54 protein-coding genes and 1 other RNA gene (2 of these 55 running past the window's edge) are annotated in these 56,059 nt (G+C 67.9%); 38 read left to right on the top strand and 17 right to left on the bottom strand.

Annotated features, from left to right (window positions below; genetic code table 11):
* Both VA613_RS04645 and VA613_RS04650 read left to right on the top strand, forming a co-directional pair.
* Positions 1 to 1,033, top strand: the final stretch of a protein-coding gene (locus VA613_RS04645) for a GNAT family N-acetyltransferase (protein WP_324780692.1). Its footprint begins 1,127 nt before the window's first position; the window shows 1,033 of its 2,160 coding nt (coding positions 1,128-2,160); its start codon lies off the left edge, out of view; the stop codon is at positions 1,031 to 1,033.
* A complete protein-coding gene (locus VA613_RS04650; protein WP_324780693.1) occupies positions 1,026 to 1,517 on the top strand; it encodes a hypothetical protein in 492 nt (163 codons plus the stop codon). Before VA613_RS04645 ends, VA613_RS04650 begins: the two co-directional genes overlap by 8 nt.
* A gap of 228 nt (positions 1,518 to 1,745) precedes the next feature.
* Here VA613_RS04650 and pepN read toward each other — a convergent pair whose 3' ends face one another.
* The 3 genes from pepN to VA613_RS04665 form a co-directional block, all read right to left on the bottom strand.
* The gene (gene pepN / locus VA613_RS04655) at positions 1,746 to 4,511 is read right to left on the bottom strand and encodes an aminopeptidase N (RefSeq protein ID WP_324780694.1); all 2,766 of its coding nucleotides are present in this window, start codon (positions 4,509 to 4,511) and stop codon (positions 1,746 to 1,748) included.
* Positions 4,512 to 4,575: 64 nt separating this feature from the next.
* Positions 4,576 to 5,680 (bottom strand): peptide chain release factor 2 gene (prfB, locus tag VA613_RS04660; RefSeq protein ID WP_407702866.1). Its coding sequence is split into 2 segments (ribosomal slippage): positions 4,576 to 5,598 and positions 5,600 to 5,680, totalling 1,104 coding nucleotides; the frame shifts between segments, so codons are not numbered across the junction.
* Between the two features lie 15 nt (positions 5,681 to 5,695).
* On the bottom strand, positions 5,696 to 6,976 hold the full coding sequence (locus VA613_RS04665) for an MgtC/SapB family protein (protein ID WP_324780695.1): 1,281 nt from the start codon (positions 6,974 to 6,976) through the stop codon (positions 5,696 to 5,698).
* A 220-nt stretch (positions 6,977 to 7,196) separates the two neighbouring features.
* Here VA613_RS04665 and VA613_RS04670 point away from each other — a divergent pair, with 220 nt between their 5' ends.
* Both VA613_RS04670 and VA613_RS04675 read left to right on the top strand, forming a co-directional pair.
* On the top strand, positions 7,197 to 8,246 hold the full coding sequence (locus tag VA613_RS04670; RefSeq protein ID WP_324780696.1) for a c-type cytochrome: 1,050 nt from the start codon (positions 7,197 to 7,199) through the stop codon (positions 8,244 to 8,246).
* A complete protein-coding gene (locus VA613_RS04675) occupies positions 8,243 to 8,716 on the top strand; it encodes a DUF302 domain-containing protein (RefSeq protein WP_324780697.1) in 474 nt (157 codons plus the stop codon). The genes VA613_RS04670 and VA613_RS04675 overlap by 4 nt, the downstream gene beginning before the upstream one ends.
* 16 nt (positions 8,717 to 8,732) lie before the next feature.
* Here VA613_RS04675 and VA613_RS04680 read toward each other — a convergent pair whose 3' ends face one another.
* From VA613_RS04680 to VA613_RS04705, 6 genes are all read right to left on the bottom strand, one after another.
* Positions 8,733 to 10,268: a DHA2 family efflux MFS transporter permease subunit gene (locus tag VA613_RS04680; RefSeq protein ID WP_324780698.1), complete on the bottom strand. Its 1,536-nt coding sequence runs from the start codon at positions 10,266 to 10,268 to the stop codon at positions 8,733 to 8,735.
* 19 nt (positions 10,269 to 10,287) lie between these two features.
* A complete protein-coding gene (locus VA613_RS04685) occupies positions 10,288 to 11,361 on the bottom strand; it encodes an HlyD family secretion protein (RefSeq protein ID WP_324780699.1) in 1,074 nt (357 codons plus the stop codon).
* A complete protein-coding gene (locus tag VA613_RS04690; RefSeq protein ID WP_324780700.1) occupies positions 11,358 to 11,816 on the bottom strand; it encodes a MarR family winged helix-turn-helix transcriptional regulator in 459 nt (152 codons plus the stop codon). The genes VA613_RS04685 and VA613_RS04690 overlap by 4 nt, the downstream gene beginning before the upstream one ends.
* A 144-nt stretch (positions 11,817 to 11,960) precedes the next feature.
* The gene (locus tag VA613_RS04695) at positions 11,961 to 14,018 is read right to left on the bottom strand and encodes a ferrous iron transporter B (protein ID WP_324780701.1); all 2,058 of its coding nucleotides are present in this window, start codon (positions 14,016 to 14,018) and stop codon (positions 11,961 to 11,963) included.
* Positions 14,019 to 14,082: 64 nt separating this feature from the next.
* The gene (locus tag VA613_RS04700) at positions 14,083 to 14,463 is read right to left on the bottom strand and encodes an Hsp20/alpha crystallin family protein (RefSeq protein ID WP_324780702.1); all 381 of its coding nucleotides are present in this window, start codon (positions 14,461 to 14,463) and stop codon (positions 14,083 to 14,085) included.
* A 10-nt stretch (positions 14,464 to 14,473) separates the two neighbouring features.
* Positions 14,474 to 14,905, bottom strand: a complete 432-nt coding sequence (locus tag VA613_RS04705) for an Hsp20/alpha crystallin family protein (RefSeq protein WP_324780703.1) — start codon at positions 14,903 to 14,905, stop codon at positions 14,474 to 14,476.
* Positions 14,906 to 15,062: 157 nt separating this feature from the next.
* Between VA613_RS04705 and VA613_RS04710 the strand changes: the two genes are divergently transcribed.
* The 6 genes from VA613_RS04710 (at position 15,063) to modC (ending at position 19,718) form a co-directional block, all read left to right on the top strand.
* Positions 15,063 to 16,013, top strand: coding sequence for a DnaJ C-terminal domain-containing protein (locus tag VA613_RS04710; protein WP_324780704.1), 951 nt, complete (start codon positions 15,063 to 15,065; stop codon positions 16,011 to 16,013).
* A gap of 2 nt (positions 16,014 to 16,015) precedes the next feature.
* A complete protein-coding gene (locus VA613_RS04715; protein ID WP_324780705.1) occupies positions 16,016 to 16,324 on the top strand; it encodes a chaperone modulator CbpM in 309 nt (102 codons plus the stop codon).
* A gap of 95 nt (positions 16,325 to 16,419) precedes the next feature.
* Positions 16,420 to 17,214, top strand: coding sequence for a TOBE domain-containing protein (locus VA613_RS04720; protein WP_324780706.1), 795 nt, complete (start codon positions 16,420 to 16,422; stop codon positions 17,212 to 17,214).
* A gap of 11 nt (positions 17,215 to 17,225) precedes the next feature.
* Positions 17,226 to 17,975 (top strand): molybdate ABC transporter substrate-binding protein, encoded by a 750-nt coding sequence (gene modA, locus VA613_RS04725; RefSeq protein WP_324780707.1) that lies wholly within the window; start codon positions 17,226 to 17,228, stop codon positions 17,973 to 17,975.
* A 7-nt stretch (positions 17,976 to 17,982) separates the two neighbouring features.
* Positions 17,983 to 18,648 (top strand): molybdate ABC transporter permease subunit, encoded by a 666-nt coding sequence (gene modB, locus VA613_RS04730; RefSeq protein WP_324780708.1) that lies wholly within the window; start codon positions 17,983 to 17,985, stop codon positions 18,646 to 18,648.
* Positions 18,645 to 19,718 (top strand): molybdenum ABC transporter ATP-binding protein, encoded by a 1,074-nt coding sequence (gene modC / locus VA613_RS04735; protein ID WP_324780709.1) that lies wholly within the window; start codon positions 18,645 to 18,647, stop codon positions 19,716 to 19,718. The genes modB and modC overlap by 4 nt, the downstream gene beginning before the upstream one ends.
* Before the next feature lie 7 nt (positions 19,719 to 19,725).
* Here the strand turns inward: modC and VA613_RS04740 are convergent, their stop codons facing one another.
* From VA613_RS04740 to VA613_RS04765, 6 genes are all read right to left on the bottom strand, one after another.
* Positions 19,726 to 20,202 (bottom strand): HugZ family pyridoxamine 5'-phosphate oxidase, encoded by a 477-nt coding sequence (locus VA613_RS04740; protein ID WP_324780710.1) that lies wholly within the window; start codon positions 20,200 to 20,202, stop codon positions 19,726 to 19,728.
* A gap of 124 nt (positions 20,203 to 20,326) precedes the next feature.
* Positions 20,327 to 20,694, bottom strand: a transfer-messenger RNA (tmRNA) gene (ssrA, locus tag VA613_RS04745).
* Between the two features lie 84 nt (positions 20,695 to 20,778).
* Positions 20,779 to 21,162 carry a SirB2 family protein gene (locus VA613_RS04750; protein WP_324780711.1) on the bottom strand — a complete coding sequence of 128 codons (384 nt, stop codon included), beginning with the start codon at positions 21,160 to 21,162 and terminating at the stop codon, positions 20,779 to 20,781.
* Between the two features lie 2 nt (positions 21,163 to 21,164).
* A complete protein-coding gene (locus VA613_RS04755) occupies positions 21,165 to 21,830 on the bottom strand; it encodes an HAD-IA family hydrolase (protein ID WP_324780712.1) in 666 nt (221 codons plus the stop codon).
* A complete protein-coding gene (ubiG, locus tag VA613_RS04760) occupies positions 21,820 to 22,521 on the bottom strand; it encodes a bifunctional 2-polyprenyl-6-hydroxyphenol methylase/3-demethylubiquinol 3-O-methyltransferase UbiG (RefSeq protein ID WP_324780713.1) in 702 nt (233 codons plus the stop codon). The genes VA613_RS04755 and ubiG overlap by 11 nt, the downstream gene beginning before the upstream one ends.
* Positions 22,522 to 22,529: 8 nt before the next feature.
* Positions 22,530 to 23,843, bottom strand: a complete 1,314-nt coding sequence (locus VA613_RS04765; RefSeq protein ID WP_324780714.1) for a TRZ/ATZ family hydrolase — start codon at positions 23,841 to 23,843, stop codon at positions 22,530 to 22,532.
* Between VA613_RS04765 and VA613_RS04770 the strand changes: the two genes are divergently transcribed.
* The 25 genes from VA613_RS04770 (at position 23,842) to radA (ending at position 49,622) form a co-directional block, all read left to right on the top strand.
* The gene (locus VA613_RS04770) at positions 23,842 to 23,988 is read left to right on the top strand and encodes a hypothetical protein (RefSeq protein WP_324780715.1); all 147 of its coding nucleotides are present in this window, start codon (positions 23,842 to 23,844) and stop codon (positions 23,986 to 23,988) included. The two genes, VA613_RS04765 and VA613_RS04770, sit on opposite strands and share 2 nt — an antisense overlap.
* A gap of 31 nt (positions 23,989 to 24,019) precedes the next feature.
* Positions 24,020 to 25,216 (top strand): sialidase family protein, encoded by a 1,197-nt coding sequence (locus VA613_RS04775; RefSeq protein ID WP_324781219.1) that lies wholly within the window; start codon positions 24,020 to 24,022, stop codon positions 25,214 to 25,216.
* Entirely contained in the window at positions 25,213 to 25,701 is a 489-nt protein-coding gene (locus VA613_RS04780) for a thioredoxin domain-containing protein (protein ID WP_324780716.1), read from the top strand. The genes VA613_RS04775 and VA613_RS04780 overlap by 4 nt, the downstream gene beginning before the upstream one ends.
* A gap of 25 nt (positions 25,702 to 25,726) precedes the next feature.
* Positions 25,727 to 27,877, top strand: a complete 2,151-nt coding sequence (locus VA613_RS04785; protein ID WP_324780717.1) for a TonB-dependent receptor — start codon at positions 25,727 to 25,729, stop codon at positions 27,875 to 27,877.
* 22 nt (positions 27,878 to 27,899) lie between these two features.
* Positions 27,900 to 28,592 (top strand): energy transducer TonB, encoded by a 693-nt coding sequence (locus VA613_RS04790; protein ID WP_324780718.1) that lies wholly within the window; start codon positions 27,900 to 27,902, stop codon positions 28,590 to 28,592.
* 2 nt (positions 28,593 to 28,594) lie between these two features.
* Positions 28,595 to 29,335: a MotA/TolQ/ExbB proton channel family protein gene (locus VA613_RS04795; protein WP_324780719.1), complete on the top strand. Its 741-nt coding sequence runs from the start codon at positions 28,595 to 28,597 to the stop codon at positions 29,333 to 29,335.
* A 4-nt stretch (positions 29,336 to 29,339) separates the two neighbouring features.
* Positions 29,340 to 29,756 (top strand): ExbD/TolR family protein, encoded by a 417-nt coding sequence (locus VA613_RS04800; RefSeq protein ID WP_324780720.1) that lies wholly within the window; start codon positions 29,340 to 29,342, stop codon positions 29,754 to 29,756.
* Between the two features lie 82 nt (positions 29,757 to 29,838).
* Positions 29,839 to 32,394, top strand: a complete 2,556-nt coding sequence (gene gyrA, locus VA613_RS04805) for a DNA gyrase subunit A (RefSeq protein WP_324780721.1) — start codon at positions 29,839 to 29,841, stop codon at positions 32,392 to 32,394.
* A 13-nt stretch (positions 32,395 to 32,407) separates the two neighbouring features.
* Entirely contained in the window at positions 32,408 to 33,487 is a 1,080-nt protein-coding gene (gene serC, locus VA613_RS04810) for a 3-phosphoserine/phosphohydroxythreonine transaminase (protein WP_324780722.1), read from the top strand.
* On the top strand, positions 33,480 to 34,658 hold the full coding sequence (locus VA613_RS04815) for a phosphoglycerate dehydrogenase (protein WP_324780723.1): 1,179 nt from the start codon (positions 33,480 to 33,482) through the stop codon (positions 34,656 to 34,658). The genes serC and VA613_RS04815 overlap by 8 nt, the downstream gene beginning before the upstream one ends.
* On the top strand, positions 34,658 to 35,728 hold the full coding sequence (pheA, locus tag VA613_RS04820) for a prephenate dehydratase (protein ID WP_324781220.1): 1,071 nt from the start codon (positions 34,658 to 34,660) through the stop codon (positions 35,726 to 35,728). Before VA613_RS04815 ends, pheA begins: the two co-directional genes overlap by 1 nt.
* Positions 35,725 to 36,819: a histidinol-phosphate transaminase gene (hisC, locus tag VA613_RS04825; protein ID WP_324780724.1), complete on the top strand. Its 1,095-nt coding sequence runs from the start codon at positions 35,725 to 35,727 to the stop codon at positions 36,817 to 36,819. The genes pheA and hisC overlap by 4 nt, the downstream gene beginning before the upstream one ends.
* Positions 36,816 to 37,682, top strand: a complete 867-nt coding sequence (locus VA613_RS04830; RefSeq protein ID WP_324781221.1) for a prephenate dehydrogenase — start codon at positions 36,816 to 36,818, stop codon at positions 37,680 to 37,682. The genes hisC and VA613_RS04830 overlap by 4 nt, the downstream gene beginning before the upstream one ends.
* On the top strand, positions 37,682 to 38,968 hold the full coding sequence (gene aroA, locus VA613_RS04835; protein ID WP_324780725.1) for a 3-phosphoshikimate 1-carboxyvinyltransferase: 1,287 nt from the start codon (positions 37,682 to 37,684) through the stop codon (positions 38,966 to 38,968). Before VA613_RS04830 ends, aroA begins: the two co-directional genes overlap by 1 nt.
* Positions 38,965 to 39,669, top strand: a complete 705-nt coding sequence (cmk, locus tag VA613_RS04840; RefSeq protein WP_324780726.1) for a (d)CMP kinase — start codon at positions 38,965 to 38,967, stop codon at positions 39,667 to 39,669. The genes aroA and cmk overlap by 4 nt, the downstream gene beginning before the upstream one ends.
* Positions 39,670 to 39,741: 72 nt before the next feature.
* Positions 39,742 to 41,460: a 30S ribosomal protein S1 gene (gene rpsA, locus VA613_RS04845; RefSeq protein ID WP_324780727.1), complete on the top strand. Its 1,719-nt coding sequence runs from the start codon at positions 39,742 to 39,744 to the stop codon at positions 41,458 to 41,460.
* 3 nt (positions 41,461 to 41,463) lie between these two features.
* The gene (locus VA613_RS04850; protein ID WP_324780728.1) at positions 41,464 to 41,748 is read left to right on the top strand and encodes an integration host factor subunit beta; all 285 of its coding nucleotides are present in this window, start codon (positions 41,464 to 41,466) and stop codon (positions 41,746 to 41,748) included.
* A 170-nt stretch (positions 41,749 to 41,918) separates the two neighbouring features.
* Positions 41,919 to 42,218: a LapA family protein gene (locus VA613_RS04855; RefSeq protein ID WP_324780729.1), complete on the top strand. Its 300-nt coding sequence runs from the start codon at positions 41,919 to 41,921 to the stop codon at positions 42,216 to 42,218.
* Positions 42,208 to 43,374, top strand: a complete 1,167-nt coding sequence (gene lapB / locus VA613_RS04860) for a lipopolysaccharide assembly protein LapB (RefSeq protein WP_324780730.1) — start codon at positions 42,208 to 42,210, stop codon at positions 43,372 to 43,374. Before VA613_RS04855 ends, lapB begins: the two co-directional genes overlap by 11 nt.
* A gap of 36 nt (positions 43,375 to 43,410) precedes the next feature.
* Positions 43,411 to 44,109 carry an orotidine-5'-phosphate decarboxylase gene (gene pyrF, locus VA613_RS04865; protein WP_324780731.1) on the top strand — a complete coding sequence of 233 codons (699 nt, stop codon included), beginning with the start codon at positions 43,411 to 43,413 and terminating at the stop codon, positions 44,107 to 44,109.
* A gap of 12 nt (positions 44,110 to 44,121) precedes the next feature.
* Positions 44,122 to 45,444: a UDP-glucose dehydrogenase family protein gene (locus tag VA613_RS04870; RefSeq protein WP_324780732.1), complete on the top strand. Its 1,323-nt coding sequence runs from the start codon at positions 44,122 to 44,124 to the stop codon at positions 45,442 to 45,444.
* Positions 45,444 to 46,379, top strand: a complete 936-nt coding sequence (gene rfaE1 / locus VA613_RS04875; RefSeq protein WP_324780733.1) for a D-glycero-beta-D-manno-heptose-7-phosphate kinase — start codon at positions 45,444 to 45,446, stop codon at positions 46,377 to 46,379. Before VA613_RS04870 ends, rfaE1 begins: the two co-directional genes overlap by 1 nt.
* Positions 46,376 to 47,374 carry an ADP-glyceromanno-heptose 6-epimerase gene (gene rfaD, locus VA613_RS04880; protein ID WP_324780734.1) on the top strand — a complete coding sequence of 333 codons (999 nt, stop codon included), beginning with the start codon at positions 46,376 to 46,378 and terminating at the stop codon, positions 47,372 to 47,374. Before rfaE1 ends, rfaD begins: the two co-directional genes overlap by 4 nt.
* Complete coding sequence (gene cysM / locus VA613_RS04885) at positions 47,371 to 48,264, top strand: cysteine synthase CysM (protein ID WP_324780735.1); 894 nt, start codon at positions 47,371 to 47,373, stop codon at positions 48,262 to 48,264. Before rfaD ends, cysM begins: the two co-directional genes overlap by 4 nt.
* 2 nt (positions 48,265 to 48,266) lie before the next feature.
* Entirely contained in the window at positions 48,267 to 49,622 is a 1,356-nt protein-coding gene (radA, locus tag VA613_RS04890; RefSeq protein WP_324780736.1) for a DNA repair protein RadA, read from the top strand.
* Positions 49,623 to 49,657: 35 nt separating this feature from the next.
* On the opposite strand, the gene VA613_RS04895 is transcribed toward radA, so the two are convergent.
* Both VA613_RS04895 and VA613_RS04900 read right to left on the bottom strand, forming a co-directional pair.
* The gene (locus tag VA613_RS04895; RefSeq protein ID WP_324780737.1) at positions 49,658 to 50,233 is read right to left on the bottom strand and encodes a nucleoside deaminase; all 576 of its coding nucleotides are present in this window, start codon (positions 50,231 to 50,233) and stop codon (positions 49,658 to 49,660) included.
* Positions 50,234 to 50,286: 53 nt separating this feature from the next.
* A complete protein-coding gene (locus VA613_RS04900; protein ID WP_324780738.1) occupies positions 50,287 to 51,918 on the bottom strand; it encodes a peptide chain release factor 3 in 1,632 nt (543 codons plus the stop codon).
* 270 nt (positions 51,919 to 52,188) lie between these two features.
* Here VA613_RS04900 and VA613_RS04905 point away from each other — a divergent pair, with 270 nt between their 5' ends.
* The 3 genes from VA613_RS04905 to VA613_RS04915 form a co-directional block, all read left to right on the top strand.
* The gene (locus VA613_RS04905; RefSeq protein WP_324780739.1) at positions 52,189 to 53,178 is read left to right on the top strand and encodes a hypothetical protein; all 990 of its coding nucleotides are present in this window, start codon (positions 52,189 to 52,191) and stop codon (positions 53,176 to 53,178) included.
* A gap of 303 nt (positions 53,179 to 53,481) precedes the next feature.
* A complete protein-coding gene (locus VA613_RS04910; protein WP_324780740.1) occupies positions 53,482 to 54,765 on the top strand; it encodes a CoB--CoM heterodisulfide reductase iron-sulfur subunit A family protein in 1,284 nt (427 codons plus the stop codon).
* Between the two features lie 3 nt (positions 54,766 to 54,768).
* Positions 54,769 to 56,059, top strand: partial view of a hydrogenase iron-sulfur subunit gene (locus VA613_RS04915; RefSeq protein ID WP_324780741.1) — the 5' portion only. 941 nt of this gene lie beyond the right edge of the window; 1,291 of the gene's 2,232 nt are visible here — the first part of the coding sequence; the start codon lies at positions 54,769 to 54,771; the stop codon falls past the right edge of the window.

Below are 56,059 nucleotides of genomic sequence, written 5' to 3' on the forward strand. Positions count from 1 at the left end.
GGTCACAACAGCATGGCTGCCCACGGGGTTGAACACCTTGGTTGCAACGCGTTTCGGTGTGTGGGCCACTAATGAGCTGGTGGGATATATCACCTGGTCTAATGCCTTGGCGACTGCAACGGTTCTTGCGCGCATGGCTGTCAACACCAAGCATGCTGCTGCTGCAGACGCTGCACGAATAATGCTCACATTCTTAATTGACCGCTTGCCGGCGGAGACCTCAGCGGCGCGTATTGATCTTGAGCTTCCTGGGTCACAGCCAGCAGTGCGAGAGGCCGCAATCAAGCTAGGGTTTAGAGGTGCTTCAGGGCAAGAAGGTCTATACAAGGTTGCCTTGGGCGGAGTCTTGACAGCTCATACTTGGGCGGTTCACCGGGAGCGACTTGAGCGTAACAACGGTGTCAGATTGCCAGATCAGATTCCGCATTTTCATGGACCCGACCAGCAGATTGCTGTAATTGGCTCCGACGGTGATCAACGGTTTATTACGCTAGATGATCTTGAGTCGTTACTTGCACCGGCTCTCTTTTGCTTACCCGGGAGACCGGCAGTGATTACCCCCATCCGGCGAGGCTATGCGGAGCCGTTGCTGGGCCATTCGGCACAAACATCCTTTCTGCCATCACCTAGAGCAACTCTTTTTCGTGATCGTCACTACATTTGTGCGCCAACCAGTCTCCGGCACTTTAAGCGTGGAACGTTGATGTTTTTCTATGAGTCCACTCGCAATGGGGGGCGCGCTGCTTTGGTCGCCATGGCTCGTGTTCGTCAAGCATATCTCAAGCACTGCAACGATCTCGGGGATGAAGATTTTGAGCAATCGGTGCTCAATGGAAAAACTATCAAGATAGTGGGAAAGTCAGTGCTCAAAACTGTGACCGTATTCGACAATATTTTCGTGCTGTCTCGTGCAGTACCGCTTAAGACACTTGTCAGTCTGGGATGTGGTTCGGCAACGAATTTGCTCACGACAAAACCCATATCATTTGTACAGACGCAGGCCATCTTGCAGGAAGCATTCAGCAATGACTGAGGTAGAAAATATCCTGATCTCGCTTGACCATCGCCATGCGCATAACATCTACGCTGGAACAAAAAAAGTTGAGCTGAGGCGCCGAGCACTTCATGTTAACGCTGGCGATATCGTCTGGATTTACGAAAAGGTCCCTGTCGGATCCATCACGGGCAGCGCAAGCATTACGGCGGTCCACATCAAATCTCCTGCCAAGCTATGGCGTCAGTTTGGTGCGGTGTCTGGGCTGTCAAAGGCCGAGTTTTTCGAGTATTTCGCTGGGCAGGGAACAGCATGTGCGCTAGAACTATCTGGGGCGCACAGGATTCCGAAACCATTGTCACTGGCGGCACTTAGAGCTGCCATCAGCAATTTTCAACCGCCGCAGTTCTTCCTTCGTCTTCAGACTAAGCAACCAATTTTGGCCGCGCTGCAGACGGCTAACGCTGATACCAAAAGAATTTTGCATCCGTGCATTCAACCCCAAACGTGTGCCATTGCATAGGTTTATGCGTCCTATCACCCGCCCTCTGCGAGCACCTGCCAAGACCAACAGTGATCGCTGGGAACAGCTAGTTTCGTTCGACGAAGAGTTGTTTATGGGAGCGCGATACTCTAGGAGGGGAGCAATAGGAGACAGATCATGGTTTCTAAAGACGGTGGTTGATCGCTTAGGTCGAGAGCCAGCCGTTCACCTTATGCTGGCATACAGGCAAGATAGCCTCTGCTGCGCTTAAGCCTTCAGCGCATTCCCCACCACTTCTGCCACGTCCTTCGCCAGTCCCTCGATCGCCGCAATGCGTTCCAGCGCGGCGCGCGCGTGGGCCTGTCGGCCGGCGTCGAATTGGCGCCAGCGGTCGAAGCTGCGCGCGATGCGCGAGGCGACCTGCGGGTTGATCGCCTGCAATTCGCTGATGACGTCGGCGGCCAGCGCGTAGCCGCTGCCGTCGGCGGCGTGGAAGTGGCGCGGGTTGGCGCCGCAAAAGCCGCGGATCAGGGCGTAGACGCGGTTGGGGTTCTTGAGATCGAACGCCGGATGCTGCATCAGCGCGCGCACGTGCGCGGCGGTGCCGGGCAGGCGCGAGGTGGCCTGCACAGAGAACCACTTGTCGATGACCAGGGCTTCGTTCCGCCAGGGCGCGTAGAAGTCGGCGAGCGCCGTTTCTCTCTCGGGCAGGTCGAGGTTGGCGAGCGTGGCCAACGCGGCTATTTCGTCGGTCATGTTGCCGCCGGGCGCCAACTGGGCGGTGAGGCGTGGCACGACCGAGGCTTTCAGATAGTCGGCCTCGCTTTCGGCCAGATAGCCGAGGCAGGCGTTGCGCAGCGCGCGCTGGCCGACCTGTGAACCGTCGGGTGCATAGGCTTCGCTCGGGGCCAGTGCGTTCCACACGGTTTCGAATTTATCGCGCAGGCGGGCGGCGAGGTGGCGGCGCAGGCTGACGCGTGCCGCGTGGATGGCTTCGGGGTCGATGGTGCCGCCTTGCGCAACAACGGCTTCGGCGAGCACGGCTTCGGCGGGCAGGTTGAGTGCCTCGGCGGCGAGCGCGGGGTCGCCATTCAGGCCGTCGTCGAGCACGCGGCCGCAGGCGGCGACGAAGGCATCGGGGATCCAGTCGCTGCCAAGCGCGTTTCCCTCTCCCCGGCCCTCTCCCGCTTGCGGGAGAGGGGGACGCGGTAACGCTGCGCGTTGTTGCGCATTAACGCCGGCGAGCAGGACGCGCGTCGCCAGGCGCTGGCCGGCTTCCCAGCGGTTGAAGGCGTCGGAATCGTGTGCCATCAGGTGCGCAAGCTCGGCGTCGGTCTGCTCGAATTCGAGCTGCACCGGCGCGGAGAAGTCGCGCAGCAACGAGGCGACGGGGGCGTCGGGGACATCTTCGAAGACGAAGGTCTGCGTGGGCTCGGTCAGCGACAGCACGCGCGTGGTGCCGGCGGCTTCGGCCTCGCCGGCGAGTTTCAGCGGCGCGTCATGACCATTTGGCAGCACCAGCCCGAGCGCGACGGGAATGTGCAGCGTGCCTTCGACAACCGGCTGTCCCGACTCGGCCAGCCGCTTCTCGTAGGCGGTCGGGGCGAGGGTTTGCGTGAGCGTCAGCGTGTAGCGTTTCGTCGCGGCGTCGTACGTGCCGGATGCAGTCAAACGCGGCGTGCCGGCGCGCGCGTACCAGCGGCGGAACTGCGTGAGGTCGACGCCGGAGGCGTCCTGCATCGCCGCGACGAAATCCTCGCAGGTGACCGCCTGGCCGTCGTGGCGCTGGAAGTACAGATCCATGCCGCGGCGGAAGCCGTCGCGCCCGAGCAGGGTGTGGATCATGCGGATGACTTCCGCGCCCTTGTTGTAGACGGTGGCGGTGTAGAAGTTGTTGATCTCGGCGTAGGAGGCCGGCCGGATCGGATGCGCCATCGGGCCAGCGTCCTCGGGAAACTGGCCGACGCGCAGCGCGCGCACTTCCTGGATGCGGGTGACCGCGCGCGAATGCGTGTCGGCGCCGAATTCCTGGTCGCGGAACACCGTCAGGCCTTCCTTCAGCGACAGCTGGAACCAGTCGCGGCAGGTGACGCGGTTGCCGGTCCAGTTGTGGAAATACTCGTGCGCCACCACGCGGTCGATGCCCTGGTAGTCGGCGTCGGTCGCGGTGTCGGGGCGCGCCAGCACGTATTTGGTGTTGAAGATGTTGAGGCCCTTGTTCTCCATCGCCCCCATGTTGAAGTCGCCGACGGCGACGATCATGTACTGGTCGAGGTCGTATTCGAGGCCGAAGCGCTGTTCGTCCCAGCGCATGGCTTTTTTCAGCGCCGCCATCGCGTGGCCGCACTGGTCGAGCTTGCCCGGCTCGACGTAGACCGCCAGCCGAACCTTGTGTCCCGAGGCGGTGAGGAATTCGTCTTCCAGCACGTCGAGCTTCGCCGCGACGAGGGCGAACAGGTAGCAGGGCTTGGCGTAGGGATCGTCCCAGCGCGCCCAGTGCCGCGTCGCGTCGTCCGCGCAGACGCCCGCCGCCACCGGGTTGCCGTTCGACAGCAGGTGCGGGAAGCGCGCGCGATCGGCCTCGATCGTGCAGCTGAATCTCGCCATCACGTCCGGCCGGTCGGGGAAGAAGGTGATGCGGCGGAAGCCTTCCGCCTCGCACTGCGTGAAATAGCCGTCGCGCGAGCGGTACAGGCCCGAGAGGTGGGTGTTGCGGTCGGGGTCGATGCGCACGACGGTTTCCAGCACGCAGGCATCGGGGAGCGGGCCGGCGATCGTCAGCCGGTCGTCGGCGACCACGTAACGCGTCGCGTCGAGTGCGGCGCCGTCGAGCGTCACGCTCAGCAACTGCAGTGCTTCACCGTCGAGCACCAGGGGGGCGTCCGCCACCGCCGGATTGCGTGTGCAGGCAAGCCGCGCCCGCACCTCGGCGTGGCCGTCGTGGATCGCGACGTGCAGATCGACCGAGTTGACCCGCCAGGCGGGCGGCGTGTAGTCCTTCAGGTACAGCGTGACGGGCGTTTCGGTGCGCATCGGGTCTCCGGCGGCAGACTGGGGTGGGTCAATATCGCACCCGCCCGTCAGGCGGGCGCGGGGGTCACACGCCCTGCTTGAGGCTCGCCTCGATGAACTGGTCGAGGTCGCCGTCGAGCACTTTCTGCGTGTTCGACGCCTCGACGTTGGTGCGCAGGTCCTTGATGCGCGACTGGTCGAGCACGTAGCTGCGGATCTGGTGGCCCCAGCCGACGTCGGACTTGCCCGCCTCGAGCTTGTCCTGCTCGGCCTGGCGCTTGCGCAGCTCGGCTTCGTACAGGCGCGACTTCAGCATCGACATCGCCTCGGCCTTGTTCTTGTGCTGCGAACGGTCGTTCTGGCACTGCACCACGATGTTGGTCGGCAGGTGCGTGATGCGCACCGCGGAGTCGGTCTTGTTGATGTGCTGGCCGCCGGCGCCGGACGCGCGGTAGGTGTCGATGCGCAGGTCGGCCGGGTTGATGTCGACCTCGATCGAGTCGTCGACCTCGGGATAGACGAACACGCTGGCGAACGAGGTGTGACGGCCGCCCGAGGAGTCGAACGGCGACTTGCGCACCAGGCGGTGGACGCCGGTCTCGGTGCGCAGGTAGCCGTAGGCGTAGTCGCCCTCGATCTTGATGCTGGCCGACTTGATGCCGGCGACGTCGCCCTCGGATTCTTCCAGCAGTTCGGCCTTGAAGCCCTTGCGCTCGGCGTACTTCAGGTATTGCCGCAGCAGCATCGACGCCCAGTCGCACGCCTCGGTGCCGCCGGCGCCGGCCTGGATGTCGAGGAAGCAGTTCGACGGGTCGGCGGGGTTGTTGAACATGCGGCGGAACTCGAGCTGCGCGACGTCCTTCTCGATGTTCCCGAGGTCGTCGCGCACCGCGACGAGGGTGTCGTCGTCGTTCTCGGCGCGCGCCATCTCGAACAATTCCCCGGCGTCCTTGAGCCCGGCCGCGACGCGGTCGAGCACCAGCACCACGTCTTCGAGCGCCTTGCGCTCGCGGCCGAGCGCCTGCGCCTTTTCCGGATCGTTCCAGAAATCGGGCGCTTCGGAGAGGCGGATGACTTCTTCTAGGCGGTCTTTCCTGACAGGGTAGTCAAAGAAACCCCCTGAGCTGGCCGGCGCGCGCGCCGAGGTCGGCGAGTCGGGATTCGATCTGGTTGAGGCTTTCGGCTTCCATGGCTGTGCTCGATGACTAGGCGGAAAAACCGCGCATTATAGCCCACGCGACGAGCATCCCCAGCCCGGTCGCGCCGATGCCGGCGATCGCGTGGCGCGCCATGTTCCAGCCGCCGATGAAGAGGATGAGCGCGGACTTGAAGGCGAGGTTGGAGAAGAACGCGAGCGTGACGACGTTGACCACCACCGCCGATGACAGCTTGTCGAGATTGAACAGGCGCAGGCTCGACAGGGTGATGGGGTCGACGTCGGTCAGGCCCGACACCAGCGCGACCGCGTAGAGGCCGCGCGCGCCGAGCCAGTCGGACAGCCAGGCGGCGGCCAGCAGCACGATCGCATACATGAGCCCGAATCCCAGGGCCGTGCGCAGCTCCGTGGGGTTGGCCATCGCCAGTGCCGGCAGTTCGCCTTGCGGGCGCAGCTGCCGGACGCCGTAAGCGGCGGCCAGCACGCCGGCGACGAGGCCGCCTGCCAGCACCGGCAGCAGGTGGACGAGCACCGAGGGGGCCAGCACGGCCGCCAGCACCCCCAGCCGCACCAGCACGACCAGATTGGCCAGCACGACGACGATGACGGCGATCGAGGTCATCGTGGCGCTGGCGCGCGCATGGCGGCTGAAGGCGAGGGTGGTCGCGGTCGACGACACCACGCCGCCGAGCAGGCCTACGGTCACGGCGCCCCGCCGCTGGCCGACCAGCCGCAAGGCGGCGTAGCCGGCCAGGCCGACGCCGGCGATCAGCACCACGATCCACCAGATCTGGTAGGGGTTGAGCGCGCCGAAGGGGCCGTAGTCGCGATTCGGCAGCAGCGGCAGGATGATCAGCGAGAGCACGGCGAACTGCAGCACCGACAGCAGGTCGCGGCGCGACAGGTGCTGGCTCAGGCCGCGCAGCTCCGGCTTGAAATAGAGCAGCATCGTGCTGGCGATGCCGAGCATCACCGCGAGCTGGATTTCGTCGTGCCACACCAGCACGCCGAGGCCGTAGCACAGCATCAGCGCCGCCACCGTCGTCGTGCCGGGGTCGCCGTCCTGCGCCGGCGACTGGAGGTAGGCCGCGATCATCATCGCGCCGACCAGCAGGAGACCGACCGCGACCATCCACGTCTCGCCGAGCGCCGCCGCCAGATGGGCGGACAGCACGCCGAACAGCGCGGTCAGGGCGAAGGTGCGCAGGCCGGCCTTGGCCGCCGGGTTGCGTTCGCGCTCGAATCCCATCAGGAGCCCGATGGCCATTGCGACGACGTAGCGCGGCAAGGGGGCGAGTTCGGGCGGCAGCCAGGTGATCAGGTCGTTCATCGTGGGGGGCGTCGGGTGAGTGTGCGGGACAAGGGCGGGGCGCCTGCTGATTCGCGTCGACTGGTAAATCCTAACCTTGGCTCCCCCCGGCGTCCGTGCCAGTATTCTGGCATGCGCATCGTGCGCTCGCATGGCCGATTGCGAAAATCCGCTTCTAAAGTACATATTAATATGCCGATGTATTAATATGGTGTCTCACGCTGGTAAGAGGGGAACGCTCATGCTGATCCGTCTGATTGCAACCATCCTGCTCGGCGCGCTGGCGATGTCCGCCGCGTGGGGGGAACCGAACGGCGCCAAGCTGTACGCGCGCAACTGCGCGGCCTGCCACGGCGCCAGAGGCACGGGCAGCATCGGCGTGCCGCTGGCGCTGCCCTCGTTCCAGGCCACGATCACCGACGACTACCTGCGCAAGACGATCCACCTGGGCCGTCCGGGGCGCGTCATGCCGACTTTCTCCAACCTGAGCGACGACGAGATCGACGCGATCGTCCGCTACGTGCGCTCCTGGTACAGCGGACCCGTGGTGACCTATTCGAACGCGCCGGTCAAGGGCGATCCCGCGCGCGGCAAGAAGCTCTTCGCGCAGAATTGCGCCGCCTGCCACGGGGCGAACGGCGAGGGGGCGAAGGGGACGGGCGTGACCTTCTCGCGCCCGCGCGACCTGCCGATCATGGCGCCCGCGCTGCACAACCCGGGCTTCCTCGCCGCCGCCCCCGACGCGATGATCAAGGCCACGCTGATGAAGGGGCGCGAAGGCACGCCGATGCGCTCCTTCCTGAAGCAGGGGCTGAAGGAAAGGGACATCGACGACATCGTCAGCTACGTGCGCAGCTTCGAGAAGCAGCCGCTCGCCGGCTCCGCCCAGCTGCTGCAGGCCGAGAGCCCGGTGATCGTGCGCGACTCGCCCTACGACCTGAAGACGACGGTCGAGAACGTCAAGACGGCGGTCACCACCAACAACTTCTTCTACGGGCGCGTGCAGACGCTCGAATACGGGCTGACCCAGCCCGAGAACGAGAACCCGAAGCAGGTCATCGTCTATTTCTGCAACATCAGCCTGCTCAACCAGGCGCTCGGGGTCGACCCGCGCGTCGGCATGTTCCTGCCGTGCCGCATCACCATCCTCGAGAAGCCCGACGGCAAGGTGCAGGTGATGTCGGTCAATCCCAAGGTGCTGAGCCAGCTGTTCAACAATTCCGAGCTGAACGAGTTGTGCGAGCAGATGAAGCAGAACTACACCAAGATCATGGAGGAGGCGACGCTATGAAGACCCTGATCCAGAAGCTGGCGGCCGCCGCGTTCGGCCTGCTGGTCATGGCGGCCCCCGCCGGCGCCGACGGTCTCATCATGGCGCGCATGAACCAGCCTTTCCCGGAGGCGATGGCGCTGCTGCAGAGCGCGATTTCCGCGCGCGGCTACACGATCACGCGGCTGCAGCAGGTGAACGAGAACCTGGCGCGGCGCGAGTACAAGAGCGACATGTACCGGGTCGTCTATTTCGGCAAGTTCGACGAGGTGAGGCGCGTCACGGCCGCGCATCCGGAGCTGATTCCCTTCCTGCCGCTCAACATCACGATCTTCGCCGAGGGCGACCAGGCGCTGCTGGTGTCGAGCCACCCGCGGACGCTCGAGGACTTCTTCCCGGACCCGGCGCTGAAGCCGATCTTCGATCACTGGGAGGCGGACATCGACGCCATCATGGACGAGCTGCGCGAGGGGGACGGTTCGGGCTCCTGATCGCGCGCGCGGCCGCTCACTCGATCACGGCGCCGAGCGCCTCGTCCTGCGCCGGCGCGTGCTTCGCCGGCGCGCGCAGCAGCAATACGAGCGGGATGGCCGCCAGCGTGATCCACATCATGAAGCGGAAATCCTGCAGGTAGGCCAGCGACGCGGCCTGCCGGGTGACTTCGCCGTTGAGCATGGCCAGGCCCCCGGGCGTGGCGAGGGCGTAGGCACCCGATTCGACGGCCGCCTGCAGCGGCAGGCTGAAGGGCGTGAGGTAGGCCGCGAGCGCCGCGTGGTTCGTCTGCGTGTGCTGCGACAGGAAGCTGATCACGACCGAGATGCCGATGCTGCTGCCGAGGTTGCGCATCAGGCTGAACAGCGCGGTGCCCTCGTTGCGGAAATGCGGCGCGAGGGTGGCGAAGGTGATGGTGGAGAGCGGCACGAAGATGAAGCCGAGCCCCAGCCCCTGCGTGATGCCGGTCTGCACGATGTCCCAGCGCGTGACGTCGAGGCTGAAGTGCGTCATCTCCCACAGCGAGACGCTCACGATCACGAGCCCGGCGAAGATCATGTAGCGCGGGTCGACCCGGCCCGACAGCCTGCCGACGGTGATCATGGCGATCATCGTGCCGACGCCGCGCGGCGCCAGCACCAGGCCCACGTCGATCACGGGATAGTTCATCAGGTACTGCAGGTAGGGCGGCAGCAGCGCCATCGTCGCGAGCAGGATGACGCCGACGACGAAGATGAACAGCAGGCCGATGCTGAAGTTGCGGTCGTGGAACAGCCCCGGCTCGATGAAGGGCGCCGGATGGGTGAACATGTGGGCGACGAAAAGATAGAGAAAGAGGCCGGCCAGGATCGCCTCGGCGACGATTTCCGGGTTGGCGAACCAGTCGAGCGTCTCGCCGCGATCCAGCATCATCTGCAGCATGCCGAGCCCCAGCCCCAGCATGGCGAATCCCATCAGGTCGAAGCGGCGCGCGCGGTCGATGGGCGTTTCCTGGATGTAGGTCACCAGCCCCAGCCAGGCGAGCAGGCCGAACGGCAGGTTGATGTAGAAGACCCAGCGCCAGTTGTAGTACTCGGTCAGCCAGCCGCCCAGCGTCGGTCCCAGAATCGGCCCCACCATGACGCCGACGCCCCACATCGCCATCGCCTTGCCGTGCTGCTCGCGCGGAAAGGTGTCGAGCAGCACCGATTGCGAGAGCGGCACCAGGCTGGCGCCGAACACCCCCTGCAGCAGGCGGAACACGACGATCTCCGGCAGGCTCTGCGCGGCGCCGCACAGCATCGACGTCACCGTGAAGCCGATGACCGACCAGATGAAGATGCGCCTGCGGCCGAAGCGCGCCGCAAGGAAGCCGGTCAGCGGCATGAAGATGGCCGCGGCCACGATGTAGGACGTCAGCACCCAGGCGATCTGGTCCTGGGTGGCGCCCATCGACCCCTGCATGTGCGGCAGCGCGACGTTGGCGATCGTGGTGTCGAGCGCCTGCATGATCGTCGCCAGCATCACCGAGAGGGTGATGAAGCCGCGATGGGCGACGGCCGGGGCGGACACGGCGGGCCGCATGGCGGGCCTAGAGCGCGCGCCCCAGCAGGCTGCGGCGATGGCCGGTGTCGATCTCGACCTCGGTGCTCAGCCCCGCCCGCAGCGGCGGGGCGTCCGCGGGGCCGTCGAGCCGGATGCGCACGGGCACGCGCTGGATGATCTTGACCCAGTTGCCGGTGGCGTTCTGCGCCGGGATCACCGAGAACTCGGAGCCCGTGGCCGGGCTCAGGCTGTCGACGACGCCGTGCCAGGTCACGCCCGGGTAGGTGTCGACGCGCACCGAGACCGGCTGGCCCGGGCGCACGTAGGTCAGGTCGGTTTCGGGAAAGTTGGCTTCGATCCAGGCGTTGTGCGTCGCCACCAGCGCGGTGACCGCCGCGCCCGCGCTCACGTACTGGCCCGGCTTGGGCATCTTGCCCACCGTTCCCGCGAACGGGGCACGCACCTCGGCATGCGCGAGATCGAGCTTCGCCTGCTCGAGTTCGGCCTGGGCGGCGAGATAGGCGGGATGCCGCGTGACGTCGCCCTCGACGCGGCCGGCGAGGCTTTCGCCGATGCGCTTCAGATCCTGTTCCAGCGCGCCGATCTGCTGCACGGCAAGCGTGGTGTCCTGGCGGGCGTCGTCATAGCGCGCGTTGGAGATGAAGTGCCGGGCGACGAGGTCGGCCTCGCGCTGCTGGTTGCGGTGGGCGAACGCGAGCCGCGTGCGGGCGAGCGCGATCTCCGCCTGCTTTTCGCGGTAGCTCGCCTGCAGCGCCGCGAGGTCGGTGCGCACCTGGGCGAGCTTGGCCTCGTCCTTGGCCACCGCGACCTGGAAGGGCGCGGGGTCGAGACGGAACAGCACCTGTCCCGCCTGCACCGTCTGGTTCTCGTGAACGCGAACTTCGAGAATCGCGCCCGACACCTCGGCGCTCACCGGGACCTTGTCCGCCTTGACGTAGGCATTGTCGGTGGACACGTAGCGGCCGCCTGCCAGATAGAAGCCGAGCCCCACGACGGCGGCGACCAGCGGCACGCCGACGAGGAGGAGGCGCCGCAGGCGGCGGCGGTTCGGCGCGGGAACGGGGGCATCGGGCGTATCGGGCGTATCGGGCGGGCTCATTGGGAAATTTCCTTGGTCGGGCGACGCGGGAGGGCGGCGAGGTTCGCGCGCATCGTCTTCAGGGCGGCGAGCACGGCGTCGGCCTGCGGCTTGGCGATGCCGGCCAGCGCGTCGCGGCGGATGGACGCCGTAACGGCCTCGATGGCGGCAAGTTCGGCCGTCGCGGCCGGCTTGAGAAACAGCTGATAGGCGCGGCGGTCGGCGGGGTCGGGGCGCCGCTCGACCAGTCCGGCGTCGGCGAGCTGGTCGATCAGGCGCGCCAGCGAAATCGGCTGGATTTCGAGCATGTCGGCCAGCTCCACCTGGCGCAGGCCTTCGTTGCGCGAGACGTAGATCAGCGCGCGCGCCTGCGCCAGCGTGAGCGCGCTGCCCTCCAGCCGCTGGCTGAAGGCCTGCCGCATCAGGCGCGAAACGTCGGCAAGCAGGAACCCCAGGCTCTCCTGTCGTGAACTCATATGCATTAAATATAATAAGGTAGGCTTATTATATGGGCGACCTGTCCCGACATCAATGCCACCGATGCTCGGACCCGGGCGGCTGGCTATCGTTCAGTGGAGCGTAGCGGGGGCGCGATCGGGGCGGGCGTCAACGCCGGTCGGCTACAGTGCCCACGTCGCCAGCTCCATCACGGCCCGCACGACGCCGGCGGCCGCCAGCGCCACGCCGATCGAGAGCGCGACCGAGTAGAGCGCGTCGCGCCGGCCGAGCAGCTTCAGCATCATGGCGAAGGTCGACACGCAGGGCACGTAGAAGGTCAGGAACACGAGGAAGGTGGCGATCTGGGTGGCATCGAGCACGCCGCCGAGCTCCTGCGTGCCCAGCGCCTGGAAGACCATCAGCAGCGACAGTTCCTTGCGCAGCACGCCGAACAGGATCGGCACGCCCAGCGCAATGGGCAGCCCCAGCCACCAGGCCGTCACCGGCGTGAGTGCCAGGTCGATCCAGCGGTCGGCACCGTAATGGCCCAGCAGCGCCAGCACCACGCTGCCGGCCACCAGCAGCGGCAGCACGATGGTGACGATGTCGCGGCTGCGCTCCCAGGTGTTGGCGAGCAGCGCGTGCAGCGTGGGCACCGCGTACGGCGGGATCTCCTGGATCATGCCGGGCGTGGTCTCGGGATAGCGCCGCCTCAGGAGCTTGCCGACCAGGCTGACGACGATGGGCGCCAGCATGAAGAGCGCGAACACGCCGAAGCCGCCCAGGTACTTGCCGCCGACCGCCAGCAGGATCGCCGAGCGTGCCGAGCAGGGGAGGAAGGTGATGAGGAGCGAAGCGACGGTGCGGTCGCGGCCGTGGGTGACCGCGGCGGTCGCCGCCAGCGCCGGCACGTTGCAGCCCAGGCCCATCAGGAAGGGCAGCGCCACGCCGCCGTGCAGCCCGAGCCGGTGGAAGCCGCGGTCGACCACGAAGGCGACGCGGTGCATGATCCCCGACTCCTCCAGCCAGACCAGCAGCAGCACCAGCGGGATCATGTAGGGGATGACGATGCCGGCGAGGCCGACGAAGCCGTCGAACACGGCGCGCGCGAGCACGCCCGCGAGGCTGGTCGGGTGCCACGGCTCGGCCCACGCGACCAGGCGCGCGACGGTGAGGCTGTCGAGCATCGCGCTGACCTCGAACACGAACAGCAGCACGAGGGCGAAGACGGCGAGCGTGCCGACGAAGCCCCAGCGCGGATGCAGGAACAGGTCGTCCGCCCAGCGCTGCCAGCGCGGCGGGGCCCCCTCCTGGCCGGGACGGCTCACCGTCTCGTACAGCATCGCCGCGCGGTGATGGCGGTCGGCGTGGATTTCCTCCGCCAGCGGCCGCGGCAGCGCGGCCCCGGCCGCGGCGCGCGCGGCGAGCAGGGCGGCGTGCTGCTCCGGGAAATGCGCCTGCAGTTCCTGCGCGAAGTAGCCGTCGTTCTCGGCCAGCTGCATCGTCAGCATGGCTTCCGGCACGTCGAACGCCGCGGCCACCGCCGGCTGCCGGGCGATGGCGGCGATGGGCCGCAGCTGCGCCTCGATATGGGCGCTGGGCGAAGGCGTCGGGCGCTGCGCATGCGCCGAGCGCGCCTCGCGCGCGGTGCGCACCACCGTCGAGAACAGGTCGGCGAGGCCGATGCCCATGTGGGCGACGGTCGGCACCACCGCCACGCCCAGCTTCGTCGCCAGCGCACGCACGTTGAGGAAGCGTCGCCGGCTGCGCGCCTCGTCCATGCGGTTGAGCGCGACGACCATCGGGCGCCCCAGCTGCATCAGTTCGAGGGCGAGTTCGATGTCGCGTTCGAGCGAGGTGGCGTCCATCACCAGCAGCAGGACGTCGGGCGCGGCGAACGCGCTCTCGGGCTGGTGCGCCTCGTGGCGCGCGATGGCGGGCCAGCGGTCGCCCCACAGCAGGTACTTGAGCGTGATGCAGCCGTCGGGATCGAGGTCGTGCAGGCCGTCGATGGCGGGCAGGGCGACCAGGGAGATCTGGTCGATCCCCACCTCGACGAGGCTCTCCTCGTAGGCGGGGCCGACGCCGGCGAGGCGTTCGTGGTGCGTGGCGGTGCTCGCGGCCGCGCGGAAGATGCTGCGCTTGCCGCTTCCGGGACGCCCGACGATCGCCACGCGCGGCCGCCGCGCCCCGCGCAGTCCCGGACCGTGGAGGGGGAAGGCGTGCGCGGGCGAAGTCATGGGGCCAAGTGTCTCACATCGGCGCCGCTTTTCGACGCGCGGGGCGCCGTCCCGCCTGCGTGTCTCAGGCGACCTTCACGTCGATCCGGCGCGGCTGCGCGTGTTCGGCCTTGGGGATGCGCAGCTTCAGCACGCCCTGGTTGAATTCGGCGCTGACCTTGTCGGCGTCGAGTTCCTTGGACAGGGTGAAGACGCGGCGGTAGCGCGGCAGGCTCACCTCGGCGTGCGAGGCTTCCATGCCTTCCGGCACGTCGAGGACGACCTCGCCCTCGATGGTGAGCGTCTCGGCCTCGATCTGCAGGCTGAGGCGGTCCTTGGGGACGCCCGGCAGGTCGGCGTAGAGCGTGATGCCGCCGGCATCCTCGACGACGTCGACGGGCGGCAGCAGGGCGGCTTCCGGACGCGGGCTGTCGGTGCGCTTCTCGGGGGTGGCGTGTGCGTTCATGCGTTCCTCCTTACTGAATGGCGATGCGGCGGGGCTGCGCGGCTTCCTTGCGGGCGATGCCGATGTGCAGCACGCCGTCGCGGTAGCTGGCCCTGGCGGCGTTGGCATCGACGTCGTCCGGCAGCGTCACGACGCGGCGGAAGCGGCCGGCGTAGCGTTCGTCGATGTGCACCGAAGCCTTCTCGGGGACGGCCTCCGGCTTGCGCTCGCCGGCGATCGTGAGCACGCCCTTCTCGATCTGCACCTCGAGGCTGGCGGGGTCGATGCCGGGGGCGAACGCGTAGACGTCGACCGACTTCGGCGTGCCGCCGACGTTCAGCGCGGGAAAACCGCGGGTGAGTCCGCGGATGCTGGGGGAAATGTCGAACGCCTGCTGCATTTCGCGCTGCAGGCGGTCCAGGTCCGCGAACATTTCGCGGGGAAACAGCGAGCGGTAAAGCATGGTCGTGATCTCCTTTTCGGATGGGTCGGGCCGCGCATGCGCCCCTGTCGTCGAATCTTGGGATGAGCGTGTAATGTTCAAGTACTTGAAAGCGTCGCGCCCGCCCGCACCTGCGTCGCGACAACTGCCGTTCACACGCCCCGAGCAAGGATTGCGCATGGAATTCAAGGACTATTACCAGACGCTCGGCGTGGCCCGTGACGCCACCGCCGACGACATCAAGAAGGCCTTCCGCAAGCTCGCGCGCAAGTACCATCCGGACATCTCCAGGGAGGCCGACGCGGAGGCGCGCATGAAGGAGGTCAACGAGGCGTATGCCGTGCTGTCCGACCCCGAGAAGCGCGCCGCCTACGACCAGGTCGGCCAGGGCTACCGGCCGGGCCAGGAGTTCCGCCCGCCGCCCGATTGGGACGCCGGCTTCGAGTTCTCCGGCCATGGCTACTCGCCGCACGAAGCGGCGGATTTCTCGGACTTCTTCGCCGAGCTGTTCGGCCGCATGGGCGGCGCGCGCGGGGGCGGATTCCACGCCCGGGGCGGGGCATACGCGGCGCGCGGCGAGGATCACCATGCGCGCGTCCAGCTCGACATCGAGGATGCCTTCACCGGCGCGACGCGCCAGATCACGCTGCGCGCGCCGGAGACGGACGCCCGCGGGCACGTGACGCTGCGCGCGCGGACCCTGAACGTGAAGGTGCCGAAGGGCGTGCGCGAGGGCCAGGTGATCCGGCTGGCGGGGCAGGGCGCATCCGGCGCCGGCGGCGCGCCGGCCGGCGACCTGCTGCTGGAAGTCCACTTCAGGCCGCATCCGCGCCTGCGCGCCGAGGGGCGCGACCTTCGCTTGACGTTGCCGGTGGCACCGTGGGAAGCGGCGCTGGGCGCAGTGGTGGCCGTCGACCTGCCCGGCGGCGCGGTCAAGGTGCGCATTCCCGAAGGGGCGCAGAGCGGCCGGCAACTTCGCGTGCGCGGCAAGGGCATCCCCGGCGAGCCGCCCGGCGACCTCCTGCTCAGCATCGAGGTCGTGCTGCCGCCGGCCGACACGCCGCGCGCACGGGCGCTCTACGAGACCATGGCACGCGAACTGGCCTTCGATCCGCGCGGGAGGGGCTGAACATGATCGAACACGACGTCCTCATCGGCAGCCTGATGGAAGACTCCTGGCTGACCCTGGAACAGGTGGCCGCCGCCTGCGTGGTGGAGCCGGACTGGCTGCTGCGGCACATCGAGGCCGGCCTTTTTCCGCACGCCGAGAGCGTGGCAGGGGTGTGGCGCTTTTCCGGCGAGGCGCTGCTGCGCGCGCGCCGCATGCGCCAGCTGGAGCGGGACTTCGACGCCGTCCCGGAACTTGCCGCGCTGGTGGCCGACCTGCTCGACGAAATGGATCGCCTGCGGGCGCGGTTGCGGGGGCTCGGCGCGGACTGAGCGCCGCGGGCCGTGACCGCGGGCACGGGCTTATTTTTTCGCCAATCGTTATGTAGTATTGGGTAATAACGCGCCCTCCCCACCCCGACAAGCCGATGAAGCCCGCCGCCGACCGACCGAAAGCCGCACCGCTCCGCATCGAGCGCGGCCGCCGCTGGGACCACCTCGACCTGCTCGCGCGCATCGACGCCAGCGGCTCGATCTCGGCCGCGGCGCAGGCCATGGGCATGAGCTACAAGGCGGCCTGGCAGGCGGTCGAGGCGATGAACAACCTGTCGGAGCAGCCGCTGGTCGAGCGCCAGGCCGGCGGCCAGCGGGGCTGCGGCACGCGCCTCACGGAATACGGCCGGCGCGTCGTCGCCGCCTGCCAGGGCCTGGAGCAGGAACGCCAGCGGGTGCTGGCGCAGCTCGACCGCGTGAGCGGCGATTTCGACGCGTACTACCGCGTCATCAGGCGATTCGACTTGCAGACGAGTGCGCGCAACCAGTTCCTCGGCCGGGTGCAATCGGTGAAGAAGGGCGCCGTCAACGCCGAGGTCCTCCTCGACATCGGCGGCGGCGATGCGCTCGTCGCCATCATCACCAACGACAGCGTCGACCACCTCGCGCTCGGCCCCGGCGTCGAGGCCTACGCGCTCGTCAAGGCGCCGTGGGTCATCCTCACCACCGACGACGGACTCAGGACCAGCGCGCGCAACCGCCTGTGCGGCGTCGTCGTGCGCTGCCAGGAAGGCGCGGTCAACGCCGAGGTCGTCGTCGAGCTGCCCGGCGGCAAGCTCGTCACCGCGATCGTCACGAACGACAGCGTCCGTTCCCTCGGCCTCGAAGCCGGCGCGCGCGCCTGCGCCCTGATCAAGGCCTCGCACATCATCCTCGCCGTCGCGCCGTGAAAGGAGCTCGCGTGAAAACCGTACGAAGTGCCGTCCTCGCCGCCCTCTGCCTGCTCGCCCTGCGCGCCGAAGCCGGCGAGGTGCGCGTCGCCGTCGCCGCCAATTTCGCCGCGCCGATGAAGGAGATCGCGGCGATGTTCCAGGCCGATACCGGCCACACCGTGCAGGCGAGCTTCGGCTCGACCGGCAAGTTCTACGCGCAGATCAGGAACGGCGCGCCGTACGACGTCTTCCTCGCGGCCGACGACGAGACGCCGCGCCGCCTCGGCAGCGAGGGCTACGCCGAGGCGGCGAGCGAATTCACCTACGCCCAGGGCACGCTCGTGCTGTGGAGCCGGAACCCCGGCACCGTCGACGCCAGGGGCGAGGTCCTGAAGGGCCGCTTCGGCAAGCTTGCGATCGCCAACCCCAGGCTCGCCCCCTACGGACGCGCCGCGCAGGAAGCGCTGCAGAAGCTGGGCCTGTGGGACGCCGTTCAAAATCGCCTCGTGATGGGCGAGAACATCGGCCAGACCCTGCAGTTCGTCGCCACCGGCGCCGCCGACCTCGGCTTCGTCGCGCTGTCGCAGACGCTGAAGGACGGCAAGCCGGCCGGCGGCTCGTCCTCGGTCGTGCCGCAGGCCCTCTACGCCCCGATCCGCCAGGACGCGGTCGTCCTGGCGAAGCCGCAGGACAAGGCCGCCGCCGACGCCTTCGTCGCCTACCTCAAGGGGAAGAAAGCGCACGGCGTGATCCGGTCCTACGGCTACGCGCTGCCCTGAGCCCGCCATGAGCCCCGAAGACCTGCAGGCCATCTGGCTCACGCTCAGGCTGGCCGCGATCACCACGGCGATCCTGCTCGTCATCGCCACGCCGCTGGCGTGGTGGCTGGCGCACACCCGTTCGTTCTGGAAGGGACCCGTGGGCGCGCTGGTCAACTTGCCGCTGGTGCTGCCGCCCACCGTGCTCGGCTTCTACCTGCTGCTGTGGATGGGGCCCGACGGTCCGATCGGGCACCTGACCGACGCGCTCGGTTTCGGGCGCTTGCCGTTCACGTTCTGGGGGATCGTGGTCGGCTCGGTGCTGTTCTCGCTGCCGTTCGCGGTGCAGCCGATCCAGAATGCCTTCGAGGCGATCGGCACGCGTCCGCTGGAAGCGGCCGCCACGCTGCGCGCCGGCTTCGTCGACCGCTTCTTCAGCGTCGCCGTGCCGCTTGCCCGCCCCGGTTTCCTGACCGCCGTCGTGCTCGCATTCGCCCACACCGTCGGCGAATTCGGCGTGGTGCTGATGCTGGGCGGCAATATCCCGGGCGAGACGCTGGTCGCGTCGGTCGCCATCTACAACCGCGTCGAGGCGCTCGAATACGGTCCCGCCCAGGCGCTCGCCGCCACCATGGTCGCGTTCTCGTTCGTGACGCTGCTGAGCCTCAACTGGCTGGGGCGGAAGCGCGCATGAGCATCCGCGCCGAATTCCGCCTCGGGCGCGGCGAGTTCACGCTCGACGTCGCGCTCGATTTGCCGGGGCGTGGCGTCACCGCGCTGTTCGGCCCGTCCGGTTCGGGCAAGACCACGTTGCTGCGCCTGATCGCCGGCCTCGACCGCGCGCCGGGCCGCCTCGAAGTGAACGGCGAGGCGTGGCAGGACGACGCGAACAAGGTGTTCCTGCCCACCCACCGGCGCGCGCTCGGCTACGTGTTCCAGGACGCCAACCTGTTTCCGCACCTGAGCGCGCGGCGCAACCTCGAGTACGGCATGAAGCGCGTGCCGCCCGCGGCGCGGCGCGTCGACGTCGAGCGCGCCGTCGCGCTGCTCGGCATCGGTCACCTGCTCGAACGCAAGCCGGACCGCCTGTCGGGCGGCGAGCGCCAGCGCGTCGCCATCGCCCGCGCGCTCGCCACCAGTCCGCGCGTGCTGCTGATGGACGAACCGCTCGCGGCGCTCGACCACGCGCGCAAGCAGGAAATCCTGCCTTACCTCGAGCGCCTGCACGACGAGCTGGAGATTCCCATCCTCTACGTCAGCCACGCGCCCGACGAGGTCGCCCGGCTGGCCGACCACATCGTCGCGATCGAGGACGGCCGCGTCGCCGCGCAAGGCCCGCTCGGGGAAACCCTGGCGCGCCTCGACCTGCCGATCCGCCTCGGCGAGGATGCGGGCGTCGTGCTGGAGGGGACGATCGCCGAAATCGACGGCATCTGGCACCTCGCGCGCGTCGCCACCGCCGGCGGCGACCTGTGGGTGCGCGACAGCGGCCTGCCCGTCGGCCGGCGCGTGCGCGTGCGCATCCTCGCGCGCGACATCAGCCTTGCCCTCGAAGCGCACGGCGACAGCAGCATCCTCAACCTGCTGCCGGCGACCGTCGCCCAGATCGCCGACGATGCCCACCCCGCGCTCGCGCTCGTCCGGCTCGACGCCGGCGGCGCGCCGCTCGTCGCCCGCATCACGCGGCGCTCGGCGGCGAAGCTCGAACTGCACCCGGGGCAGGCGGTGTGGGCGCAGATCAAGGCCGTGGCGCTGATCGGCTGAGCACGCCTCAGCGGTCGCTCAGCACGTCGGCGAACGTTTGCGGCGACAGCGTCCGCGCCTGCGCGAACCCGCCGACGAAGCGGATCGAATCGGGCCTGATGACGAACAGCGAAAAGTCGGCGAAGCCGAACAGGTCCTCGCTCTGCGGAAAGCGGGCTAGGTAGGCGGCCTTGGCCACCGCGTGGTCTTCGGTTCCGCCTGCGTATTGTGCTGCGCGGCCCAGCACCGTGATCCGCGCCAGCGCCTGGGCGGGAACGTCGGGCGAGCGCGGCGCGACGACCAGCAGGCTGACCTGCGGGCTCGCCAGCATGTCCTGGGTGTGGGCCGCGAGCTTGCTGACGTGGATCACGAAGCCCGAGACGTCGGGCAGCATCGCGAAGGGCACCATCGACACGTACGGCTGGCCTGCATGCAGGGTGCCCAGCGCGGCGACCTCCTGGGTTCGCAGCAGGTCGCGGAGCGTCTGGGCGTGGGCGGGATTCATCGGTGGCGTGTAAATGGTGTCGAGCGATGTGAGCCGCGCCGGTCCGCCTTCGGAGACCGGACGTGAAAATGGCCATGATCCTTGAAGAATCATGGCCATTCGTGGACCACCAGGGATCGAAATCTGGTGGAGCCGGCGGGAATCGAACCCGCGTCCGCAAGCCCTCTACAGTAAGTTCTACATACTTAGTCCGGTGATTTGGGTTTTAACCCGGTGCGCGCCCGCCGAACAGGCTCGCCTCAGGCGAGTGGCCTTGATTTAACGCCGGCCCAAGCCACCCGGGACGGCGCGATCCTGCTGAAGTGACTCTGCTGCCGGTTTTACCCGGCCCAGCCCGCAGGCTGACTGGTGCAGAGTCTGGCGCAATTAAGCGGCCAGAGCGTAGTTTTCGTCGTTGGCGACTATTACTTTTTCGGTTGGATTTACGAGGTCATCCGACCCTCGGTATGCCCTTATCTGCTTTGCGACCCACGTCGAAGCCAGGTCGGCCCCATGTGTTGCTGCAGCAAGTGTACCGCATAGAGGACGCCCGCGCGGGAAAGTTCCGGCGTCAGGGGAAATTTGTGCAGCCGGGCTTCAGTGCCGGAACGGGAAGGGGTCGTGGGCGAGGGCCACCGCGACGATATAGCCGAACACCAGCAGGGCGCCGATCCAGGCGGCGACGCGCACGCCCTTGGTCCGGCCGCGCTTGAGGGCGACGGTGCCGAGCACGATGTAGGCGAGCAGCCCGAAGAACTTGGCCGTGAGCCAGCCGTCGACGAGGGGGTACTGGCCCAGCATGACGGCGAGCCCGAGCCCGCTGGCAAGCAGCAGGGTGTCGTTGACGTGCGGGACGACGCGCACCCAGCGCGCCTGCAGCCGTGCGGATCCGGTCATCATCCAGACGCCGCGCAGGACGAACAGCGTCAGCGTGATGCCGATCGTCGTGAGGTGGACGTGCTTGACGAGGCTGTAGGGCATGCTCAGGCGGCGAGGTAGGCGAGGGTGTCGAGCGGGTGGCGGATTTCCGCGTGGGCGCCCCAGGTATGCGGCGCGTCGTCGGCATCGAGATAGCCCCAGGCGGCGACCAGGGCGGGCATGGCGGCGGCGGTGGCGGCCTGGATGTCGCGCTCGGCGTCGCCCAGGTACAGGCACTGCGACGGCGCCGCGCCGCACAGCTCGGCGGCGACCAGCATGGGCGCCGGGTGCGGCTTGGGCTGCGGGCAGGTGTCGCCGGAGACGATGCAGGCCGCGCGCTCGGCGAGGTCGAGGATGGACAGGAGCGGCTCGGTGAAGCGCGCCGGCTTGTTGGTGACCACGCCCCATTTCAGGCCGCGCGTCTCGAGCGCGTCGAGCAGGTCGAGGATGCCGGGAAAGGGCTTCGAATGGCGGCAGATGTTGGCGGCATAGAGTTCGAGGAACTCCTCGCGCATCGCCGGAAAGCGCGCGTCGTCCGGATGCAGGCCGAAGCCGAGGCCGAGCAGGCCGCGCGCGCCGTGCGAGGCCTGCGGGCGGATGACTTCGTCGGCGAGCGGCGCCAGGCCGTGGCGCGTGCGCTGCAGGTTGAGTGCGTGGCCAAGGTCGGGGGCAGTGTCGATCAGGGTGCCGTCGAGATCGAACAGCACCGCGCGGATGGTCTCAAGTCTCACTTTTGCGGGTCGCCAGCAGGTAGTTGACGTCGGTGTCCGCCTCCAGCCTGTACACCTTGGTCAGCGGGTTGTAGGTCATGCCGGTCAGTTCCTCGGTGTCGAGCCCGGCCTCGCGCGCCATGCGGGCGAGTTCGGCCGGCTGGATGAACTTGGCGTAGTCGTGGGTGCCGCGCGGCAGCAGCTTGAGGACGTACTCGGCGCCGATGATGGCGAACAGATAGCTCTTGGCGTTGCGGTTGAGCGTCGAGAAGAACACCCGGCCGCCCGGCTTGACCAGCTTCGCACAGGCCGCGACGACCGAGGCCGGGTCCGGCACGTGCTCGAGCATCTCCATGCAGGTGACGACGTCGAATTCGCCGGCGTGCTGCGCGGCGTAGTCCTCGGCGGAGATCAACTGGTAGTCGACCTGCTTGCCCGATTCGTACAGATGCAGCTTGGCGACCTTGAGCGCCTTCTCCGACAGGTCGATGCCGCTGACCGTGGCGCCGGCGCCGGCCATCGCCTCGGCGAGGATGCCGCCGCCGCAGCCGACGTCGAGCACCTTCCTGCCGGCGAGCGGCGCGAGCTTGTCGATCCACTTCAGGCGCAGCGGATTGATCTCGTGCAGCGGCCGGAACTCGGAGTTCGGATCCCACCAGCGGTGGGCGAGTTCGGAAAACTTGGCGATTTCGGCGGCGTCGACGTTGCTCATGGCGGGCCTCAGGTGGAAAGTTTGCCGCGCCAGTAGGCGGCGCGGGCGGTCAGGTCGTCGATGTCGAGATGGACCAGACGGCGTTCATTGAGTTTCAGCTGGCCGTCGACCCAGACGTGGGTGACGTGCTCGCGTCCCGCAACGTAAACCAGGTGCGAGACGGGGTCAAACAGCGGCTGGGCGGCGAGCGGGCGCAGGTCGACCGCGACGAGGTCGGCACGCTTGCCCGGCGCGATGCTGCCGATATGGTCGTCGAGGTTGAGCGCGCGGGCGGCATCGAGCGTCGCCATCCGCAGGGCCGCGGCGGCGGGCAGCGCGGCGGCGTCGCCGCTGATGCCCTTGGCAAGCAGGGCGGCCAGGCGCATTTCGGCGAACAGGTCGAGGCGGTTGTTGCTGGCCGCGCCGTCGGTGCCGAGGCCGACGTTGACGCCGGCGCGGACCAGATCGGCGATCGGCGCGAGGCCGGAGGCGAGCTTCAGGTTGGACGCCGGGCAGTGCGCGACGTGGCAGCCGTGCGCGGCGAGCGATTCGATCTCGGCCTCGTTGACGTGCACCGCGTGCACCCCGATGAAGTTCGGCCCCAGCAGCCCCAGCCGCGCCAGCCGCTCCAGCGGCCGCACGCCATGCTGGGCGAGACTGTCCTGGATTTCGCCGGCCGTTTCGTGGACGTGGGTGTGGATCGGCAGGCCCAGCTGCTCGGCCAGCGTATTGATGCGGGTGAAGGTGGCGTCGCCGATGGTGTAGGGCGCATGGGGCGCGAAGGCGAAGGACAGCAGCGGCTCCTCCTTCAGTTCGTCGCGCACGGCGAGGCCCTTCGTCAGGTAGTCGTCGGCGTCCGCGGCATAGGCGCTGGGAAATTCGAGGACGATCATGCCCAGCGTGGCGCGCATGCCTGCCTGCAGGAAGGCTTCGCCCGCGGCCTGCGGGTGGAAGTACATGTCGTTGCAGGCGGTGATGCCGCCGGACAGCATCTCGGCGGCGGCGAGCAGCGTGCCGTCGAATACGAAGGCCTCCGAGACGTGCTGCTTCTCCGCCGGCCAGATGCGGTCCCGCAACCAGGACATCAGCGGAAGGTCGTCGGCGAAGCCGCGCAGCAGCGACATGGCGGCGTGGCCGTGCAGGTTCACCAGCCCCGGTATCAGCGCGTGCCCCGGCAGGGTGACGGTCTGCGCGGCGGCGTAGCGGGCCCGCGCCGCGTCGGCCGGCAGCACGTCGAGAATGCGGCCGTCGCGCACCGCGACGGCATGGTCGGTCAGCGCCCCCTCGGCTTCGACGGGCACCACCCAGCGTGGCAGGAGGAGGAGATCGGCGGGGGCGTTCATGGTGGCCCGCATTCTCACTGTTTGGGCCGCGCTTGGCAAAGGCCGCCGCGTCACGGCGCCGCCATCGGCGCGCGGCGTGCGGCAATTTGCCGCATTTTTCGCCGCGCCGGCCGATGCTAGCATCGCTCAAAAGATGCATTGCTGATACCTGAATAATAAAGGGAGCGAAATTGAGCGTGTTTCGATACGGCGCGTGGGCGGCGTCGCTGGCACTGCCCGTGCTCGTGCAGGCGCAGGCCGTCGCGGGCGGACCGGATTCGTCGCCGATGGCGCATGCCATGCACGGGCCTGCGCTCGCCGTGGGGGCGACGCTCGACGGACGCGGCAGGCTGTGGCTGGCGCGGGTCGAGGACGGCCATCTGCTGGTCGCCCGCTCGGACGACGGGGGCGCGAGCTTTTCCGCACCGGTCAGCGTCAATCGCGAGCCTGAGACGATTTCCGCCGAAGGGGAGAACCGCCCCAAGATCGCGGTCGCGCGCGACGGCACGGTGCTGCTCAGCTGGAGCCAGGCGCTGCCGCAGCGGTTCACCGGCAACGTCCGCTTCGCGCGTTCCACCGACGACGGCCGCAGCTTCTCGGCGCCGGTCACGCTGAACGACGACCGCCGCATCGGGGGCCACAGCTTCGACTCGCTGGCGATCGACGGCGCGGGCGGGGTGGCGGTGGCGTGGCTCGACGGCCGCGACCGCGATGCCGCGAAGGAGCAGGGCGGCGCGTTCGACGGTTCGTCGGTCTATTTCGCGCGCTCGTCCGACAACGGCGCCCATTTCGACGCCAATCGCCGGCTCGCCGCGCACACCTGCCAGTGCTGCCGCACGGCGCTGGCGTGGACAGCCGACGGGCCAGTGGCGTTGTGGCGCAACCTCTATGGCCGCAACACCCGCGACTTCGCGCTCGCCGACCTCGATACGGGACGGCAGCGCCGCGCCACCGACGACGCGTGGCAGATCGACGCCTGCCCCCACCACGGCGGCGGGCTCGCGGTGGACGGCCGCGGTGCCCTGCACCTGGTGTGGTTCACCCAGGGAAGGACGCGCCAGGGCCTGTTCTACAAGCGCATCGCCGAAGGGCGTGAATCCGTGCCGATGGCGCTGGGCGACCCGGCGGCGCAGGCGGGACATGCGGCCGTGGCGGCGGCGGCCGACACGGTGCTGATCGCCTGGCGCGAATTCGACGGGCGCGCCTATGTCGTGCAGGCCATCCATTCGACCGACGGCGGGGCCTCGTGGAGCGCGCCGCGGCGTCTGGCGGAATCGGCCGGCGCGGCCGACTATCCGCTGCCGCTGACCGACGGCCGGCGCATGCTGGTGGTGTGGAACAGCGCCGCCGAGGGGGTGCGCGTCCTTCCGCTCGAGCCGGGGCCGGCGAAATGATCGCGCGCATCCTGCTCGCGATCATGGCGGCGCTGGCGTGCTCGGGCGTGGCCCGCGCGGGCGAGCCGGCGCCGTTCACGGCGGACAGCCTGGAACGGATCGAGGCGCGCTACGCCGGCCGGCCGTTCATCCTCAGCCTGTGGTCGGTCAACGAGTGCAGCTACTGCATCGCCGAGCTGACCCTGTTCGGCAAGTTCGCGCGGACGCACCGAGGGCTGCCGCTGGTGCTGGTGGCGGCGGATTCGCCCGCCTACGTGCCCGCCATGCGGCAAACCCTGGAGCGGCTCGGGCTCGCCGGCGTCGACGCCTGGGTGTTCGACGATCCCATCCCGGAGCGGCTGCGCCATGCCATCGACCCGGCGTGGTACGGCGAGCTGCCGCGCACCTACCTCTACGACGCCCGGCACCGGCGCCAGGCGGTCGTCGGCGAACTGGGCGAGCGGCGCCTGCGGGCGTGGCTCAGGGAGCAGCGGCTCGATCACTGACTTCAAACAAACGTACGGAGAACCCATGAAGCTCAACCCCATTCCGCTCGCGCTGGCGGGCGTCCTGTTTGCGCCCGCCGCGTGGTCGGCCGATTCCGGCGAATCGGCGCTGCCGGAAATGACCGTGACCGGCACCCGCGAAGGCGAACTCCTGAGCGAGACGCCGGCGACGGTCGACGTCGTCAAGGACCGGACCCTTCGCGAGACCCGCCCCACCCACCCGAAGGACGTGCTCAACCAGGTGCCCGGCGTGTGGATCAGCAATCTGTCGGGCGAGGGCCACTCCACGGCGATCCGCCAGCCGCTGACGACCAGCCCGGTGTATCTCTATCTGGAGGACGGCATCCCGACGCGCTCCACGGGCTTCTTCAACCACAACGCGCTGTACGAGATCAACGTGCCGCAGGCGGGCGGGATCGAGGTCATGAAGGGGCCGGGCAGCGCCCTCTATGGCTCGGACGCGATCGGCGGCACGATCAACGTGCTGACCCGCACGCCGCCGAAGTCGGCCGAGTTCGAAGCGAGCGCGGAGGCGGGCGCGTTCGGCTGGAAGCGCGCCCTGATGAGCGGCGGCAATGCGAAGGGCGACGACGCCTGGCGCGCCAGCCTCAATCTGACGCATACGGACGGCTGGCAGGATGATGCCGGCTACGACCGCCAGACCGGCACGACGCGCTGGGACCGCGCCCTCGGCGACGACGCGCTGCTGAAGACGGTGCTGTCGTTCTCGAAGGTCGACCAGCAGCACGTCGGCAAGCTGAGCGCGGGCGAGTTCGCCGCCACGCCGCGCGCCAACAACGTCCCGTTCTCCTATCGCCAGGTCGACGCCCTGCGCCTGTCGACCGCATACGAGCGGGAGACCGCCGATACGCTGATCTCGATCACGCCCTACTTCCGTGACGACAGCATGGAGATCATTCCGAACTGGAGCGTCAGCTACGATCCCAGCCGCTACGTCACGCAGAACCGCTCCTTCGGCTTCCTCAGCAAGTACCGGCGCGACTTCCAGCCCTTGCGGGCGCGCCTCATCGTGGGGCTGGATTTCGACTACAGCCCGGGCTCGCGCGACGAGGATTCGATCCGCCTCGACAAGCTGGCCAACGCCTACGGCGGAACGAGCTACAGCCTCAATACCGGCGTCGCGCCGGTCAAGATCTACGAATACGACGTCAACTACCGCGGCATTTCGCCCTACGTCCACGGCGAGGCCTCGCTCACCGAACGGCTGCGCGTGACTGCCGGCCTGCGCTACGACGACATGCAGTACGACTACACGAACCGCTTCAACAACGGCGTGGCCGGGGCGACCCAGGGCGCGCCCGGACCCTATCCCGCAAGCGGATGGTACGGCCACGTCGCCAGCACCACCGTCGGCTACAGCCACTGGGGGCCCAAGCTGGGGGCAACCTACGCCTTCAGCGACGCGCTGAGCGGCTTCGCCTCGTACAGCAATTCCTTCCGCGCCCCGTCCGAAGGCCAGGTCTTCCGCGGCAGCCGCGAATCCACCGCGCCCAAGGCGCAGGCCGCGGCGGAATCGCTGCTCGACCTGCGGCCGGTGGTCGTCGACAACCTGGAACTCGGCCTGCGCGGCAAATCCGGCCGGGGACTGCGCTACGAGGCGTCCGTCTATCACATGACCAAGCGCGACGACATCGTCAGCTACATCGACCCCGTTACCCAAGGACGAACGGTGGTCAACGCCGGCAAGACCCTGCACCGCGGCATCGAGCTGGGGCTGGGTGCACCGCTGGCACGCGACTGGCAGCTCGACGTCAGCCTGTCGTATGCCCGGCATACCTACGAAGAGTGGGTCGCGGCGGTAAACGGCCAGAATATCGACTACAGCGGCAAGGAAATGGAGGCCGCTCCGCGCGTGATCGCCAACACTCGCCTGACCTACGCCCCCGGCTATCTCAACGGTGGCCGCGTGCAGCTGGAATGGTTCAGGCTCGGCAGCTACTGGCTGGATGCCGCCAACACCGGCAAGTACGGCGGCCACGACCTGGTCAACCTGCGTGCCAACTATCCGTTCGGCAAGGGCATGGAAGTGTTCGGCAGCATCAGCAACCTGTTCGACAAGCGCTACGCGGAGACCGCGGACGGCACCGGCGCCGCGCCGACCTATACCGCCGGCCTGCCGCGCCTCGCGATCCTCGGGCTGCAGGCCAAATGGTGAGCGCGGCGGGCGGCGCAGGCGCATGAACGGCTGGCCGCGGCGCTGGGGCGGGCAACGCGCGGCCGTCCTGCTGGCGGTGCTGGCCGCCCATGGCGGCGTACTCGCCGGCCTCTGGCACGGGCGCGCGGTTGCGCCCCGGCCGGCGGCGGCGACGCTGTTCGTGAGTGTCGTCGGCCCGTCGCCCCGGCCCGTTCAGCCCGCGCGCGTTCCGCCGCCACCCCGTGAGCCGGCGAGACAGGCGACGCGGCTGCCCGGGCCGGGGCCGCGCGTGGTCGCGGCGCAAGCGCCGGCGGAAGCGCCGCCCGAGACGCCGGCGCCCGCGTCGCAGCCCGCGTCACAGCCCGCGCCGTCGCCGGCACCGGCGCGCGCGTCGACGCCGCCGTCACCGGCGCCGGTGCCCGCGCCGCCCCGGCCTGAAGGGCCCGTGGCGCTGGAATCGGACCTGGCCGTGGCCTGCCCGGAGCGCACGCCGCCGGCCTATCCGCCGCTCGCGCGCCGGCTGGGCGAAACCGGCAAGGTCGTCCTGCGCGTCGAGCTCGACGAAAGCGGACGCGTGAGCGCGGCGCAGGTACTGGCCGGCAGCGGCTCCGCCCGGCTCGACGCCGCTGCGCTCGCGGCGGTCAGAACCTGGCGGTGCCAGCCGGCGCGGCGCGACGGGCAGGCGGTCCGCGCGGTCGCGACGCAGCCATTCAATTTCACCCTGGAGGGATCCTGAGCATGGACAACACCCTGGGCTTCGCCCACTTCCTCTCGCACAGCGACGCGCTCGGGCGCATCGTCCTCGTGCTGCTGCTCGCGCTCTCGGTGGCGAGCTGGTACCTGATCGTGACCAAGGCGCTGGCGAACCACCGGGCCGGGCGTCGCGCCGAGACGTTCCTCAGGCAGTTCTGGGCGGCCGATTCCCTGCAGGACATCGCCGCGGCACTGCGCCAGCGGCCGGCGGACAACGCGTTCGCCGAGCTGGCGCAGGCGGCGCTCGACGCCGCCCACGAGCACCACCAGCATGGCGTCCAGAAGCTGGCCGCGGCGGGCGGGCTGGGCGAATTCCTCACCCGCCTCCTGCGCAACGGCATCGACCAGGAAGCGATGCGCGTCGAGCGCGGGCTCACGGTGATGGCCTCGGCCGGCTCCGCGGCGCCCTACATCGGCCTGTTCGGCACCGTCTGGGGGATCTACCATGCGCTGCTCGCCATCGGCCTGTCCGGCCAGGGAACGCTCGACAAGGTGTCGGGCCCGGTCGGGGAGGCGCTCATCATGACGGCGCTCGGCCTCGCGGTGGCGATTCCGGCGGTGCTCGCCTACAACGCGTTCAACCGCCGCAACCGCGTCTGGCTGGCCCGGCTGGACGGCTTCGCCCACGACCTGTACACGGTGATCACGGTGGGCGAACGCGCCAGCCGGCCGGCCGCCGTCGTGCACCCGCTGCGCGCGGCGCCGCCCGTCGGCGCGAAGGGGTGACGCCATGGCGATGGGAAGCTTCGATTCGCGCTGCCGCCAGGGACCGATGGCGGAAATCAACGTCGTTCCGCTGGTCGACGTGATGCTCGTGCTGCTGGTGATCTTCATCGTCGCGGCGCCGCTGCTGACCCATACCGTCCGGGTCGACCTGCCCAAGGCCAGCAGCGCGCCCGCCGCCATCCGGACCGAACCGGTGGTGCTCGCGATCCGGACGGACGGCCGCTTCTACTGGAACGGGCGGGCCGTCATGCGGGGCGAACTCGGGGCACGCTTCGCGCTCGAGGCGCGGAAGCAGCCGCAGCCCGAGCTGCATATCGAGGCCGACCGGCTGGTGCCCTACGAAACCATGGCCCAGGTGATGTCCGAAGCCGCGAAATCGGGGCTGACGCGCATCGGATTCGTGACCGATCCGTCGCAATAGGCGGGCGGGGCGGCCCGCCGGGGCGGGGCGGCCGGCCATGCTAAAATCGGGCGCTTTGCAGCCTGATAAACAGAAGCCGGTCATGGAACAGTTTGCCAAGGAAACCCTCCCGGTCAGTCTCGAAGAGGAGATGCGGCGCTCCTACCTCGATTACGCCATGAGCGTGATCGTCGGCCGCGCGCTGCCGGACGTGCGCGACGGCCTGAAGCCCGTGCACCGCCGCGTGCTCTACGCGATGAACGAGCTCGGCAACGACTGGAACAAGGCCTACAAGAAGTCGGCCCGCGTGGTCGGCGACGTCATCGGTAAATACCACCCGCACGGCGACACCGCGGTGTACGACACGATGGTGCGGATGGCGCAGGACTTCTCGCTGCGCTACCCGTTGATCGACGGCCAGGGCAACTTCGGCTCGGTCGACGGCGACAACGCGGCGGCGATGCGTTACACCGAAGTGCGCATGGCGCGCATCGCGCACGAGCTGCTCGCCGACCTCGACAAGGAAACGGTCGACTTCGGCCCCAACTACGACGGCTCCGAGCAGGAGCCGCTGGTGCTGCCGACCAAGATCCCCAATCTATTGGTCAACGGCTCCTCGGGCATCGCCGTCGGCATGGCGACCAACATCCCGCCGCACAACCTCACCGACGTCTGTGCCGCGCTCACCGCGCTGCTCGACGATCCCGAGATCGACATCGAGTCGCTGATCGCTATCGTCAAGGCGCCCGATTTCCCGACCGCCGGCATCATCTACGGCCTGTCGGGCGTGCGCGACGGCTACCGCACCGGCCGCGGCCGCGTGGTGATGCGCGCGACCTGCCACGTCGAGGACCTCGACAAGAGCGGCGGCAAGCAGGCGATCATCATCGACGAACTGCCGTACCAGGTGAACAAGGCCAACCTGCTGATCAAGATCGGCGAGCTGGTGCGCGAGAAGCAGATCGACGGCATCGCCGACCTGCGCGACGAGTCCGACAAATCGGGCATGCGCGTGTACATCGAGCTGAAGCGCGGCGAGAACGCCGACGTGGTCCTGAACAATCTGTACAAGCAGACGCAGATGCAGGACACCTTCGGCATGAACATGGTGGCGCTGATCGACGGCCAGCCGCGGCTGCTGAACCTGAAGGAGATGCTCGACGCCTTCCTGCGCCACCGCCGCGAAGTCGTCACCCGCCGCACCGTGTTCGACCTCCGGAAGGCGCGCGAGCGCGGCCACATCCTCGAAGGCCTCGCGGTCGCGCTCGCCAACGTCGACGAGATCGTCGAGCTGATCAAGTCGTCCGAGACCCCCGCCATCGCCAAGGAGCGCCTGCTCGCCAAGGCATGGAAGTCGGCGATGGTCGAGGAGATGCTGGCGCGCATCGACCCCGAGTATTCGCGCCCGGTCAACGTCGGTCCCGAGTTCGGCCTGCATGCCGACGGCTACCACCTCTCCGAGATCCAGGCGCAGCGCATCCTCGAGATGCAGCTGCAGCGCCTCACCAACCTCGAGTCCGACAAGATCATCGGCGAGTACAAGGAGATCATGGCGAAGATCGCCGACCTGCTCGACATCCTCGCCAACCCGGCGCGCATCACGCAGATCATTCGCGAGGAACTGGACCAGGTCCGCGAGCAGTTCGGCGACGGGCGCCGCTCGACCATCGTCGAGAACGCGCAGGACATGTCGATGGAGGACCTGATCAAGCCCGAGGAAATGGTCGTCACGCTGTCGCATGGCGGCTACATGAAGGCGCAGCCGCTCGACGACTATCGCGCGCAGAAGCGCGGCGGGCGCGGCAAGCAGGCGGCGGGCACCAAGGACGAGGACTTCATCGAGAAGATGTTCGTCGCCAACACCCACGACTACATCCTCTGCTTCTCCAACCGCGGCCGGCTCTACTGGCTCAAGGTCTACAACGTGCCGCAGGGCGGCCGCACGGCGCGCGGCAAGCCGATCGTCAACATGCTGCCGCTGGAAGAGGGCGAGAAGATCAATGCGCTCCTGCCGGTGAAGGCTTTCGACGACGAGCACTACGTGTTCATGGCGACGGCGAACGGCATCGTCAAGAAGACGCCGCTTTCCGAATTCTCGCGCCCCCGTACCGCAGGCATCATCGCGGTCGGTCTGGACGACGGCGATTTCCTGATCGGCGCCTCGATCACCGACGGCCGCCACGACGTCATGCTGTTCTCCGACACCGGCAAGGCGGTGCGCTTCGACGAGAACGACGTGCGCCCCATGGGCCGCACGGCGCGCGGCGTGATCGGCATGAAGCTCGCCAAGGGCGGCAAGCTGATTTCGCTGCTGGTCGCCGAGGACGAGAACGACTTCGTGCTGACCGCGACCGAGAACGGCTACGGCAAGCGCACGCCGATCGCCGAATATACCCGCCATGCACGCGCGACGCAGGGCATGATCGCGATCCAGACCAGCGAGCGCAACGGCAAGGTCGTCGCCGCCACGCTGGTCAAGGACGAGGACGAGATCATGCTGATCACCACCGGCGGCGTGCTGATCCGCACCCGCGTCAAGGAAATCCGCGCGATGAGCCGCGCGACCCAGGGCGTGACGCTGATCAACCTCGACAAGGGCGAGAAGCTGATCAGCCTGGAAAAAGTGGCCGAGACCGACAACGAGAGCGACAGCGAATAAGGAGACCCCCGACATGACGATCTACAACTTCAGCGCCGGCCCCGCCGTGCTGCCCAAGGATGTGCTGCTGCAGGTGCAGGCCGAGATGGTCGACTGGCACGGCTCCGGCATGTCGGTGATGGAAATGAGCCATCGCGGCAAGGAGTTCATGGGCATCGCCGCCGAGGCCGAGGCCGACCTGCGCGAAGTGATGGGGATCCCGGCGAACTACAAGGTGCTGTTCCTGCAGGGCGGGGCATCGAGCCAGTTCGCGATGGTGCCGATGAACCTGCTGCGCGGAAAAGCCGGCGCCGACTATCTCAACACCGGCGAGTGGTCGAAGAAGGCGATCAAGGAAGCGAAGAAATACGGCGCGGTGAACGTCGTGGCCTCGAGCGAGGACAGGAACTTCAGCTACGCGCCGACGCAGGACCAGTGGAAGCTCGACCCCAACGCGGCCTACGTGCACTACACGCCGAACGAGACCATCGGCGGCGTCGAGATGTTCTGGACGCCCGACACCGGCAGCGTGCCGCTGGTCGCCGACATGTCGTCGACCATCCTGTCGCGCCCGATGGACGTGTCGAAATACGGCCTGATCTACGCTGGCGCACAGAAGAACATCGGCCCCGCGGGCCTGACCCTCGTCATCGTGCGCGAGGACCTGCTCGGCGAGCCGGTGAAGGGCACGCCGACCATGTTCGACTACAAGACGCACGCCGACAACGAGTCGATGTACAACACGCCGCCCACCTTCGCGATGTACACGGCGGGCCTGGTGTTCAAGTGGCTGAAGGCGCGCGGGGGGCTGGCCGCGATGGAGAAGACCAACCGCGAGAAGGCCGGTTTGCTGTACGACTACCTTGACGCGACCGACTTCTACGCTTCGCCGGTGGCGAGGGAGAACCGCTCGTTGATGAATGTGCCGTTCACCCTCAAGGACGCCGCGCTCGACGAGGCCTTCCTCAAGCTCGCCAAGGAACGCGGCCTGCTGCAGCTGAAGGGCCACCGCTCGGTCGGCGGCATGCGCGCCTCGATCTACAATGCGATGCCGGTCGAAGGCGTGCGCGCGCTGGTCGACATGATGCGCGACTTCGAGAAGAGCCATGGCTGAGACCGCGCGCAAGATCCTGACGCTGAACGCCATTTCCGCGCGGGGCCTTGCGCGGCTGCCGCAGCACTACGTGGTCGGGGGCGACGTCGCCGAGCCCGACGGCATCCTGGTGCGCTCGGCCAACATGCACGACATGGACATCCCGGCGTCGGTACGGGCGATCGGCCGTGCCGGTGCGGGCACCAACAACATTCCGGTGAAGAAGCTGTCCGAGCGCGGCGTGCCGGTATTCAACGCGCCCGGCGCCAACGCCAACGCCGTCAAGGAGCTGGTGATCGCCGGCATGCTGATGGGCGCGCGCAACCTGGTGCCGGCGCTGAAGTTCGTCGAAGGGCTCGGCGGCAGCGACGAGGAGATGCACAAGGCGACCGAGGCAGGCAAGAAGGCGTTCGCCGGCATCGAACTGCCCGGCCGCACGCTCGGCGTGATCGGCCTCGGCGCGATCGGTTCGCACATCGCCGAGGCGGCGATCCGGCTTGGCATGCAGGTCGTGGGCTACGACCCCGCGATCACCGTCGACGCCGCCTGGCGCCTGCCGTCGCAGGTCAAGCGTGCGGAAAGCGTCGAGGACGTGCTGCGCATGGCCGACTTCGTGACGCTCCACGTGCCGCTCCTCGACGCCACCCGCAACCTCATCAACGCCCAGCGCATCGGGCTGATGCGCCCGGGCGCCGTGCTGCTGAACTTCGCGCGCGAGGGCGTCGTCGACAATGCCGCCGTGGTCGAGGCGCTCGACGCCGGCAAGCTGCATGCCTACATCTGCGACTTCCCGGCCAATGCCCTGAAGGGCCACGCCAGGGTCGTCGCGCTGCCGCATCTCGGGGCCTCCACCGAGGAAGCCGAGGAGAACTGCGCGGTGATGGTCGCCGGCCAGCTTGCCGACTACCTGGAGCACGGCAACATCCTCAATTCGGTCAATTTCCCCAACGTGAGCATGGCGCGCGAGTCGGCATTCCGGCTGGCGATCGCCAACGCCAATGTGCCCAACATGGTCGGCCAGATTTCCGCCGCCCTGGCCGCCGCCGGGCTCAACATCCACAACATGGTCAACAAGTCCAAGGGCGACATGGCCTATACGCTGGTCGACGTCGACAGCGCCGTGAGCGGGGACCTCATCCGGACGCTCGCCGCCATCGAAGGCGTGCTCGCCGTGCGCTATCTGCCTGCATGATGGACGACGAGGCCCTGAAGGCACTGCGCGTCCGCATCGACGCGATCGACGACGCCGTGCTGAAGCTGGTGTCGGAGCGCGCCGGCATCGCGCAGGAGGTCGGCCACGCCAAGGGCGGCGAACGGATCTACCGCCCCGAGCGGGAGGCGCAGATCGTCAGAAGGCTGCGCGAGAACAACCCCGGTCCGCTGTCCGGCGACACCGTGGAGCGGCTGATCCGCGAGATCATGTCGGCCTGCCGTGCCGTCGAGGAAGCGACCCGGGTTGCCTACCTCGGGCCGGCCGGCACGTTCAGCCAGCAGGCCGTGGCGAAGCATTTCGGCCATGCGGTCGACGCGCTCGCCGAGGCCGACATCGATGCCTGCTTCCAGGCCGTGGAAACCGGGCGTGCGCATTTTGCCGTCGTGCCGGTGGAAAACTCGACCGAAGGCGCGGTGGGCCGCACGCTCGATCTCATCGTCGCGAGCCGCCTGAAGATCTGCAGCGAGGTGATGCTGCCTGTCCACCAGAGCCTGATGCGCAAGCATGGCGGTCTTGCCGGCATCCAGCGTGTGTACGGCCACGCGCAGTCGCTCGCGCAGTGCCAGCAGTGGCTGTCCCGCCACCTGCCCAATGCCGAGCGCATCAGCGTCGTGAGCAACAGCGAGGGCGCGCGCCGCGCCGCGGCCGAGCCCGATGCGGCCACCCTCGGATCGGCGGCTGCCGCCGAGCTGTATGGCCTGGAGGTGGTCGAGGCGCGCGTCGAGGACGAGGCGAGCAACACCACCCGCTTCCTGGTGCTGGGCCAGGCCGACGCCGCGCCTTCGGGGCGCGACAAGACCTCGCTCGTGATGGGCGCGAAGAACCAGCCCGGCGCCGTCGTGAAGCTCCTGCAGCCGCTCGCCGATGCCGGCATCTCCATGACCAAGCTGGAGTCGCGTCCGGCGCGCTCCGGCAACTGGGAATATCTCTTCTTCCTGGTCTGCGACGGCCACCGCCTCGACCCGAAGCTTGCCGCCGCGCTGGCGGAGATCGAGTCGCGCGCCGCCTTCCTCAAGATCCTCGGCTCCTACCCCGCCGCTTCAGCATGAATTGTTGCGATCTTGCGCCGCCCTACGTGCGCGCGATAGCCCCCTATCTGCCCGGCAAGCCCATCTCGGAACTCGCGCGGGAACTGGGCCTGGCCGAGGCCGACATCGTCAAGCTGGCGTCGAACGAGAATCCCCTCGGCCCCAGCCCGCGCGCGCTGGCCGCGGCGCAGGATGCGCTGCACGACATGGCGCTGTATCCGGATGGCGCCGGCTTCGCGCTGAAGGCGAAGCTGTCTGCAAAATTCGGCGTCGACTCGAAGCAGATCGTGCTCGGCAACGGATCGAACGACGTGCTCGACATGGTCGCGCGCGCCTTTCTCGCGCCGGGCACGTCCTCGGTCTTCTCGCAGCACGCTTTCGCCGTCTATCCGATCGCCACCCAGACGGTCGGCGCGCAGGGCATCGCCGTGCCGGCCCGCGACTACGGCCATGATCTCGCCGCGATGCGTGCAGCGATCCGCGATGATACGCGCGTGCTGTGGATCGCCAATCCGAACAATCCCACGGGCACTTTCCTGCCCTGGGCCGAGATCGAGGCCTTCCTCGCGAGCGTGCCGCGCGAGGTGCTCGTCGTGCTCGACGAGGCCTACGGCGAATACCTGCCGACCGACGACCGTGCCGACACGCTGGCGTGGGTGGAGCGCTTCCCGAACCTCCTGATCAGCCGCACCTTCTCCAAGGCCTATGGGCTCGCCGGGCTGCGCGCCGGCTACGGCATCGGCCATCCCGACGTCATCGACCTGCTGAACCGGGTGCGCCATCCGTTCAACGTCAACGCGCCCGCGCTCGCCGCGGCCGAGGCCGCGCTCGACGACGTCGAGTTCCTGCTGCGCAGCTATGCGCTGAACAGCGCCGGCATGGCGCAGCTGAAGGCGGGGCTGGCCGACTTGACGATCGAGACGGTGCCGTCGAAGGGCAATTTCCTGCTGGCGAAGGTCGGCGACGCCGCGCGCATCAACCAGGAACTGCTGAAGCGCGGCGTGATCGTGCGTCCGGTCGCGAACTACGGCCTGCCCGAATTCCTGCGCGTCTCGGTCGGTCTCGCCGGACAGAACGCACGTTTCCTGGAAGCGTTGAAAGCGTGCCTGTGATCGTCGATACCCTGGCCGTCGTCGGCACCGGCCTGATCGGCGGCTCGTTCGCGCTGGCCCTGAAGCAGGCTGGCGCGGTGCGCGAGGTGCTCGGCGTCGGCCGCAACCCCGCGCGCCTCGCGCTCGCGCGCGAACTCGGCGTGATCGACCGCGCCGCCGACTGGGCCGAGGCGGCGCAGGCCGATTGCGTCCTGCTGGCCCTGCCGGTCGGCGAAACCGAGGCGGCGTTGAAGCAGCTGTTGCCCCACCTCAAGCCCGGCGCCGTCGTCACCGACGCCGGCAGCACCAAGGCCGAGGTCGTCGCCGCCGCGCGCGCCGTGCTCGGCGCGCGCTCCGCCGACTTCGTGCCGGGCCATCCGATCGCGGGTTCCGAGCGGAGCGGCCCGGGTGCGGCGCGCGCGGACCTCTACCACGGCAAGCGCGTGGTGCTGACGCCGCTGGCCGAGACGCGTGCCGACGCCGCGGCGACCGTGCGCGCGCTGTGGGAGGCGGCGGGTGCGGAGGTCGAGACGCTCGACGCCGCGCAGCACGACCGCATCTTCGCGGCGGTGAGCCATCTGCCGCACCTCGCCGCGTTCGCGCTGGTCGACGACCTCGCGCAGCGCGCCGACCGCGACACCTTCTTCCGCTTCGCCGCGAGCGGCTTCCGCGATTTCACCCGCATCGCCGGCTCCTCGCCCGACATGTGGCGCGACATTGCGCTGGCCAACCGCGAGGCGCTGCTGGCCGAGCTCGACGCCTACGTGGACGCCCTGCAAACGCTGCGCGCGGCGGTCGACGCACGCGACGGACAAGCCCTGCACACGATTTTCTCGCGTGCCCGCGAAGCGCGCGAAAACTGGTTGAAGCAACAGGATTCCTGATGGATTTTCTCGATCTGCCCGCCTGCAGCCACGCCGAAGGCACGGTGCGGCTGCCCGGCTCCAAGAGCATCTCCAACCGCGTGCTGCTGCTGGCCGCGCTCGCCGACGGCGTGACCGAGGTGCGCGACCTGCTCGATTCCGACGATACGCGGCACATGCTGGCGGCGCTGAAGACGCTGGGCGTCGGCGTCGAGGATCGCGGCGACAACCACTGGCGCATCACCGGCGTCGGCGGGGCTTTCCCGGTGAAGCAGGCCGAACTCTTCCTCGGCAACGCCGGCACCGCGTTCCGGCCGCTGACCGCCGCACTCGCGCTGTCCGGCGGCGACTACGTGCTGAAGGGCGTGGCACGCATGCATGAGCGGCCGATCGGCGATCTGGTCGACGCGCTCAAGCAGCTTGGCGCGCAGGTCGATTACCTCGGCAATCCCGGTTACCCGCCGCTGCACGTTCATCCAGCCCGGCTTGCCGGCGATCGTGCCCAGGTGCGCGGCAACGTGTCGAGCCAGTTCCTCACCGGCCTGCTGATGGCGCTGCCGCTGCGGCGCATGGCGACGACGGTCGAGGTCGTCGGCGAGCTGATTTCCAAGCCCTACATCGGCATCACGCTGGCAATGCTGCGCCGCTTCGGCGTCGACGTGGCGCAGGACGGCTGGGCAGGCTTCACGGTCGCGGCCGACGCGCGCTATAAGACGCCGGGCGAAATCTACGTCGAGGGCGACGCCTCGTCGGCCTCGTATTTCCTCGCCGCCGGCGCCATCGGCGGCGGTCCGGTGCGGGTCGAGGGCGTCGGCGCCGACAGCGTTCAGGGCGACGTGCGCTTCGCCGACGCGCTGGCGCTGATGGGCGCGCGGATCGCGATGGGGCCGAACTGGATCGAGGCGCGCGCGCCCGAATCCGGCCGCCTGAAGGCGATCGACCTCGACTGCAACCACATTCCGGACGCCGCGATGACGCTGGCAGTCGCTGCGCTGTTCGCCGACGGCACCACGACGCTCACCAATATCGCCAGCTGGCGGGTGAAGGAGACCGACCGCATCGCCGCGATGGCGACCGAGCTGCGCAAGGTCGGTGCGACGGTGGCAGAGGGGGCGGACTTCATCCGCATCACGCCGCCCGCCCGGCTCTTACCCGATGCCGTGATCGACACCTACGACGACCACCGCATGGCGATGTGCCTGTCGCTCGCGTCGCTCGGCGGCGTGCCGGTGCGCATCAACGACCCTGGGTGCGTGGCCAAGACCTTCCCGACCTATTTCGACGCATTCGCGCGCATTGTCCGATGAAGAACGACTCGCCCCTCGCGGCTCACCGCTCACCCGTCATCACCATCGACGGCCCCTCGGCCTCGGGCAAGGGGACGGTGGCCGAGCGCGTCGCCCGCGTGCTGGGCTTCCATTTTCTCGACAGCGGCGCGCTCTATCGACTGACGGCGCTGTCAGCGATGAAAGCGGGCGCGAGCCTGGACGACGAGGCGGCGGTCGCGGCCCTCGCGGCGGCGCTGCCGGCACGCTTTCGCGACGGTCGGGTCTGGCTCGCCGACGAGGACGTGACCGACGCGATTCGCGCCGAGGCGGTGGGCGAGGGCGCGTCGAAGGTCGCCGCACTGCCTGCGGTGCGTGCGGCCCTGCTCGAGCGTCAGCGCGCCTACCGGCAGGCCCCCGGGCTGGTGGCCGACGGGCGCGACATGGGCACGGTCATCTTCCCCGACGCGCCGGCCAAGGTCTTCCTCACCGCGAGCGCCGAGGCGCGTGCTGAAAGGCGCTATAAGCAGTTGATCGAAAAGGGGAACTCTGCTAGTCTTGCTGATCTTGTTGCGGACATGCAGGCCCGCGACGCGCGCGATACCGCGCGTGCCGTCGCCCCGCTGAAACCCGCGCCGGATGCGCTGCTGCTCGACACGACCCATATGGGCATCGAGACGGCGGTGCAGGCGGTGCTGGCCCACTATGCGTCCTGCGAAGGGCGCGCGCAACAGGGAAACTGAGTGCCGGCCCCGCGCCCGCGGACCGGCGATGTGCAACCAACCCCGTCCTCACCGACGGACTGAAGGTTTTTAATGTCTACTGCTACCGCTTCCTCCACCCCCTCTGCCATGGAAAGCTTTGCCGCCCTGTTCGAGGAGTCCCTGTCGCATCAGGAAATGCGCCAGGGCGAAGTCATCACCGCCGAGATTGTCGCCGTCGACAACAACTTCGTGACGGTGAACGCCGGCCTCAAGTCCGAGAGCCTCATCCCCCTCGAGGAATTCAAGAACGACCAGGGTGAGATCGAAGCCAAGATCGGCGATTTCGTTTCCGTCGCCATCGAGTCGATCGAAGACGGCTTCGGCGCGACCAAGCTGTCGCGCGAGCGCGCCAAGAAGCTGGCCGCGTGGCTGGATCTGGAAGCGGCCATGAACGAAGGCCGTGTCGTCAAGGGCATGGTGCAGGGCAAGGTCAAGGGCGGCCTGACGGTGCTGGTGGGCGGGCTGCGCGCCTTCCTGCCGGGCTCGCTGGTCGACATGCGCCCGGTCAAGGACACCACCCCCTACGAATACAAGGAAATGGAGTTCAAGGTCATCAAGCTCGACCGCAAGCGCAACAACGTCGTCGTGTCGCGCCGTGCCGTGCTGGAAGAGACCATGGGCGCCGACCGCGAAGCGCTGATGGAAAGCCTGAAGGAAGGCTCCATCGTCAAGGGCGTGGTCAAGAACATCACCGACTACGGCGCGTTCGTCGACCTCGGCGGCATCGACGGCCTGCTGCACATCACCGACATGGCCTGGCGCCGCGTCAAGCATCCTTCCGAAGTGGTGCACGTCGGCCAGGAACTCGAAGCCAAGATCCTGCGCTACGACACCGAGAAGAACCGCGTTTCGCTCGGCATCAAGCAGCTGGGTGACGATCCGTGGGTCGGCATCGCCCGCCGCTACCCGCAGGGCACCCGCATGTTCGGCAAGGTCGCCAACCTCACCGACTACGGCGCGTTCGTCGAGATCGAGGAAGGCATCGAAGGCCTGGTGCACGTGTCCGAAATGGACTGGACCAACAAGAACGTCAGCCCCTCCAAGATCGTCCAGCTGGGCGACGAGGTCGAAGTCATGGTGCTCGACATCGACGAGGACAAGCGCCGCATCTCGCTGGGCATGAAGCAGTGCAAGTCGAACCCGTGGGAAGACTTCTCGATGAACCACAAGAAGGGCGACAAGGTCAGCGGCGCGATCAAGTCGATCACCGATTTCGGCGTGTTTATCGGCCTGCCGGGCGGCATCGACGGCCTCGTCCACCTGTCCGACCTGTCGTGGAGCGTGCCGGGCGAAGAGGCCGTGCGCAACTTCCGCAAGGGCCAGGACGTGGAAGCCGTGGTGCTCGGCATCGACCTCGAGCGCGAGCGCATCTCGCTCGGCATCAAGCAGCTTGAAGGCGATCCGCTTTCCAGCTACGCGTCGGGCCACGAGAAGGGCAGCATCGTCAAGGGCACCATCAAGACCATCGAAGCCAAGGGCGCCACCGTCCAGCTCGACGGCGACATGGAAGGCTACCTGCGTGCCTCCGAAGTCTCGCGCGACCGCGTCGAGGACATGCGCAGCCACTTCAAGGAAGGCGACGAGATCGAAGCCATGATCATCAACGTCGACCGCAAGAACCGCGTCATCAACCTCTCGATCAAGGCCAAGGACATGAACGAGCAGGATGCGGCGATGAAGAAGCTGGCCGCCGAGTCGGCCGCTTCCAGCGGCTCGACCAACCTCGGTGCGCTGCTGAAGGCCAAGCTCGACAACAAGAACGCCGAGTAATCCATGACCAAATCCGAGCTGATCGCCCAGCTGGCGTCGCGGCATTCGCAATTCTCCGTTGCGGATATCGAAATGGCGGTGAAGACGATCCTCGACGCGCTGGCGAAGAACCTGTCGCGCGGCGAGCGCATCGAAATCCGCGGTTTCGGCAGCTTCAGCCTGAGCTTCCGGCCGGCCCGTCTCGGCCGCAATCCCAAGTCGGGCGAGCGCGTCCACGTGCCGGCCAAGTACGTGCCGCACTTCAAGGCGGGCAAGGAGTTGCGCGACCGGGTGGATTTTCCGCTCTGAGTGGGACCGCAGCCGGCTCGCCGGCTGACGGCGCGGGAATGCCCCCGCAACATGGATGCCATGTCCTGGCATGAGGAAAACGGCGCGTCATGCGCCGTTTTCTTTTGCCCATGCGCTTTTTGAAGCGCGTCGCCGACGGTAGAATGGAAGGCAACGACACCCGACGACCCATGAAAAATCTCACACGCTACCTGGGGCTGGCGCTCAAACTGCTGGTGTTCCTGCTGGTGCTGGGGTTCGCCCTCAAGAACAGCCACACGGTAACGTTCTACTCCTATCTCGGCTATGTGTGGCAGGCGCCGCTGATCGTCATGCTTGGCCTGGCGTTCGTCATAGGCGCGCTGTTCGGCCTCGCCGCCCTGCTTCCCACGGTGTTCCGCCAGCGACGCGAGATCGCGCGCAGGCCGTTGCCGGAAGAGGCGGAGACCACCATGCAGACCGACTTGCTGCCGCCGCATCATGGAATTTGAGTACTGGTGGCTGCTGGTCTTTCCGCTGTTCTTCGCCCTGGGCTGGCTCGCTGCGCGGGTCGACATCCGTCAGGTGGTGACGGAATCGCGCGCGCTGCCCAATTCCTACTTCCGCGGCCTGAATTTCCTGCTCAACGAGCAGCCGGACAAGGCAATCGAAGCCTTCCTCGAGGTCGTCAAGCTCGAACCGGAGACGATCGACCTCCACTTCGCGCTGGGCGGCCTGTTCCGCCGGCGCGGTGAACTCGATCGCGCGATCCGCATGCACGAGAACCTGCTCGAGCGCGAAGGCCTCGCCGAGGAGCAGCGCCTGCGCGCGATGGCCGAGCTCGGGCAGGACTACCTGAAGGCCGGCCTGCTCGACCGGGCGGAGCAGGTGTTCGGCAAGCTCCTGGAAACCTCGCGGCACGGCCTCGCGCGGACCTACCTGCTGGAAATCTACGTGCAGGAAAAGGACTGGCAGAAGGCGATCGACGCTGCCCGCGTGCTGGAAAAGGACACCAGCAAGCCGCTCAACGCGGACATTGCGCATTTCCACTGCGAGCTGGCACTGCTGGAGGCGGCCAGGGGCAATGCCGACGCGGCCGCCGATCACCTGAAGCAGTCCCTCGCCGCCAATCGCCAGTCGGTGCGCGCCAACATGATGGCCGGCGACCTCGATGCGGCAGCGGGCCGGCACGAGGCGGCGATTGCCGACTGGCGCCTCGTCGAGACGCAGAGCGCGGTGCACATGGCGCTCGTGGTCGACCGCGTGCTCGCCAGCTATCGCCAGCTGGGCCGGCTCGCCGAAGGCGTGCAGTGGCTGCGCGCGCTGTATGGCCGGCAACCGTCGCCCGACCTGTTCAATGCGCTCTACCTCGCGGTGTCGGAGACCGAAGGCGCGGCCGCGGCCAGCCAGCTTGCCCGCGAGGAGTTGCGCCGCAACCCTAGCCTGCGCACGCTCGATCGCCTGCTCGAGGCCGAGCTCGTCAACGCGCCGCCTGAGGCGCGTGAACTGCTGCAGGTGGAGAAGAATCTCGTGGCCTCGCACAGCCAGCGCATGATGCGCTACCAGTGCGGCAGCTGCGGCTTCAAGGCCGCGCAGTTCTTCTGGCGCTGCCCGGCGTGCGGACGCTGGGACAGCTTCGATCCGGAGCGACGCGAGGGCGAAGGCTGAGATGCAGGATTCACGTTGCAGGTTGCGGGGAAAGCGATGAATTCAACCAAGATCATCGTGGCGCTGGACTTTCCGGATGCCGCCTCGGCGCTGGCGCTGGCGGGCCGGCTCGATCCGGCGCTGTGCCGGCTGAAGGTGGGCAAGGAGCTGTTCACCGCGGCGGGGCCGGAACTGGTGCGTGCGCTGGTGGCGCGCGGCTTCGAGGTCTTCCTCGACCTCAAGTTCCACGACATCCCCAACACCGTGGCGGCGGCGTGCCGCGCGGCGGCGGGGCTGGGGGTGTGGATGATGAACGTGCACGCCTCGGGCGGGCGCCGCATGCTGGCGGCCGCGCGCGAGGCGCTCGCTGACCTGCCGCATCCGCCGCTGCTGATCGCGGTGACGGTGCTGACCAGCATGAGCGCCGAGGACCTGAGCGAGGTCGGCGTGGCGGACGCGCCGGCCGATCAGGTACTGCGGCTCGCGCGGCTGACGCACGACTGCCTGCTCGACGGTGTCGTGTGCTCCGCGCAGGAGGCGACGATGCTGCGTGCCAGCCTGGGGACCGATTTCCGGCTCGTGACGCCGGGCATCCGGCCGGCGGGCGCCGATCGCGGCGACCAGCGGCGCGTGATGACGCCGGTCGAAGCGCTGCGCGCCGGCGCGACGGACCTGGTGATCGGCCGGCCCATCACGGGCGCCGTCGATCCGCTCGTCGCGCTGAAGGCCATTCAGTCCGACATTCATAATGCTTGAAGGGAGTATGTTGTGAAAATCACCGTGATCGGTACCGGCTACGTCGGCCTGGTGACCGGAACCTGCCTGGCCGAGGTCGGCAACGAGGTGCTGTGCCTCGATGTCGACCCCACCAAGATCGAGATCCTCAAGGCGGGCGGCATTCCGATCTACGAGCCGGGGCTGGAGGACATGGTGAAGCGCAACGTCGCAGCAGGCCGCCTGTTCTTCACCACCGATATCGAGGAGTCGGTGAAGTTCGGCCAGATCCAGTTCATTGCGGTCGGCACGCCGCCCGACGAGGATGGCTCGGCGGATCTGCAGTACGTGGTCGCGGCCGCACGCAACATCGGCCGCCACATGAGTGAATACAGGCTGGTCGTCGACAAGTCGACCGTGCCGGTCGGCACCGCCGACAAGGTCAAGGCCGCGCTCACCGAGGAGCTTGCGAAGCGTGGCGCGGCGATCGAATTCGATGTCGCCTCCAACCCGGAATTCCTCAAGGAGGGTGCGGCGGTCGACGACTTCATGAAGCCCGACCGCATCGTCATCGGCACCGAGAGCGAACGCGCGACCCAGCTGCTGCGGCAACTCTACGCGCCGTTCCAGCGCAACCACGACCGCCTGACCGTGATGGACGTGAAGAGCGCCGAGCTCACCAAGTACGCGGCCAACGCCATGCTGGCGACGCGCATCTCCTTCATGAACGAGCTCGCGGTGCTGGCGGAAAGACTCGGCGCCGACATCGAGCAGGTGCGCCACGGCATCGGCTCCGACCCGCGCATCGGCTACCACTTCCTCTACGCGGGTTGCGGCTACGGCGGCTCGTGCTTCCCCAAGGACGTGCAGGCCTTGCGCCGCACCGCGCAGGAAAACGGCGTGCCGCTGCGCGTGCTCGATGCGGTCGAGGAGGCCAACGACGCGCAGAAGCACATCCTGATCGACAAGCTGACGGCGCGCTTCGGCAAGGATCTGAAAGGCAAGCGCTTCGCCATGTGGGGCCTGGCGTTCAAGCCCAACACCGACGACATGCGCGAGGCGCCCAGCCGCACCATGCTGGAAGCGCTGTGGGCGATGGGCGCGACCGTGTCGGCCTACGATCCGGCGGCGATGGAGGAAACGCGCCGCATCTACGGCGAGCGCGCCGACCTGCTGCTGGTCGACAGCCCGATGGACGCGCTCAAGGGGGCCGACGCGCTCCTGATCGTCACCGAATGGAAGGTCTTCCGCAGCCCGAACTTCGACACCATGAAGGCGCTGCTGAAGACGCCGCTGATCTTCGACGGCCGCAATCTCTACGAGCCCCAGGCGATGCGCGGGATGGGCTTCGATTACCTGCCGATCGGCCGTCCGTGATGGCCTTGCGCGACGCCATCCGCGGCGCCCGCATCCTCGTGGTGGGCGACGTGATGCTGGACCGCTACTGGTTCGGCGAGGTCTCGCGCATCTCGCCCGAGGCGCCGGTGCCGGTCGTGCACGTCACCCGCAACGAGGATCGCATCGGCGGCGCCGGCAACGTCGCGCGCAACGCGGCCGCGCTTGGTGCGCAGGTGAGCCTGCTGTCGGTGGTCGGTTGCGACGAGGCCGGGCAGGCGCTGCGGTCGCTGCTCGGGGCCGAGCCGTTCGCCGTCCACCTGCACGAGGATCCCGCCTTCTCGACCATCACCAAGCTGCGCATCATCGGTAGACAGCAGCAGCTGCTGCGCGTCGACTTCGAGACCCAGCCCGGCCACGAGGTGCTGGCGGCCAAGCTGGAGGAGTATTCCAGGCTGCTCGCCGACTGCGACGCGGTGATCCTGTCGGACTACGGCAAGGGCGGGCTCACCCACGTCACGCGCATGATCGAACTGGCGCGCGCGGCTGGCAAGCCCATCCTCGTCGACCCCAAGGGCGACGACTGGGCGCGCTACGCCGGCGCCACGCTGGTCACGCCCAATCGCAGCGAATTCCGCGAGGTGGCCGGCAGCTGGAAGAGCGAGGCCGAGCTGGCCGACAAGGCGCGCGCGGTGCGCCAGAGCTTCCAGGTGGAGGCGCTGCTCGTGACCCGCAGCGAGGAGGGCATGAGCCTCTTCGACGCGACGGGCGCGCACCACGAGGCCACGCGGGCGCAGGAAGTATTCGACGTCTCCGGTGCCGGCGACACCGTGATCGCGGCGTTTGCGGTCGCGCTGGCCGCGGGGGCGGACGGCATCGAGGCCATGCGGCTGGCGAACCGCGCCGCGGGCATCGTGGTCGGCAAGTTCGGCACGGCGGTGGCTACCGCCGCAGAGGTTTTTGGAGACGCAGCATGAGCCAGTACACCGTCGTTACCGGCGCCGCCGGATTCATCGGATCGAACATCGTCAAGGCGCTGAACGAACGCGGCGAGACCAACATCATCGCCGTCGACAACCTGACCCGCGCGGACAAGTTCAGGAACCTGACCGACTGCGAGATCGCCGACTACCTCGACAAGGCCGAATTCCTCGACTTCGTCGAGCAGGGCGTGCTCGACGGCAGCGTGGCGGCGATCTTCCACGAGGGGGCATGCTCCGACACCATGGAGACCGACGGCCGTTACATGATGGAGAACAACTACCGCTACTCCGGCGCGCTGCTGAAGTTCTGCCAGGACGAGGGTGCGCAGTTCCTCTACGCCTCGTCGGCGAGCGTCTACGGGGCCGGGCGCGTGTTCTCCGAATCGCGCGAGTTCGAGTCGCCGCTCAACGTCTACGGCTACTCCAAGTTCCTGTTCGACCAGAGCGTGCGCCGCCTGTGGGCCGACCGCACCGCGCAGATCGTCGGCTTCCGCTACTTCAACGTCTACGGCCCGCGCGAACAGCACAAGGGGCGCATGGCCTCGGTCGCCTTCCACTTTTTCAACCAGTACCGCGCCGAAGGCCGCGTGAAGCTGTTCGAAGGCTGCGACGGCTACCCGAATGGCGAGCAGCGCCGCGACTTCGTCTCGATCGAGGACGTGGTGCGCGTCAATTTGTGGTTCCTCGACCATCCCGAGTCCTCGGGCATCTTCAACGTCGGCACCGGCCGCTGCCAGAGCTTCAACGACGTGGCGGTGGCGGCGGTCAACGCCTGCCGCGCCGCCGATGGCCAGCCGGCGCTCAGCCTGGCCGAGTTGCAGGCGCAGGGCATCGTCAGCTATATCGCCTTTCCCGATGCCTTGAAGGGCAAGTACCAGAGCTATACGGAAGCGGACATTTCGGCACTGCGCGGCGCGGGGTATGATGCGCCGTTCTACAGCGTCGAAGAAGGCACCGCGCGCTACATCGAACACCTGCTGAAGAAATGAGCACCTACAAGACCATCGAGGATACCGTCGGCAACACCCCGCTGGTGCGCCTCAAGCGCATGCCGGGCGACACGACCAACACGATCCTGGTCAAGCTCGAGGGCAACAACCCGGCCGGCTCGGTGAAGGACCGGCCGGCGCTGTCGATGATCGAGCGCGCCGAGGCGCGCGGCGAGATCAAGCCGGGCGACACCCTGATCGAGGCGACCAGCGGCAACACCGGCATCGCGCTGGCGATGGCGGCGGCAATGCGCGGCTACAAGATGATCCTCATCATGCCGGAGCACCTGTCGATCGAACGGCGCCAGACCATGCGCGCCTTCGGCGCGGAGCTGCAGCTCGTCAGCAGGGAGGCGGGCATGGAAGGCGCGCGCGACCTGGCAGTGGCGATGGAGAAGCAGGGCATCGGCAAGATCCTCGACCAGTTCTCCAACCCCGACAACCCGGAGGCGCACTATCGCACCACCGGCCCCGAGATCTGGCGCGACACGCAGGGCAGGATCACGCATTTCGTCTCCAGCATGGGCACGACCGGCACCATCATGGGCTGCTCGCGCTACCTCAAGGAACAGAACCCCAACATCCAGATCGTCGGCGTGCAGCCGACCGAAGGCGCGCAGATTCCCGGCATCCGCAAATGGCCGGCCGAATACGTGCCGAAGATCTGCGATACGAGCCGCGTCGACCGCATGATCTACGTCAGCCAGCAGGACGCCGAGGAGACCACCCGCCGGCTCGCGCGCGAGGAGGGCATCTTCGCCGGCATCTCGTCGGGCGGCGCGCTGTGGGCCGCGCTGCAGCTGTCGAAGGAAGTCGAGCACGCGGTGATCGTCTCCATCGTCTGCGACCGCGGCGACCGCTACCTGTCGACCGGCGTCTTCCCCGCGTAAGCGTGGCCAAAGCCAAGACGATCTACACTTGCACCGAGTGCGGCGGGCAGTCGCCCAAGTGGCAGGGGCAGTGCCCGGCCTGCGGCGCCTGGAACACGCTGGTCGAAACGGTCGCTGAATCCGCCAGGCCACGCTTCGCCGCGCTCGCTGCGACGAGCCAGGTCCAGCTGCTGCATGACGTCGAGGCCTCCGAGGAAAGCCGCATCGCGACCGACATCGGCGAACTCGACCGCGTGCTCGGCGGCGGCCTGGTGCCAGGCGGCGTCACGCTGATCGGCGGCGACCCCGGCATCGGCAAGTCCACGCTTCTTTTGCAGGCGCTCGCCGGATTGTCGGGGCGACTGAAGACGCTCTACGTCAGCGGCGAGGAATCGGCGCGCCAGGTCGCGCTGCGCGCGCGGCGCCTTTCGCTGCCCGAGACGAATCTCCCGGTGCTGCCGGAAATCCGGCTCGAGGCCATCCTCGCGCAGCTCGAATCGATGAAGCCCGCGGTCGCCGTGATCGACTCGATCCAGACCCTGTATTCCGAGGCGCTGACCTCGGCGCCCGGCTCGGTCGCGCAGGTGCGCGAATGCGCGGCGCAGCTCACGCGCCATGCCAAGCAGAGCGGCTGCGCGATCATCCTCGTCGGCCATGTCACCAAGGAAGGCGCGATCGCCGGGCCGCGCGTGCTCGAGCACATCGTCGACACCGTACTGTATTTCGAAGGCGACACCGGCTCCTCGTTCAGGCTGGTGCGCGCGTTCAAGAACCGCTTCGGCGCGGTCAACGAGATCGGCGTGTTCGCGATGACCGAGAAGGGCCTCAAGGGCGTGTCCAATCCATCGGCCATCTTTCTCTCGCGCCACGGCGAGCCGGTGCCGGGTTCGTGCGTGCTGGTGACGCAGGAAGGCACGCGGCCGCTGCTGGTCGAGATCCAGGCGCTGGTCGATTCCAGCCATGCGCCGAGCCCGCGCCGCCTCTCGGTGGGCCTGGAGCAGAACCGGCTCGCCATGCTGCTTGCCGTGCTGCACCGCCACGCCGGCATCGCCTGCTTCGACCAGGACGTGTTCGTGAATGCGGTCGGCGGGGTGAAGATCAGCGAACCGGCCGCCGACCTCGCCGTGCTGGCGGCGATCGTCTCGTCGCTCCGGAGCCAGCCCTTGCCCGACAAGCTCGTGATGTTCGGCGAGGTCGGCCTGGCCGGCGAGATCCGCCCGGTGCAGCGCGGCCAGGAGCGCCTCAAGGAAGCGGCCAAGCTCGGCTTCACGCAGGCCATCGTGCCGGCCGCCAACCAGCCGAAGCAGAAGATCGCCGGCATGACGGTGCACGCAGTGCATCGCCTCGACGAGGCGATTCGCCTGTTCCGGGAAGGCTGACGCCCGCCTGTGTCGGCGGACGTCTCCAGGCCGCGCTACGTGGCGCGGCGCGCGTTGTAGATCGGGCCGCCGGCCGCCTGATAGGCGCGCAGGACTTCGCGGGCCTCGTCCCGCAGCACGTCTCCATGGACCTCGATGCCGCGGTGGCGCAGTTCGCCGACCCAGTCGGCGGGCTTCGGGCCCTCGTCGAAGCCCTGCGCGGTGACGTCTTCGCCGCGCGCGCCGACACTCAGGATTCGTACCCCCGACCAGAGCACGGCACCCAGGCACATCAGGCAGGGCTCGGCGCTGCTGACCAGTTCGCAGGTCGGAAAGGACGCCGCGCCGAGGTCGTAATGCCGGAGGCGGCGCTGCGCGAGGGTCAGCGCGATCATCTCCGCGTGCGCGCAGGAATAGCCCGAGCTCACCACGCGGTTTGCGCCGGCGGCCAGGAGGCGGCCGCTTGCGTGCTCGAAGACGGCGGCGGCGAAGGGGCCGCCGCCGGCGGCAACGTTCTCGCGGGCCAGGTCGAGCACGAAGCGCATGCGTTCGTCGCCCGGCGGCAAGAAGAGCTCGCGGGCGTTGGCGCGCACGAGGAAGTCCGGCAATTCAAATTCGAGGGCGGTGCTCATCGCGGCATCGTAGCATCTGCGCGCAAGCGCCGCGCCGCCCCTGAATCCCGCGTCTAGCTGAGCTGCTGGCCGTGTTCCCGCGTGTCGTGGAACGCGACCTTGGGCCAGCGCTCCTGCGCCAGTTGCAGATTCACCCGCGTATCCGCCAGGTAGACCAGGTTGCCGTCGACGTCCTTCGCCAGCCGCAGCGAATTCGCCTTGGTGAACTCGGCGAGATGCTGCGCATCGGGACAGGTGACCCAGCGTGCGGTGTGGATGCCGGCATTCTCGAACGTCGCGTCGACGCCGTATTCGGTCTTGAGCCGGTGCGCGACGATCTCGAACTGCAGCGGGCCGACTGCGCCGATCAGCAGCGTGTTGTCGGCGAAGGGCTCGAAAACCTGCACCGCGCCTTCCTCGCCGAGCTCCAGCAGGCCCTTGTTGAGCTGCTTGGCGCGTAGGGGATCCCTGAGGCGCGGCTTGGAAAACAGTTCCGGGGCGAAGTAGGGAATGCCCTTGAACTGCAGCGCTTCGCCCTCGGTCAACGTGTCGCCGATCTGCAGCTGGCCGTGGTTGTGGATGCCGATGATGTCGCCGGCGACGGCATCCTCCGAGCGCTGCCGCTCGTTGGCCATGAACACGACCGCGTTGGCGATCTTCATCTCCTTGCCGGTGCGGCGGTGGCGGACCTTCATGCCGGGGCTGTAGCGGCCCGAGCAGATGCGGAAGAAGGCGATGCGGTCGCGGTGCTGCGGGTCCATGTTGGCCTGGATCTTGAACACGAAGCCGGTGAACTTGGGTTCGGTCGGCTCGACCGTGCGCTGGACGGCCTCGCGCGGCAGCGGCGGCGGCGCCCAGTCGGACAGCGCGCGCAGCACTTCGCGCACGCCGAAGTTGTTGATCCCGGAACCGAAGAACACCGGCGTCTGCCTGCCGGCGAGGAAATCGTCGATCTGGAAGGTGGCGCCGGCGCCGCGCACGAGTTCGATCTCGCCGAGCAGCGTGTCGGCTTCGAGCGGAAACAGCTCGCGCAGCTTCGCCTCGCCCAGGCCCTGCAGCGACTCGAACTGCTGGCCGGCGTTCTCCTCGCCGGCCTTGAAGCGCAGGATCTCGTCGTGGATCAGGTGGTAGACGCCCTGGAAGCGCTTGCCCATGCCGATCGGCCAGGTCACCGGCGCGCAGTGGATCTGCAGGATCGACTCGATCTCGTCGAGGAGTTCCAGCGGCTCGCGCACCTCGCGGTCGAGCTTGTTGATGAAGGTGATGATGGGCGTATTGCGCATCCGGCACACTTCCAGCAGCTTGATCGTCTGCTCCTCGACGCCCTTGGCGGCGTCGACCACCATGATCGCGGCATCGACCGCGGTCAGCACGCGGTAGGTGTCTTCCGAGAAGTCCTTGTGGCCGGGCGTATCGAGCAGGTTGAACACGCAGTCGCCGTAGGCGAACTGCATCACCGAGCTCGCCACCGAGATGCCGCGCTCCTGCTCGACCGCCATCCAGTCGGAGGTGGCGAACTTGCCGCTCTTCTTGGCCTTGACCGTGCCGGCCATCTGGATCGCGCCGCCGAACAGCAGCAGCTTCTCCGTCAGCGTCGTTTTACCCGCGTCGGGGTGGGAGATGATCGCGAAGGTGCGGCGCTTCTTGACGTCGCGCGCCAAGGCGGGATCGCCGGTTTGGGCCGGCGCGGTCTGGGTGGATTCCATCGGGGAGGTGAAGCAGGAAAACTTGGCATTTTACCGGAGCGCACGGGCTTGGCGAAACGTGGTAATGGCATGCCTGAACCCTGGCGCACCCGACATCCTGCGGCGCTGCATTGCGTCGGAAATTCTTACACCTGGGCGCTCGGGCCTCCACGGCGCGGTCTCCAAGCGATTGAAACGGCACGGAAAGCCTAGACGAGGAATGCTAATTGCTTGCCAGGGGCGGCCATCGGCATCGCACAGCGAACCACGACAATGAGGAAGGAGAGAGGCATGGCAGGGCAGGCAAGCAAACCGGGTATTCGGGGCAGACGGACATGGATGGGCGTCGCCCTGGCGGTGGCACTTCTCGCGTCGGCGAATGCGCACGCCGCGTACAGCTACACGACGATCGACTACCCGGGGACGACCGGAGTGACCGGGCTGTCCGGTATCACCAACTCGGGGCAGATGGTCGGGACGTTCGGCCCCTTTCTGGGGACCAGCGGCCTCGGAACGGGCTTCCTGTTCAACGCGGGAACCTTCACGCCGATCGATGTGCCGGCTGGCTCGCTGGGCCCCTCCGCGGCCGCATCGGGCATCAATGACCTGGGCCAGATCGTCGGCAGCTACCAGGACAGTGCCGGCTTCCGCCACGGATTCCTCGCCAGTGGCGGCAGCATCACGATCATCGACGCGCCCGGAGCGAGCTTGACGATTGCGAACGGAATCAATCGCGCCGGTCAGGTTGTCGGATCCTACTTCTCGAGCCTCGGGGGCGGGCATGGTTTCATCGAAACCGCTGGAGACTTCGCAACCATCGATATTCCCGGTGCGCTTCTCACCAACGCGGTTGGCATCAACACCGCTGGGCAAGTCGTTGGTACTTACCAGGACGGTGCCGGACTCCACGGCTTCCTCGACATGGGCGGCAGCTTCAGCACGATTGATGCGCCCGGTGCAGTCAATACTTCTGTCATGGGCATCAACGATTTGGGTCAAATTGTCGGTTCGTTCGAGGACAGTGCCGGCATCCACCACGGATTCCTTGCCAATGGCGGAAGCTTCATCACGCTCGATGTTCCGGGGGCCAGCGCGACAGGCGCCGCCGGCATCAACATGTCTGGCCAGATCGTCGGCACTTACCAGGACAGCACCGGCCAGTTCCATGGTTTCCTCGCGGCGCCGGTTCCCGAACCGGGGACCGGCGTGCTGTGGATCGCCGGCTGCATCGTCCTGGCGGCCGGCGTCCGCCGCCGCACGGCGGAGCGGTTGCGCGGATAGGCTGACCCTCCGGCGCGCGACGCCTCGTCGAGCGGGCGATGCCGGCCGGCGACCGGCGCTGCGCCATGTTGTCGTGCCTTTGCGATCCGCGTCGGTGCGCAGGCACGGCTCAAACATTTCCTCTTATTCCGGCATAGAAAACTTCGATTGAGATTGCGCACTTGCGCGTGGCGGCGCGAGCGGCGTTCGGAGTACCATTTCGGAGGTTTGAATCCGGGTTCGAAACCGGCTATCTGGGAGGATTCAAGGCCTTCACTCCCGGGTACTTCGAAATGGCTTTGCATCCATCGGATGGAGGAAACAATGACGGAGCATGTTGCAACCAACGAGACCATACTCGTGGTGGGCGGCGGGATTTCCGGCATGACCGCCGCGCTCGAAGCGGCCGAAACCGGCAAGAACGTCGTTCTGGTTGAGAAGAATCCCGCACTGGGCGGACGCACCTCCCAGCTGTATCGCTACTTTCCCAAGCTGTGCCATCCGGTGTGCGGGCTGGAAATCAACCTGCGCCGTCTGAAGAACAATCCGCGCGTGCGCGTGCTGACGCTGGCCGAGGTCACCGGCATCGAAGGCAGCGCCGGCAACTACACGGTCGCCGTCAAGGTCAAGCCGCGCTACGTGAACGAGAACTGCACCGCCTGCGGCGACTGCGGCCGCGCAGTCGAGACCGAGGTCGACGACCCGTTCAACTACAACCTCGGCAAGCACAAGGCAGCCTTCCTGCCGAACGCGATGGCCTATCCGCAGCGCTACGTGCTCGATCCCTCGATCATCGGCACGGCCGACGCGGAGAAGGCGAAGGCCGCGTGCAAGTACGGCGCGATCGATCTCGACATGAAGGAGGAGACGATCCAGGTGAAGGCCGGCGCGGTGGTGTGGGCGACCGGCTGGCAGCCGTACGATGCGGCGAAGATCCAGCCCTACGGCTACGGACGCTTCAAGAACGTCATCACCAGTGTCGAATTCGAGCGTCTCGCCGACATCCACGGTCCGACCGGCGGCAAGATCCTGCGTCCGTCCGACGGCAAGGAAGCGAAGAACATCGCCTTCATCCAGTGCGCCGGCTCGCGCGACGAGAACCACCTGCGCCACTGCTCGCGGATCTGCTGCATGGCCTCGCTCAAGCAGACGCACTACGTGCGCGAAAAGTATCCGGAAGACGGCAAGTCGACCATCTACTACATCGACATCCGCGCCATCGACCGCTTCGAGGACTTCTACCAGAAGGTGCAGGCCGACCCGTCGGTGACCTTCGTCAAGTCCAAGGTCGCGCGCATTTCGGAAGACGAGAACGGCAACCCGGTGTGCTGGGGCGTCAACACCGAGGGCTACAAGCGCTACACGACCGCGCATGACCTCGTGGTGCTGGCGGTCGGCATGGAGCCCTCGGTCAAGGGCGTCAACATCCCCGGCCACATCGTCGCGGATTCCTCCGGCTTCATCGAGGCCGATCCGGCCAACGGCGCGGTGTTCGGCGCCGGCTGCGCGTCGAATGCGTTCGATGTGAACCGTGCAGTGCAATCGGCCACCGCTGCCGCGTTGCGCGCGATCCAGGTGGTGAACAAAGTAGCGAAGGCGGAGGCTTAAACCATGGCGGATATCAAAGTCGCAGCATACATCTGCAAGGGCTGCGGACTGGGCGAGCGTCTCGACACCGACGCGCTGGTCAAGATCGCGCAGAAGGACGGCAAGGTGCCGATGGCCAAGACGCACGATTTCCTGTGCTCGGCCGACGGCGTCGCGATGATCAAGAACGACATCGCCAACGAGGGCGTCACCCATCTCATGATCGGCGCCTGCTCGCGCCGCGCCAAGACCGAGGCATTCTACTTTCCGGCCAACGCGGTGGCGCGCGCCAACCTGCGCGAGGGCGTGATCTGGATCCGCCCCGATACCGACGAGGCGCGCGAAACCACGCAGGACATGGCGGAAGATTACATCCGCATGGGCTGCGCCGAAGTGAAGGCGATGACCGCGCCCGGCGGCAACCCCAACACCGGCAGCAGCAAGACCCTGCTGGTCGTCGGCGGCGGCGTCACCGGCATGACCGCTGCGATCGAGGCCTCGAAGACCGGCTATCCGGTCGTGCTGGTGGAGAAGACCGGCGAACTCGGCGGCATGGCGGGCAAGCTCTACAAGCGCATCCCGGTGCACGAGCCGTTCAAGTCGCCCGCCGACACCGGCGTCGCGGATCTCGTCGCGCAGGTGATGGGCGACAGCAACATCAAGGTGTACCTCAATGCGACCGTCGCCAAGACCGACGGCGCGCCCGGCCGCTTCGTCGTCGAAATCGCGACCGAATCGGGCGCGACGCACACCGAGGACATCGGCGCCATCGTGCAGGCCTCCGGCTTCACGCTCTACGACATGAACAAGCTGCCCGAGCTCGGCGGCGGGCAGTCGCCCAACGTGGTCGACCAGCTCGGCCTCGAGGCGCTGGCAAAGGCCGCCGCGGCCGCTGACGGCGTGATCCGCCGCCCCAGCGACAACCAGCCGGTCAAGTCCGTCGTCTTCGTGCAGTGCGCCGGCCAGCGCGATTCCTCCGGCACCCACCTTGCGTATTGCTCGGGCTCCTGCTGCAACACCAGCATCAAGCAGGCGATGTACTTCAAGGACGCGAATCCTGCGGTCGACACGACCGTCATCTACACCGACCTGCGCACCCCCGGCAACGGCGAGGACTTCTACCGCAGCGCGCAGGAAAAGGGCGTGATCTTCACCAAGGGCAAGGTGTCCCAGGTCGTGCCGGGCGGCGCGACCAGCACGGTGAAGTTCCACGACCTGATCCTCGACGACAAGGACGCCGCGGTGGCCGACGTCGACCTGGTGGTGCTCGCCACCGGCCAGGTGCCGAACTCCGGCGTCGACATCTTCGCCGCGC

This window comes from Thiobacillus sp. SCUT-2, assembly GCF_035621355.1.
Taxonomy (GTDB): domain Bacteria; phylum Pseudomonadota; class Gammaproteobacteria; order Burkholderiales; family Thiobacillaceae; genus Thiobacillus; species Thiobacillus sedimenti.

What these genes read in the sequence shown, in the direction of transcription:
- VA613_RS04650 (WP_324780693.1), top strand. Translation starts at nt 1,026, where the DNA reads ATGACTGAGGTAGAAAATATCCTGATCTCGCTTGACCATCGCCATGCG.
- pepN (WP_324780694.1), bottom strand. Translation starts at nt 4,511, where the DNA reads ATGCGCACCGAAACGCCCGTCACGCTGTACCTGAAGGACTACACGCCG.
- VA613_RS04665 (WP_324780695.1), bottom strand. Translation starts at nt 6,976, where the DNA reads ATGAACGACCTGATCACCTGGCTGCCGCCCGAACTCGCCCCCTTGCCG.
- VA613_RS04670 (WP_324780696.1), top strand. Translation starts at nt 7,197, where the DNA reads ATGCTGATCCGTCTGATTGCAACCATCCTGCTCGGCGCGCTGGCGATG.
- VA613_RS04675 (WP_324780697.1), top strand. Translation starts at nt 8,243, where the DNA reads ATGAAGACCCTGATCCAGAAGCTGGCGGCCGCCGCGTTCGGCCTGCTG.
- VA613_RS04685 (WP_324780699.1), bottom strand. Translation starts at nt 11,361, where the DNA reads ATGAGCCCGCCCGATACGCCCGATACGCCCGATGCCCCCGTTCCCGCG.
- VA613_RS04690 (WP_324780700.1), bottom strand. Translation starts at nt 11,816, where the DNA reads ATGAGTTCACGACAGGAGAGCCTGGGGTTCCTGCTTGCCGACGTTTCG.
- VA613_RS04695 (WP_324780701.1), bottom strand. Translation starts at nt 14,018, where the DNA reads ATGACTTCGCCCGCGCACGCCTTCCCCCTCCACGGTCCGGGACTGCGC.
- VA613_RS04700 (WP_324780702.1), bottom strand. Translation starts at nt 14,463, where the DNA reads ATGAACGCACACGCCACCCCCGAGAAGCGCACCGACAGCCCGCGTCCG.
- VA613_RS04705 (WP_324780703.1), bottom strand. Translation starts at nt 14,905, where the DNA reads ATGCTTTACCGCTCGCTGTTTCCCCGCGAAATGTTCGCGGACCTGGAC.
- VA613_RS04710 (WP_324780704.1), top strand. Translation starts at nt 15,063, where the DNA reads ATGGAATTCAAGGACTATTACCAGACGCTCGGCGTGGCCCGTGACGCC.
- VA613_RS04715 (WP_324780705.1), top strand. Translation starts at nt 16,016, where the DNA reads ATGATCGAACACGACGTCCTCATCGGCAGCCTGATGGAAGACTCCTGG.
- VA613_RS04720 (WP_324780706.1), top strand. Translation starts at nt 16,420, where the DNA reads ATGAAGCCCGCCGCCGACCGACCGAAAGCCGCACCGCTCCGCATCGAG.
- modB (WP_324780708.1), top strand. Translation starts at nt 17,983, where the DNA reads ATGAGCCCCGAAGACCTGCAGGCCATCTGGCTCACGCTCAGGCTGGCC.
- modC (WP_324780709.1), top strand. Translation starts at nt 18,645, where the DNA reads ATGAGCATCCGCGCCGAATTCCGCCTCGGGCGCGGCGAGTTCACGCTC.
- VA613_RS04740 (WP_324780710.1), bottom strand. Translation starts at nt 20,202, where the DNA reads ATGAATCCCGCCCACGCCCAGACGCTCCGCGACCTGCTGCGAACCCAG.
- VA613_RS04750 (WP_324780711.1), bottom strand. Translation starts at nt 21,162, where the DNA reads ATGCCCTACAGCCTCGTCAAGCACGTCCACCTCACGACGATCGGCATC.
- ubiG (WP_324780713.1), bottom strand. Translation starts at nt 22,521, where the DNA reads ATGAGCAACGTCGACGCCGCCGAAATCGCCAAGTTTTCCGAACTCGCC.
- VA613_RS04770 (WP_324780715.1), top strand. Translation starts at nt 23,842, where the DNA reads ATGGTGGCCCGCATTCTCACTGTTTGGGCCGCGCTTGGCAAAGGCCGC.
- VA613_RS04765 (WP_324780714.1), bottom strand. Translation starts at nt 23,843, where the DNA reads ATGAACGCCCCCGCCGATCTCCTCCTCCTGCCACGCTGGGTGGTGCCC.
- VA613_RS04780 (WP_324780716.1), top strand. Translation starts at nt 25,213, where the DNA reads ATGATCGCGCGCATCCTGCTCGCGATCATGGCGGCGCTGGCGTGCTCG.
- VA613_RS04785 (WP_324780717.1), top strand. Translation starts at nt 25,727, where the DNA reads ATGAAGCTCAACCCCATTCCGCTCGCGCTGGCGGGCGTCCTGTTTGCG.
- VA613_RS04790 (WP_324780718.1), top strand. Translation starts at nt 27,900, where the DNA reads ATGAACGGCTGGCCGCGGCGCTGGGGCGGGCAACGCGCGGCCGTCCTG.
- VA613_RS04795 (WP_324780719.1), top strand. Translation starts at nt 28,595, where the DNA reads ATGGACAACACCCTGGGCTTCGCCCACTTCCTCTCGCACAGCGACGCG.
- VA613_RS04800 (WP_324780720.1), top strand. Translation starts at nt 29,340, where the DNA reads ATGGCGATGGGAAGCTTCGATTCGCGCTGCCGCCAGGGACCGATGGCG.
- gyrA (WP_324780721.1), top strand. Translation starts at nt 29,839, where the DNA reads ATGGAACAGTTTGCCAAGGAAACCCTCCCGGTCAGTCTCGAAGAGGAG.
- serC (WP_324780722.1), top strand. Translation starts at nt 32,408, where the DNA reads ATGACGATCTACAACTTCAGCGCCGGCCCCGCCGTGCTGCCCAAGGAT.
- VA613_RS04815 (WP_324780723.1), top strand. Translation starts at nt 33,480, where the DNA reads ATGGCTGAGACCGCGCGCAAGATCCTGACGCTGAACGCCATTTCCGCG.
- pheA (WP_324781220.1), top strand. Translation starts at nt 34,658, where the DNA reads ATGGACGACGAGGCCCTGAAGGCACTGCGCGTCCGCATCGACGCGATC.
- hisC (WP_324780724.1), top strand. Translation starts at nt 35,725, where the DNA reads ATGAATTGTTGCGATCTTGCGCCGCCCTACGTGCGCGCGATAGCCCCC.
- aroA (WP_324780725.1), top strand. Translation starts at nt 37,682, where the DNA reads ATGGATTTTCTCGATCTGCCCGCCTGCAGCCACGCCGAAGGCACGGTG.
- cmk (WP_324780726.1), top strand. Translation starts at nt 38,965, where the DNA reads ATGAAGAACGACTCGCCCCTCGCGGCTCACCGCTCACCCGTCATCACC.
- rpsA (WP_324780727.1), top strand. Translation starts at nt 39,742, where the DNA reads ATGTCTACTGCTACCGCTTCCTCCACCCCCTCTGCCATGGAAAGCTTT.
- VA613_RS04850 (WP_324780728.1), top strand. Translation starts at nt 41,464, where the DNA reads ATGACCAAATCCGAGCTGATCGCCCAGCTGGCGTCGCGGCATTCGCAA.
- VA613_RS04855 (WP_324780729.1), top strand. Translation starts at nt 41,919, where the DNA reads ATGAAAAATCTCACACGCTACCTGGGGCTGGCGCTCAAACTGCTGGTG.
- lapB (WP_324780730.1), top strand. Translation starts at nt 42,208, where the DNA reads ATGGAATTTGAGTACTGGTGGCTGCTGGTCTTTCCGCTGTTCTTCGCC.
- pyrF (WP_324780731.1), top strand. Translation starts at nt 43,411, where the DNA reads ATGAATTCAACCAAGATCATCGTGGCGCTGGACTTTCCGGATGCCGCC.
- rfaE1 (WP_324780733.1), top strand. Translation starts at nt 45,444, where the DNA reads ATGGCCTTGCGCGACGCCATCCGCGGCGCCCGCATCCTCGTGGTGGGC.
- rfaD (WP_324780734.1), top strand. Translation starts at nt 46,376, where the DNA reads ATGAGCCAGTACACCGTCGTTACCGGCGCCGCCGGATTCATCGGATCG.
- cysM (WP_324780735.1), top strand. Translation starts at nt 47,371, where the DNA reads ATGAGCACCTACAAGACCATCGAGGATACCGTCGGCAACACCCCGCTG.
- VA613_RS04895 (WP_324780737.1), bottom strand. Translation starts at nt 50,233, where the DNA reads ATGAGCACCGCCCTCGAATTTGAATTGCCGGACTTCCTCGTGCGCGCC.
- VA613_RS04900 (WP_324780738.1), bottom strand. Translation starts at nt 51,918, where the DNA reads ATGGAATCCACCCAGACCGCGCCGGCCCAAACCGGCGATCCCGCCTTG.
- VA613_RS04905 (WP_324780739.1), top strand. Translation starts at nt 52,189, where the DNA reads ATGGCAGGGCAGGCAAGCAAACCGGGTATTCGGGGCAGACGGACATGG.
- VA613_RS04910 (WP_324780740.1), top strand. Translation starts at nt 53,482, where the DNA reads ATGACGGAGCATGTTGCAACCAACGAGACCATACTCGTGGTGGGCGGC.